56 protein-coding genes and 4 pseudogenes are annotated in these 54,620 nt (G+C 70.8%); 27 read left to right on the plus strand and 33 right to left on the minus strand.

The genetic code is table 11. From position 1 onward, the window contains the following. Positions 1 to 320: 320 nt before the first annotated feature. From ABZ312_RS27175 to ABZ312_RS27195, 5 genes are all read left to right on the plus strand, one after another. Complete coding sequence (locus ABZ312_RS27175) at positions 321 to 905, plus strand: helix-turn-helix domain-containing protein (protein ID WP_500438948.1); 585 nt, start codon at positions 321 to 323, stop codon at positions 903 to 905. A gap of 92 nt (positions 906 to 997) precedes the next feature. After that, positions 998 to 1,894 (plus strand): class I SAM-dependent methyltransferase, encoded by an 897-nt coding sequence (locus ABZ312_RS27180; RefSeq protein WP_500359452.1) that lies wholly within the window; start codon positions 998 to 1,000, stop codon positions 1,892 to 1,894. A 247-nt stretch (positions 1,895 to 2,141) separates the two neighbouring features. Beyond that, on the plus strand, positions 2,142 to 3,215 hold the full coding sequence (locus tag ABZ312_RS27185; protein WP_500438949.1) for a PP2C family protein-serine/threonine phosphatase: 1,074 nt from the start codon (positions 2,142 to 2,144) through the stop codon (positions 3,213 to 3,215). Positions 3,216 to 3,645: 430 nt separating this feature from the next. Beyond that, a complete protein-coding gene (locus tag ABZ312_RS27190) occupies positions 3,646 to 6,177 on the plus strand; it encodes a CehA/McbA family metallohydrolase (protein ID WP_500438950.1) in 2,532 nt (843 codons plus the stop codon). A 328-nt stretch (positions 6,178 to 6,505) separates the two neighbouring features. Further along, positions 6,506 to 6,991, plus strand: a complete 486-nt coding sequence (locus tag ABZ312_RS27195) for a manganese efflux pump MntP (protein WP_500438951.1) — start codon at positions 6,506 to 6,508, stop codon at positions 6,989 to 6,991. Here the strand turns inward: ABZ312_RS27195 and pqqE are convergent. From pqqE to ABZ312_RS27245, 10 genes are all read right to left on the minus strand, one after another. Beyond that, the gene (gene pqqE, locus ABZ312_RS27200; protein WP_500332222.1) at positions 6,988 to 8,097 is read right to left on the minus strand and encodes a pyrroloquinoline quinone biosynthesis protein PqqE; all 1,110 of its coding nucleotides are present in this window, start codon (positions 8,095 to 8,097) and stop codon (positions 6,988 to 6,990) included. The genes ABZ312_RS27195 and pqqE overlap by 4 nt on opposite strands. Further along, positions 8,090 to 8,419, minus strand: coding sequence for a pyrroloquinoline quinone biosynthesis peptide chaperone PqqD (pqqD, locus tag ABZ312_RS27205; protein WP_500332223.1), 330 nt, complete (start codon positions 8,417 to 8,419; stop codon positions 8,090 to 8,092). The genes pqqE and pqqD overlap by 8 nt, the downstream gene beginning before the upstream one ends. A 5-nt stretch (positions 8,420 to 8,424) precedes the next feature. After that, positions 8,425 to 9,123, minus strand: a complete 699-nt coding sequence (gene pqqC / locus ABZ312_RS27210) for a pyrroloquinoline-quinone synthase PqqC (protein ID WP_500332224.1) — start codon at positions 9,121 to 9,123, stop codon at positions 8,425 to 8,427. Between the two features lie 4 nt (positions 9,124 to 9,127). Continuing rightward, complete coding sequence (pqqB, locus tag ABZ312_RS27215; protein ID WP_500332225.1) at positions 9,128 to 10,015, minus strand: pyrroloquinoline quinone biosynthesis protein PqqB; 888 nt, start codon at positions 10,013 to 10,015, stop codon at positions 9,128 to 9,130. A 76-nt stretch (positions 10,016 to 10,091) separates the two neighbouring features. Continuing rightward, a complete protein-coding gene (gene pqqA / locus ABZ312_RS27220) occupies positions 10,092 to 10,187 on the minus strand; it encodes a pyrroloquinoline quinone precursor peptide PqqA (RefSeq protein WP_500332226.1) in 96 nt (31 codons plus the stop codon). Between the two features lie 46 nt (positions 10,188 to 10,233). After that, positions 10,234 to 11,934 carry a PQQ-dependent dehydrogenase, methanol/ethanol family gene (locus tag ABZ312_RS27225; protein ID WP_500332227.1) on the minus strand — a complete coding sequence of 567 codons (1,701 nt, stop codon included), beginning with the start codon at positions 11,932 to 11,934 and terminating at the stop codon, positions 10,234 to 10,236. A 13-nt stretch (positions 11,935 to 11,947) separates the two neighbouring features. Next, positions 11,948 to 12,409, minus strand: a complete 462-nt coding sequence (locus ABZ312_RS27230) for an MSMEG_3727 family PQQ-associated protein (RefSeq protein ID WP_500332228.1) — start codon at positions 12,407 to 12,409, stop codon at positions 11,948 to 11,950. A 280-nt stretch (positions 12,410 to 12,689) separates the two neighbouring features. Further along, positions 12,690 to 14,834, minus strand: a complete 2,145-nt coding sequence (gene katG, locus ABZ312_RS27235) for a catalase/peroxidase HPI (RefSeq protein WP_500359454.1) — start codon at positions 14,832 to 14,834, stop codon at positions 12,690 to 12,692. A gap of 129 nt (positions 14,835 to 14,963) precedes the next feature. Further along, positions 14,964 to 16,358, minus strand: a complete 1,395-nt coding sequence (locus tag ABZ312_RS27240) for a DNA-binding protein (protein ID WP_500332229.1) — start codon at positions 16,356 to 16,358, stop codon at positions 14,964 to 14,966. 200 nt (positions 16,359 to 16,558) lie between these two features. Next, the gene (locus tag ABZ312_RS27245; RefSeq protein ID WP_500332230.1) at positions 16,559 to 17,179 is read right to left on the minus strand and encodes a TetR/AcrR family transcriptional regulator; all 621 of its coding nucleotides are present in this window, start codon (positions 17,177 to 17,179) and stop codon (positions 16,559 to 16,561) included. A gap of 174 nt (positions 17,180 to 17,353) precedes the next feature. Between ABZ312_RS27245 and ABZ312_RS27250 the strand changes: the two genes are divergently transcribed. After that, positions 17,354 to 18,394: an aldo/keto reductase gene (locus tag ABZ312_RS27250; protein WP_500332231.1), complete on the plus strand. Its 1,041-nt coding sequence runs from the start codon at positions 17,354 to 17,356 to the stop codon at positions 18,392 to 18,394. 73 nt (positions 18,395 to 18,467) lie between these two features. Here the strand turns inward: ABZ312_RS27250 and ABZ312_RS27255 are convergent, their stop codons facing one another. The 4 genes and pseudogenes from ABZ312_RS27255 to ABZ312_RS27270 all read right to left on the minus strand — a co-directional run. Continuing rightward, the gene (locus ABZ312_RS27255) at positions 18,468 to 19,139 is read right to left on the minus strand and encodes a response regulator transcription factor (protein ID WP_500332232.1); all 672 of its coding nucleotides are present in this window, start codon (positions 19,137 to 19,139) and stop codon (positions 18,468 to 18,470) included. Between the two features lie 63 nt (positions 19,140 to 19,202). Beyond that, positions 19,203 to 19,907, minus strand: a complete 705-nt coding sequence (locus ABZ312_RS27260) for a VanZ family protein (RefSeq protein WP_500438952.1) — start codon at positions 19,905 to 19,907, stop codon at positions 19,203 to 19,205. Positions 19,908 to 20,030: 123 nt separating this feature from the next. Continuing rightward, positions 20,031 to 20,681 (minus strand): hypothetical protein, encoded by a 651-nt coding sequence (locus ABZ312_RS27265; protein ID WP_500438974.1) that lies wholly within the window; start codon positions 20,679 to 20,681, stop codon positions 20,031 to 20,033. Positions 20,682 to 20,820: 139 nt separating this feature from the next. Continuing rightward, positions 20,821 to 21,147 (minus strand): annotated as a pseudogene (locus ABZ312_RS27270) (N-acetylmuramoyl-L-alanine amidase); the annotation flags it as partial. Between ABZ312_RS27270 and ABZ312_RS27275 the strand changes: the two are divergent. Further along, a complete protein-coding gene (locus tag ABZ312_RS27275; protein ID WP_500438975.1) occupies positions 21,098 to 21,424 on the plus strand; it encodes a hypothetical protein in 327 nt (108 codons plus the stop codon). The pseudogene ABZ312_RS27270 and the gene ABZ312_RS27275 sit on opposite strands and share 50 nt — an antisense overlap. A gap of 50 nt (positions 21,425 to 21,474) precedes the next feature. Here ABZ312_RS27275 and ABZ312_RS27280 read toward each other — a convergent pair. After that, positions 21,475 to 21,969: pseudogene (locus ABZ312_RS27280) on the minus strand (transglycosylase SLT domain-containing protein); the annotation flags it as partial. A 542-nt stretch (positions 21,970 to 22,511) separates the two neighbouring features. Between ABZ312_RS27280 and ABZ312_RS27285 the strand changes: the two are divergent. The 6 genes and pseudogenes from ABZ312_RS27285 to ABZ312_RS27310 form a co-directional block, all read left to right on the plus strand. Next, a pseudogene (locus ABZ312_RS27285) lies at positions 22,512 to 23,243 on the plus strand (serine/threonine-protein kinase); the annotation flags it as partial. Positions 23,244 to 23,508: 265 nt separating this feature from the next. Further along, the gene (locus ABZ312_RS27290) at positions 23,509 to 23,973 is read left to right on the plus strand and encodes a hypothetical protein (protein WP_500438976.1); all 465 of its coding nucleotides are present in this window, start codon (positions 23,509 to 23,511) and stop codon (positions 23,971 to 23,973) included. Positions 23,974 to 24,094: 121 nt separating this feature from the next. Continuing rightward, a complete protein-coding gene (locus tag ABZ312_RS27295; RefSeq protein WP_500332237.1) occupies positions 24,095 to 24,781 on the plus strand; it encodes a TetR/AcrR family transcriptional regulator in 687 nt (228 codons plus the stop codon). A gap of 154 nt (positions 24,782 to 24,935) precedes the next feature. Then, positions 24,936 to 25,964 (plus strand): NAD(P)-dependent alcohol dehydrogenase, encoded by a 1,029-nt coding sequence (locus ABZ312_RS27300; protein WP_500357537.1) that lies wholly within the window; start codon positions 24,936 to 24,938, stop codon positions 25,962 to 25,964. After that, entirely contained in the window at positions 25,961 to 26,533 is a 573-nt protein-coding gene (locus ABZ312_RS27305; protein WP_500332235.1) for an SUKH-4 family immunity protein, read from the plus strand. Before ABZ312_RS27300 ends, ABZ312_RS27305 begins: the two co-directional genes overlap by 4 nt. Positions 26,534 to 26,699: 166 nt before the next feature. Continuing rightward, positions 26,700 to 26,999 (plus strand): transposase, encoded by a 300-nt coding sequence (locus ABZ312_RS27310; RefSeq protein WP_500332238.1) that lies wholly within the window; start codon positions 26,700 to 26,702, stop codon positions 26,997 to 26,999. Positions 27,000 to 27,036: 37 nt separating this feature from the next. Here ABZ312_RS27310 and ABZ312_RS27315 read toward each other — a convergent pair whose 3' ends face one another. After that, positions 27,037 to 27,441, minus strand: coding sequence for a VOC family protein (locus tag ABZ312_RS27315; protein WP_500357535.1), 405 nt, complete (start codon positions 27,439 to 27,441; stop codon positions 27,037 to 27,039). A gap of 205 nt (positions 27,442 to 27,646) precedes the next feature. Beyond that, positions 27,647 to 28,258 (minus strand): GNAT family N-acetyltransferase, encoded by a 612-nt coding sequence (locus ABZ312_RS27320; protein WP_500438953.1) that lies wholly within the window; start codon positions 28,256 to 28,258, stop codon positions 27,647 to 27,649. Positions 28,259 to 28,538: 280 nt separating this feature from the next. Here ABZ312_RS27320 and ABZ312_RS27325 point away from each other — a divergent pair. Continuing rightward, positions 28,539 to 28,991 (plus strand): annotated as a pseudogene (locus tag ABZ312_RS27325) (IS110 family transposase); the annotation flags it as partial. A gap of 119 nt (positions 28,992 to 29,110) precedes the next feature. On the opposite strand, the gene ABZ312_RS27330 reads toward ABZ312_RS27325, so the two are convergent. Together ABZ312_RS27330 and ABZ312_RS27335 are read right to left on the minus strand one after the other, a co-directional pair. Continuing rightward, complete coding sequence (locus tag ABZ312_RS27330; protein ID WP_500329225.1) at positions 29,111 to 29,539, minus strand: VOC family protein; 429 nt, start codon at positions 29,537 to 29,539, stop codon at positions 29,111 to 29,113. Between the two features lie 224 nt (positions 29,540 to 29,763). After that, complete coding sequence (locus ABZ312_RS27335; protein ID WP_500329226.1) at positions 29,764 to 30,507, minus strand: alpha/beta fold hydrolase; 744 nt, start codon at positions 30,505 to 30,507, stop codon at positions 29,764 to 29,766. A gap of 125 nt (positions 30,508 to 30,632) precedes the next feature. Between ABZ312_RS27335 and ABZ312_RS27340 the strand changes: the two genes are divergently transcribed. Beyond that, the gene (locus ABZ312_RS27340; protein WP_500438954.1) at positions 30,633 to 30,869 is read left to right on the plus strand and encodes a hypothetical protein; all 237 of its coding nucleotides are present in this window, start codon (positions 30,633 to 30,635) and stop codon (positions 30,867 to 30,869) included. A gap of 509 nt (positions 30,870 to 31,378) precedes the next feature. Here the strand turns inward: ABZ312_RS27340 and ABZ312_RS27345 are convergent. Then, on the minus strand, positions 31,379 to 31,858 hold the full coding sequence (locus ABZ312_RS27345; protein WP_500438955.1) for a DUF4232 domain-containing protein: 480 nt from the start codon (positions 31,856 to 31,858) through the stop codon (positions 31,379 to 31,381). Positions 31,859 to 32,535: 677 nt separating this feature from the next. On the opposite strand from ABZ312_RS27345, the gene ABZ312_RS27350 reads away from it, so the two are divergent. Then, positions 32,536 to 32,868 carry a histone-like nucleoid-structuring protein Lsr2 gene (locus ABZ312_RS27350; protein ID WP_500329229.1) on the plus strand — a complete coding sequence of 111 codons (333 nt, stop codon included), beginning with the start codon at positions 32,536 to 32,538 and terminating at the stop codon, positions 32,866 to 32,868. On the opposite strand, the gene ABZ312_RS27355 is transcribed toward ABZ312_RS27350, so the two are convergent. Together ABZ312_RS27355 and ABZ312_RS27360 are read right to left on the minus strand one after the other, a co-directional pair. Continuing rightward, positions 32,841 to 33,143 carry a hypothetical protein gene (locus ABZ312_RS27355; RefSeq protein ID WP_500329230.1) on the minus strand — a complete coding sequence of 101 codons (303 nt, stop codon included), beginning with the start codon at positions 33,141 to 33,143 and terminating at the stop codon, positions 32,841 to 32,843. The genes ABZ312_RS27350 and ABZ312_RS27355 overlap by 28 nt on opposite strands. Before the next feature lie 301 nt (positions 33,144 to 33,444). Then, entirely contained in the window at positions 33,445 to 34,794 is a 1,350-nt protein-coding gene (locus tag ABZ312_RS27360; protein ID WP_500329231.1) for a tetratricopeptide repeat protein, read from the minus strand. Between the two features lie 110 nt (positions 34,795 to 34,904). Between ABZ312_RS27360 and ABZ312_RS27365 the strand changes: the two genes are divergently transcribed. Next, positions 34,905 to 35,171 carry a phosphodiester glycosidase family protein gene (locus ABZ312_RS27365; RefSeq protein ID WP_500438956.1) on the plus strand — a complete coding sequence of 89 codons (267 nt, stop codon included), beginning with the start codon at positions 34,905 to 34,907 and terminating at the stop codon, positions 35,169 to 35,171. Positions 35,172 to 35,322: 151 nt separating this feature from the next. Here the strand turns inward: ABZ312_RS27365 and ABZ312_RS27370 are convergent, their stop codons facing one another. Beyond that, complete coding sequence (locus ABZ312_RS27370) at positions 35,323 to 36,315, minus strand: DUF5937 family protein (RefSeq protein WP_500357531.1); 993 nt, start codon at positions 36,313 to 36,315, stop codon at positions 35,323 to 35,325. Positions 36,316 to 36,470: 155 nt separating this feature from the next. Between ABZ312_RS27370 and ABZ312_RS27375 the strand changes: the two genes are divergently transcribed. After that, complete coding sequence (locus ABZ312_RS27375; protein ID WP_500329234.1) at positions 36,471 to 36,995, plus strand: tetratricopeptide repeat protein; 525 nt, start codon at positions 36,471 to 36,473, stop codon at positions 36,993 to 36,995. Between the two features lie 102 nt (positions 36,996 to 37,097). Then, positions 37,098 to 37,535, plus strand: a complete 438-nt coding sequence (locus ABZ312_RS27380; protein WP_500329235.1) for a DUF6174 domain-containing protein — start codon at positions 37,098 to 37,100, stop codon at positions 37,533 to 37,535. A gap of 72 nt (positions 37,536 to 37,607) precedes the next feature. Here ABZ312_RS27380 and ABZ312_RS27385 read toward each other — a convergent pair whose 3' ends face one another. Both ABZ312_RS27385 and ABZ312_RS27390 read right to left on the minus strand, forming a co-directional pair. Beyond that, entirely contained in the window at positions 37,608 to 37,826 is a 219-nt protein-coding gene (locus ABZ312_RS27385) for a hypothetical protein (protein ID WP_500329236.1), read from the minus strand. Between the two features lie 222 nt (positions 37,827 to 38,048). Continuing rightward, the gene (locus tag ABZ312_RS27390; RefSeq protein ID WP_500357529.1) at positions 38,049 to 38,483 is read right to left on the minus strand and encodes a nuclear transport factor 2 family protein; all 435 of its coding nucleotides are present in this window, start codon (positions 38,481 to 38,483) and stop codon (positions 38,049 to 38,051) included. A gap of 158 nt (positions 38,484 to 38,641) precedes the next feature. On the opposite strand from ABZ312_RS27390, the gene ABZ312_RS27395 reads away from it, so the two are divergent. Then, positions 38,642 to 39,535, plus strand: coding sequence for a helix-turn-helix domain-containing protein (locus ABZ312_RS27395; protein ID WP_500357527.1), 894 nt, complete (start codon positions 38,642 to 38,644; stop codon positions 39,533 to 39,535). A 112-nt stretch (positions 39,536 to 39,647) separates the two neighbouring features. Here the strand turns inward: ABZ312_RS27395 and ABZ312_RS27400 are convergent, their stop codons facing one another. From ABZ312_RS27400 to ABZ312_RS27410, 3 genes are all read right to left on the minus strand, one after another. After that, entirely contained in the window at positions 39,648 to 40,016 is a 369-nt protein-coding gene (locus ABZ312_RS27400) for an SH3 domain-containing protein (protein WP_500438957.1), read from the minus strand. A 63-nt stretch (positions 40,017 to 40,079) separates the two neighbouring features. After that, complete coding sequence (locus ABZ312_RS27405; protein WP_500329240.1) at positions 40,080 to 40,559, minus strand: hypothetical protein; 480 nt, start codon at positions 40,557 to 40,559, stop codon at positions 40,080 to 40,082. Positions 40,560 to 40,787: 228 nt separating this feature from the next. Beyond that, positions 40,788 to 42,038: an MFS transporter gene (locus ABZ312_RS27410; RefSeq protein WP_500357526.1), complete on the minus strand. Its 1,251-nt coding sequence runs from the start codon at positions 42,036 to 42,038 to the stop codon at positions 40,788 to 40,790. A gap of 134 nt (positions 42,039 to 42,172) precedes the next feature. Here ABZ312_RS27410 and ABZ312_RS27415 point away from each other — a divergent pair, with 134 nt between their 5' ends. Then, positions 42,173 to 43,108 (plus strand): LysR family transcriptional regulator, encoded by a 936-nt coding sequence (locus ABZ312_RS27415; protein WP_500329242.1) that lies wholly within the window; start codon positions 42,173 to 42,175, stop codon positions 43,106 to 43,108. 54 nt (positions 43,109 to 43,162) lie between these two features. Here the strand turns inward: ABZ312_RS27415 and ABZ312_RS27420 are convergent, their stop codons facing one another. After that, entirely contained in the window at positions 43,163 to 43,747 is a 585-nt protein-coding gene (locus tag ABZ312_RS27420) for a PadR family transcriptional regulator (RefSeq protein WP_500357522.1), read from the minus strand. 69 nt (positions 43,748 to 43,816) lie between these two features. On the opposite strand from ABZ312_RS27420, the gene ABZ312_RS27425 reads away from it, so the two are divergent. Beyond that, the gene (locus tag ABZ312_RS27425; RefSeq protein WP_500438958.1) at positions 43,817 to 44,515 is read left to right on the plus strand and encodes an ABC transporter ATP-binding protein; all 699 of its coding nucleotides are present in this window, start codon (positions 43,817 to 43,819) and stop codon (positions 44,513 to 44,515) included. Between the two features lie 5 nt (positions 44,516 to 44,520). Then, positions 44,521 to 47,319: an ABC transporter permease gene (locus tag ABZ312_RS27430; RefSeq protein ID WP_500438972.1), complete on the plus strand. Its 2,799-nt coding sequence runs from the start codon at positions 44,521 to 44,523 to the stop codon at positions 47,317 to 47,319. 99 nt (positions 47,320 to 47,418) lie between these two features. Here ABZ312_RS27430 and ABZ312_RS27435 read toward each other — a convergent pair whose 3' ends face one another. Next, the gene (locus tag ABZ312_RS27435) at positions 47,419 to 49,017 is read right to left on the minus strand and encodes a 4-hydroxyphenylacetate 3-hydroxylase family protein (RefSeq protein WP_500329245.1); all 1,599 of its coding nucleotides are present in this window, start codon (positions 49,015 to 49,017) and stop codon (positions 47,419 to 47,421) included. Positions 49,018 to 49,099: 82 nt separating this feature from the next. Continuing rightward, positions 49,100 to 49,660, minus strand: coding sequence for a flavin reductase family protein (locus ABZ312_RS27440; RefSeq protein WP_500438959.1), 561 nt, complete (start codon positions 49,658 to 49,660; stop codon positions 49,100 to 49,102). Positions 49,661 to 49,839: 179 nt separating this feature from the next. Here ABZ312_RS27440 and ABZ312_RS27445 point away from each other — a divergent pair, with 179 nt between their 5' ends. After that, entirely contained in the window at positions 49,840 to 50,838 is a 999-nt protein-coding gene (locus ABZ312_RS27445; protein WP_500438960.1) for a LysR family transcriptional regulator, read from the plus strand. Between the two features lie 290 nt (positions 50,839 to 51,128). Further along, the gene (locus ABZ312_RS27450; protein WP_500329248.1) at positions 51,129 to 51,620 is read left to right on the plus strand and encodes an SPW repeat protein; all 492 of its coding nucleotides are present in this window, start codon (positions 51,129 to 51,131) and stop codon (positions 51,618 to 51,620) included. A gap of 226 nt (positions 51,621 to 51,846) precedes the next feature. On the opposite strand, the gene ABZ312_RS27455 is transcribed toward ABZ312_RS27450, so the two are convergent. Next, positions 51,847 to 52,203, minus strand: a complete 357-nt coding sequence (locus tag ABZ312_RS27455) for a hypothetical protein (protein WP_500329249.1) — start codon at positions 52,201 to 52,203, stop codon at positions 51,847 to 51,849. A 318-nt stretch (positions 52,204 to 52,521) separates the two neighbouring features. Here ABZ312_RS27455 and ABZ312_RS27460 point away from each other — a divergent pair, with 318 nt between their 5' ends. Together ABZ312_RS27460 and ABZ312_RS27465 are read left to right on the plus strand one after the other, a co-directional pair. After that, positions 52,522 to 52,953, plus strand: coding sequence for an NfeD family protein (locus tag ABZ312_RS27460; RefSeq protein ID WP_500329250.1), 432 nt, complete (start codon positions 52,522 to 52,524; stop codon positions 52,951 to 52,953). Between the two features lie 3 nt (positions 52,954 to 52,956). Beyond that, entirely contained in the window at positions 52,957 to 53,997 is a 1,041-nt protein-coding gene (locus tag ABZ312_RS27465) for an SPFH domain-containing protein (RefSeq protein ID WP_500438961.1), read from the plus strand. A 35-nt stretch (positions 53,998 to 54,032) separates the two neighbouring features. On the opposite strand, the gene ABZ312_RS27470 is transcribed toward ABZ312_RS27465, so the two are convergent. After that, positions 54,033 to 54,371, minus strand: a complete 339-nt coding sequence (locus ABZ312_RS27470) for a helix-turn-helix domain-containing protein (protein WP_500329252.1) — start codon at positions 54,369 to 54,371, stop codon at positions 54,033 to 54,035. Positions 54,372 to 54,620: the final 249 nt, after the last annotated feature.

A 54,620-nucleotide genomic window follows, 5' to 3' on the forward strand; every position in this document is an offset into this window, starting at 1 on the left:
AAGCAGTACGTGGTGTCCAAGGACAACATCAACGGCCTGGAGTGGACCCTCGACCCGTCCACCATCTTCCGCTTCTGGGAGATCCAGAAGGGCGTGACCCAGTAGCCGGTGCGAGGGCGGGCGTCGGCCGGCGGGGACGGTGAAGGGCTCGCGCGGCTCTCCCATCGCGACGACGATGCGCGCAGCCGCGGCGGCCGCGCCCCCTCACGGCCGCCGCGTTGCGCGGCGTGCCGCCGCCACTGCTCGCGGCCCCGGTCCTGGCGGGGTCGAACGGTGACGACGCCGGGCATGCCTTGCCGTGCACGCATAGACTCTTGCTCATGACGCAAGACGATGGTGATCTGGACAGTCTGGTGCGCAAGCGCATCCGCGCCCTGCGTGTGGCCCAGGGCTGGTCCCTGGAGGACCTGGCCGTGCGCGCCAACGTCAGTCAGTCCACGCTCTCCCGCATCGAGAACGGGCAGCGGCGCCTGGCGCTGGACCAGCTCGTCACCCTCGCCCGCGCCCTGGACACCTCCCTGGACCAGCTGGTGGAGACCGCGTCGGACGACGTGGTCTCCCACCCGACGATCGACCGGGCGCGCGGGCAGATGCGCTGGCCGATCAAAGCGGAACCCGGCATGACCGTCATCCGGCAGCGCATGACGAACCCGCCGCCCGACCACCCCTCGGGCATGCGTGCCCACCCGGGCCGTGAATGGCTCGTCATCCTGTCCGGGACCGCGGTCCTGCTCCTGGGCAACCGTCGCCTGCGGATCGAGACCAACCAGGCGGCGGAGTTCCCCACGATGCTCCCGCACGCCATCGGGGCCGAGGGCGGACCCTGCGAGATCCTGGGCATCTTCGACCGCGACGCCCGCCGCGGCCACCAGCGCGGCGAGGCCACCGGGAAGGCGTCACCGTGACGGTTTGCGCCTGCCGCAGCGCGGCCGGGCATCGGCTTGCGCATTCCGGAAGCCGCTGGGCCGCCCGCGGACGCCCGCCTAGCGTGGGCGCCATGAATCACCCCCACCCGCACGCAGCGGACCATGCCGCGCCCCACGTCCACGAGCACGAGCACGAGCACGAGCACGATCACGATCACGACACAGCCGTTCAGGCGGAGATCCTCGACCTGGACGCCGAAGTGCTCGCCGAGCACAACGCGTCCATCACGGACTGGCTGCCCGTCGGGAACAGCCCCCGCCGCATCGTGGACCTGGGCTGCGGGACGGGAGCGGGAACCCTCGCCCTCCTTCGGCGCTTCCCCGCGGCACAGGTGACGGCCGTCGACTCCTCGGCCCCGCACCTGCGCCGCCTGCAGGCGAAGGCAGCCGCGGCCGGAGTGGCCGACCGCGTGCACCTGGTCGAGGCCGACCTCGACGCGGCGGCCTGGCCCGACCTCGGCACCCCGGAACTGGTGTGGGCCTCGGCCTCCCTGCACCACATGACCGAGCCCGACCAGACCCTGCGCCAGGTCCACGACCTGCTCGCCCCGGGCGGACTGTTCGCCGTCGTCGAGCTGGCCGGCTTCCCCCGCTTCCTGCCCGGGGATGCCCCGCAGGACGCCCCGGGCCTGGAGGAGCGCTGCCATGCCGCACTCGACCACCACCACGCCGAGCACATCCCCCACCGCGGCGCCGACTGGGGGACCAAGCTGACGAAGGCCGGCTTCACCATCGAGGGCGAACGGACCCTGACCATCGACGTCGCCCCGCCCCCCACCGACGCGGTCAGCCGTTACGCACTCAGCAGCCTGCGCCGCATGCGCACCACCGTCGCCTCCGCCCTGACGGCGGACGACCTGACCGCCCTCGACCGGCTGCTCGACGCCGACGGTCCCGAGGGCATCCCGCGCCGCACCGACGTGGGCGTCCGTACCGAGCGCACGGTCTGGGCCGCCCGCCGGGCGTGAACCGCTGCCCCTGAACACCGTGACCCGTGCCGCCGGCGTCCGGCGGTGCCCAAGCGGTACAGGGGCCACGGTGCCGGGCACTGCACGGACGGGCAAAGGCCTGTGCACGACGGGGCAAGGGGCCAGGCCGGAATCCTCCCTACGGTCGAGTTGTCCCGTCACGAGTGGGACGCCAATGCGCGGTCCCGGGACCGCTCGCGGATCCGTCGGCTCCCGGCCCGCGCAAGACTGCGAGGGAGTGACGCTGATGACCGACGCCGAACAGTTCGAGGAGCGGCGGGACGAGGGGAAACCGCTGCGGTACCTGGCCGCCGCGAGCGTCGTGGCGTGGATCCTCGCGGTGTGCGCGGTGTGCGTGATCCTGCCGCTGTACTCCCACCCGAGCCTCGCGTGCGGCCTCGCGCCGCTGATCACCGCGGGGACCGCGGCGATGGTGCTCGGACGCGTGAAGGACCGCTACCGCTGCCGGGCGGAGCGGGCGCACGCCGTGTCCGACACCGTCCGGCGGGTCCTGCTCCGGCCGCTCCCCGGGCGCATCGGCGCGCTGGGGCTCGCCTCCATCTACCGTCCCTGCGGGGGCCGGGGACAGGTCGGCGGTGACCTGTACGCGGTCGCGCGCGCGGGCGAGGCGACCCGCCTGATCATCGGTGACGTGTGCGGCAAGGGCCTGCCCACGTTCGAGGACGTCGCGGCCGTGCTCGGGGCCTTCCGCGAATGGGCGCCGCGCGCCGCGACCCTGGCGGAGCTGTCGGCGCGGCTGGAGGAGAGCTTCCTGTTCCACCTGGCCGACAGCGACGACCTCTCCCGCGAGAAGGACGAACGTTTCGTGACGGCGCTTCTGCTGGAGGTGCGGGACGGCGAGCCGTTCGCCCGCATGGTCAACCACGGCCACCCGCCGCCCATACGGGCCCGCCGGGGGAGCGTCGCGCTGGTGGCGGGCTGCCCGGCTCCCCCCTTGGGCCTGTACGGTCTGCGGGACTGCGGTGCCATGGAGGAACGCTTCGAACTGTGCCCCGGGGACACGCTGTTGCTCTACACCGACGGCCTCATGGAGGCCCGCGACGCCGCCGGGCGGTGCTACCCGCTGCTGGAACGCGCCACGACGTGGCGGTGGATCCGCGAGGGCACACCGGGCCACGTGTGCCTGCCCGATGTGCTGGGGGAGATCCTCGAGGATGTCGTCGAGCATTCGGGCGCGCTTCCCGAGGACGACCTGGCGATGGTCGCCCTGACCCGTGTCGAGGAACCGGGAGCGGCCGTGCTGTCCAGGTCGGCCGGTGAGGCCTGGCGCGAGGACGCGGAGCAGTGGCGGCACGGTTGATCACCGGCCCGGTACCACCTGCGGAGGTTCCGAGGAATGCCCGGGGGAGCCGTTTGACCCGGAGGGCAGCCACACCCATAGGGGCGTTTGACCCATGCAGGGGACACGGACCGGCTGTCACAGTGGCGGGGCCGGGAGGACGGCTGGCTCTCCGCGAGGCCGGTCGTGGAAACCGGTTGATCAGCGCTGCCTGGAGGCTGCCACACCCGCGCCCGCGACCTCGCGATGCCCTTCCGCATGGCTCCGGGCCGGTCGGTCGTCCCTTAGGGCGCGTGCACGGGGGAATCGTCCGGGCGGCAAGTGATGCCACATACCCGCAATGGGTGCGAATGGTTCGCTGTTCGTTCATTTCGCGGAAGAAGGCGCGCTTTAGCGTCTCGGGGACTTCACACCGATCCACAGGGGAACGGTGCACGGAAAGGCGCAGTACATGGAGACGACAAGAGGGTCCACCGGGCCGGACCGTGAGCCCGAGGGCCTTTCCCGCCGGCGGTTCGTGGTCATGGCGGGTACCGCCGTCGCGGCGGTCGGCGTCGGTGCGGGCACCGCCGAGGCGGTCAGCGGATCCGCCCTCGAGTCGAACGGCAAGGTCAAGACGGTGGGCGGGAGCTCCGTGCTCAACCGGGCCAAGGCGCCCAAGGGCAAGTGGCTCGCGGGTGACACCCACGTCCACGACGACCATTCGTCGGACGGCAGCGGGCCCCGGCAGACCTCGCACCAGACCCTCCCCGGGAACCTTCCCGTCGGCGACCAGATCGCCCAGGGCGAGAAGGCCGGCCTCGACTTCATGCCCCTGACCGACCACCGGACGTACGACCAGGTCTGGGACCCCCAGTGGAAGTCGTCCAAGCTGCTGTTGCTCCCGGGTGAGGAGGCGAACGGCTCGCCCCACGCCATCGTGCTGGGCAACGTGGACGTGATCGTGGACGGCGCCAACCCGACCGGTTCCGCGGCCTTCCGCCATGTGCAGCAGTCCGTCTGGGACGCGCACGCGCAAGGGGCGGTGTGGTCGCAGGCGCACCCCGACGACGGTGAGTACACGCCGGCGACGGGCCCGAACGCCAACGCGAGCGTCCAAGGCGCGGACCTCGTCGAGGTGCTCAACGTGTCCACCGGTCCGGACGAGCAGGTCGAGTACGCGGAGAACCGCTGGAACGCGGGTTTCCGCTTCGGGGTGGCGGCGGCGAGCGACTGCCACTTCCGCGAGCTGTGGGACATCGACGCCCCCGGGACGCCCACCACCCACGTCTTCGCGGCGAAGCGTTCGGTCCTGGGCATCCTCGACGGGTTCCGCAGCGGCCGTACGACGGTCGCGCAGAACACCGCGGGGCCGTTCCTGACCATCGAGGCCGACGTCGACGGTGACGGCGTGTTCGAGGCGATCGGCGGCGACGAGGTGGTCGTGGCCGACCGCAAGCTGCCCAAGAAGGCCACGCTGCGTGTGAACGTCAGGGGTGGCAAGGGAACCACCGTCCACGTCTACGCGGCTCCCGGTCGATCGGCGGGCCCCATCGCGAGCTACCGGCCGCAACGGGCCAACGAGAGCTACGAACTGCCGCTCGTGCTGAAGGGCACCGACCACGGCTGGTACCGGGCCGAGGCCCGTTCCCCCGGCAGCGCCTCCGGTTCCGACGCCGACCCGAACCTGCCCGACCAGCTCCGCGGTGCCACCTCGCCCGTCTTCGTCTCCGTCGGCGCTCCGGCCGACCCCCGGCCCGAGATCGCGCTCCCGGCCGCCGACACCGCCCACGACGAGGCGGCGTTCGTCACCGGCGACCCGGGCACGTTCACCGGCTTCTCCGATGTCGCGGTCGTGGGCGACGTCACGCACGTCGTGGCGGAGGTGCACGAGAACCAGGCGAGCAAGGTGGTCTACCGCCGGCTCAACGGCAAGGGCAGGATCACCAGGTCCGTCACCTTGTCCGGCCGTTCGGCGACGGCGCGGTTCCCGCGGATCGTCGCGACCTCCCATGACGTGTGGGTGGCCTGGCAGGACGAGCAGGGCAAGGAGCAGCCGCACCGTCCGGTGATCCTCCTGGCGCACAGCGCCGACGGCGGCGGCTCCTTCAAGGCCCCGGCCAAGATCAGCAAGGGCAAGGGGCGTGCCGTCCACCCGGCACTGGCACTGGTCGACGACAAGCATCCGCTGGTCGCCTGGTCCGACAACGGCGAAGGCGCGTTCGACGTGTACGCGCAGATCGTCGGCATCGACAAGGCCGCGGTGAACATCTCCGCGGCGGGCAAGGCGACCGGTCCGGGCGTGCCCGGCGATGCGCGCTCGCCGCGCTACCCCGCCTCGCTGTTCCCGGTCGTCGCCGTCCACGACGGCGAGCACGCCGTGATCAGCTGGCAGGACGACCGCTACGACCCGGACCCGTTGTGGACCGGCCACACCCCGCCCGCGGGCCAGCCGGCCGCCGGCGGTACGGACCCGGACAACTGGCAGGTCCTGGCGTCGGTACGCAAGGCGCCGGGCCGCGGCTGGAGCACTCCGGTCCAGGTCAGCAGGGTCAGTGACCGATCGGACAGGCACCCGGGCCTGACCGTGGACCGGGACGGGACGTTCGTCGCGATCTGGGAGAGCGGTGCGCTCCAGAGCTCCGGCTCCAACCTCCAGCTCCGGGCCAGCCGATCCACCGACGGCGGCACGACCTGGACGGCGTCCGAGAACGTCGCCCTCGACGCCGAAGCCATGAGCCAGTGGGCCAGGCTCGGCGTGGACCCTGACGGCACGGTCCGCGCGGTCTGGTACGACTCCCGCTCGACCGACTGGCGCTGGAAGGTCTTCACCGCCACCCTCGACCGCGAGAAGGGCTGGTCCGACGCCACCCAGGTGAGCCACCAGGGCAACAGCACCTGGCCCGCCCTGCACCGCGGCGTCGTGGTGTTCACCAGCGACCGCGGCGCGACACGTACACAGCGCGACGAGACGCAGCAGATCTTCCGGGCGAAGCTGGTCTGAACCATCGGCATCGGGTCCGTCCGCTACCCCTCCCCCGCGCCTCGGGTTTTCCGTGCGGCCGCAGGCACGCCGGGGGAGGGGGTGCTGCGGCAGGGCAGTTCCGCGGATCAATTGGCCGCGCGCGCCACGGCGAGTAGTGTTGACAGTGCTCCGGAAATCGGTTCCGCGGATTTGTTGCGCGGGACGTCCGGGATATCGTTTCCAACCTGGCGGTCATTCCGCGCGGCGGATTCGGCCCCGCCGTCATCGGTCGTCATCGGGCGGCGACATCGCCATGATCTGGGAAATACTGGTCCTGGGTTTCGTACTCAGTCTCGACAATTTCCGGGTGTCGATCGCGCTCGGCACCGTCCCCTTCGGTCTGAAGCGCGCGGTGCAGGTTGCGCTCACCTTCGGGCTGTGGGACGCGGTCATGCCCTTGGTCGGGCTGTTGATCGGTCGCCGGATAGGGGAATCCATCGGAGACGTCGCCGACTTGGTGGGTGCGGCCGCTCTGGGTGGTTACGGTCTCTACCTCGTCGTCTCGGCCCTTCGGCACCCCGAGCCGGAGGAGTTGGACCATCCGTGGGCGCTGTTCGGCATCCCGCTGACGCTCAGCCTGGACAACCTGCTCGCCGGGGCGAGCCTGGGGATCCTCGGGCTCTCGCCGTGGTTCTCGGCCGCCGTCTTCGGAATCATGACGGCGGTGATGTCGCTGGTCGGGCTGCAGCTGGGTCGGGTCGCGGCGCGCCTCATCCGGATCCGCTCGGACCTGCTGAGCGGGGTCACCTTGATCATCGCCGCTGCCGCGCTGCCGTTGTGGTTCGGCGGCTAGCCGCCCGGGATGCGGTCCGGCCGGCGAACCCGGTGCGGTCGGGGGACCAGCGGTGGGTCGTCGGAACGTGATCCGGCGTTGGCGGCCGCCACCGCCCGGGCGACCAGGTGATGGTCGGGCGACAGGTGGCAGACCGGGTCGGTGCGGGCCGCATCGCCGGTGAGCAGGAACGCCTGGCAACGGCAGCCGCCGAAGTCCAGCTCCCGCCGGAAGCAGCTCCGGCAGGGCTCGGGCATCCAGTCGGTTCCCCGGAACGCGGTCATCACCGGGGACTCGTTCCAGATCCACGCCAGCGAGTCCTCACGCACGCTGGCCCTCGGCAACGGCAGGGACTGGGCGGCCGGGCAGGGCAGGACGTCGCCGTTCGGCGTGACGGTCAGCTGCCGGGACGCCCAGCCGCCCATGCAGGGCTTGGGGTAGCGGCTGTAGTAGTCGGAGATGACGTAGATGACGTCCATGCGGTCCCGCAACCGCTCACGGGCTGCCCGCACGACGACTTCGGCCGCTTCGAGCTGGGCCCGGCTGGGCAGCAGCGCGGCACGGTTGCGCCAGGCCCAGCCGTAGTACTGGGTGTTGGCCAGCTCCAGCCGGTCGGCGCCCACCTCCTCGGCCAGGTCGAGCACGTCGGCGACCCGGTCGATGTTGTGCCGGTGCAGGACCACGTTCATGGTCAGGGGCCAGCCCAGCTCCTTGACCACGTGCATCGCCTCGATCTTGCGCTCGAAGGACGGGACGCCGGCGATCCGGTCGGACGCGGCCGCTTCGTGGGCCTGGATGCTGATCTGCACGTGGTCCAGGCCGGCGGCCCGCAACTGTTCGGCCTTCGAGCGGGAGAGCCCGAGGGCGCTGGTCACGAGGTTGGTGTAGAGGCCCAGGTGGTGGGCGGCCGCCGTGATCTCCACCAGGTCGCGCCGCAGCAGCGGTTCCCCGCCCGACAGGTGGCACTGCAGGACGCCCAGGTCGCCGGCTTCGGCCAGCACCCGCCGCCACTCGTCCGTGGCCAGCTCGTCCTGGTAACCGGCCATGTTCAGCGGGTTGGAGCAGTACGGGCAGGCCAGCGGGCACCGGTAGGTGAGTTCGGCGAGCAACCCGAACGGGCTATCCATCGGTGAGCTCCATCCAGCGCCGGGTGACGAGCCGGGTCAGGAACCGCCGCACCTCGTCCTCCGGGACGGTCTGGTAGCGGGCGCCCAGCTCGGTCACGATCTCGGCCACGGTGTGCTGCCCGTCGCACAGCTGGAGGATCGCCGCGCCGCTGCCGTTCAGGACCACCACCGTCTCGGGGTGCAGCAGTACCTGACGCTGCCTGGTCCGGCAGAAGGTGAGCCGGACATGACGCGCCAGCCGGGGCCGGTCCGGGCCGCACACCTCGACACCGGGTCCGGTCCTGGTCCTGCTCCGGGTCGCTCCTGGGGGTGTCGGGTCCATGGCGGTCACTCCGGGTAGGCCTGGTCGATGGCGTCCATGAGACTCCACAGGACGTCGCACTTGAACGAGAGCGCGTCGACGGCGCGCGCCTGCGACTCGGCGGACAGGCAGTGCGACGTGACCACCTGGAGGGCGTGCTCGCAGTCGCGCGGGGCCTGCTCCAGGCGGGTGCGGAAGTAGGCGAGGCCGTCGGGGTCGATCCACGGGTACCAGCGCTCGAAGGCGGCCAGGCGAGCGGCCATCAGGTCGGGCGCGAACAGTTCCGTGAGCGAGGACGCCACCGCCTCCACCCACGGGCGGGTCCGGGCGAAGTTCACGTAGGCGTCGACGGAGAACCGCACGCCCGGTACCAGGTGCCGGTGGTCCCGGACCTCGTCGCGGGTCAGCCCGGTGGCCTCGCCCAGGCGCAGCCACGCCTCGATGCCGCCCTCGCCGGCGGCGCTGCCGTCGTGGTCGGTGATCCGTCGGATCCAGCGGCGGCGGACGTCGAGGTCGGGGCAGTTGGAAAGGATCGCGGCGTCCTTGCGGGGGATGTTCTCCTGGTAGTAGAAGCGGTTGGCCACCCAGCCGCGGATCTGCCGATGGCTCAGCCGGCCTGTGTTCATCCGGACGTGGAAGGGGTGTTGGTCGTGGTACCGCCGCGAGTGGGCCCGCAACGCCTCGACGAAGTCGTCGGCGCCGGTTCTCGTGGTTGTCGTCGTCACGGCTCTACACCTGGATCTCGAGGCCGTCGGTGGCCACCTCTATGCCGCTTTCCCGCAGGATGTGCCGCTCGGGTGCGTCCTCCAGGAGGATCGGGTTGGTGTTGTTGACGTGCACGAGGACCGTCCGTCCCGCGGCCAGCGACGGGAGCCGGGCCAGGCTGCCGTCCGGGCCGTCGATGGGCAGGTGGCCCATCTCCCGGGCCGTCTTGCCGGCCAGCCCGAGCCGTACGAGCTCGTCGTCGCGCCAGCAGGTCCCGTCGAACAGCAGGCATCCGCAGCCCTCGAGCTCCGCGCACAGCGCCGGCGTCAGCGACTGCACGGCGGGCAGGTAGACCAGCGTCCCCCCGCTGCGTTCGTCGGTCAGCCGGTAGCCCACGACGCGGCCGTGGTCCGCCTCGGCCCCGAACCGGGCGCGTTTGACGGTCGGTACGTCGAACGCGCGGCAGGACAGCCCGTCCGCCAGGGCCAGGTCGGTGCCGGGGATCACTGCCCGCCACTCGACGGTGCAGTAGTGCTGGAGCGTGCTCAGGATTCCCGAGCCGTCACACAGGGTCTTGTGTGCCGCCGGAGTGGCGTACACCCGCAGGACACGGGCCTCGCGCAACAGCAGCAGACCCAGCGTGTGGTCCAGCTCGGCGTCGGTGAGCAGCACCGCTTCCAGCGGCGTCGTCCGGTCGCCCTGCGGGTGCAGGCCCGGGAAGGCCTCGAACTGGGCGCGGAGGTCGGGTGAGGCGTTGACGAGGAACCACCGGCAGCGGTCGGCGCTGACGGCGATCGAGGACTGGGTGCGCGGGGGGCCGGCCCCTGAGCGGACCGCGCCGCACACGGGGCAGCCGCAGTTCCACTGCGGGGACCCGCCCCCCGCCGCCGAGCCCAGCACTCGCAGCAACACGCCGGCACTCCGTTCGTCGAATGTCCGGGTCCGTCGTCGGCCCGGCCGCCTCTCGGCGTCCCGAGCCGTCGGTCCGCTAGTCCTCCAGCCGGGCGACGTACATGGTCACCTCGGCCGCGACCGCGATCTCCTCGAACTCGGGCGTCTCCCACACAACGAGCTGGGGTTCCATGGATTCACCTCCTCTCTGGCCGGTCACGGCAAGATCCGGTCGCGCGCTACGACCATTCCGGGAGGGCGAAGGTGATCAGGGCGCTCCCGTGTCCCGCGCCGAGCATGCCGGGGAGGAATCCCTCGGCCCACCCGCCCCAGCCGACCGGTACGGCGATGTACTGCCTGTCGTCGACCATGTAGGTGGTCGGGCTGCTGTGGTGGCCGCTCCCGCACTGGAACTGCCACAGCCCCTGCCCGGTGCGGGCGTCGAGCGCGTTGAACTCGCCGGACGGCTCACCGGCGAACACCAGGTCACCACCGGTGGCCAGCACCGAGGCGCACATCGGCAGTTCGTTGCGCCAGCGCCACTTCTCCTCGCCGTCGGCGTCGAACGCGCTGACGGACCCCGCCATGTCCTCGATGTCCACCTGAACGCCCGCGCCCCAGTACGGGATGCTCTCCTTGAACTCCCGGCGCCGCCGGGTGGCCGTGGCACCCGTGTCCTGGACGGGCACGTAGAACAACTCGGACTTCGGGCTGTAGGCCGCGTGGGTCCATTCCTTCGCGCCTGCCGGACCCGGGTAGAAGTGGACGGGTACTCCCTCCTCGTCGGGGTACAGCTTGGCCGTCACCCGGCCGTCCCTCGTGATGGCCCCCCACGTGATGCGGTCCACGAAGGGGGTGATCCCGACCCTCGCCCCGTTGATGCGGTCGAGGACGAAGAAGTAGCCGTTCTTGTCGAAGTGCCCGAGCAGTTTGCGCCCGTCCCGCTCGAACAGGATGCACTCGGCGATGCTGTCGTAGTCCCACACGTCGTGCGGGGTGCACTGGTAGTGCCAGCGGATCTGACCGCTGTCGACGTCGACGGCGATGACGCAGTCGGTGAAGAGGTTGTCACCCTCGCGGACAGCTCCGTCGAAGTCGGGCGCCGGGTTGCCGGTGCCGACGTACAGCAGGTTCGTCTCCGGGTCGAACGTGCCGGTGACCCAGCAGTTCGCCCCACCACGCGCCCAGGCCTCGCCGTGGGCGGGCCAGGTCTCCGAGCCCGGCTCCCCGGGCTTGGGCACCGTGTAGCAGCGCCACTGGTGCTCGCCGGTGGCGAGGTCGAACGCGTCGAGGTGGCCGCGTACGCCGAACTCGCCGCCGGAACTGCCGACGATGACCATGTTCTTCACGATCAGCGGGGCGAGTGTGGCGCTCTCCCCAGCGCGGACATCACCGTAGGTCGTGTCCCAGACCCGCTTTCCGGTGGTGGCGTCGAGGGCGAGCAGACGGGCGTTCGGCGTGACGGAGAAGACTTTCCCCTGGGCCACGGCGACCCCCCGGTTCACGTTCCCGCAGCACAAGGACACGTCGAAGGGGACCGCGTGCTTGTACCGCCAGATTTCCACGCCGGTCTTCGCGTCGAGGGCCCAGACCCAGCCGTCCCAGCCGGACACGAACATGACCCCGTCGACGACGATCGGGGCGGCCTCGAACGAGTAGGTCGACGCGCCCGCGATCAGTCCGGTCGTGCCCGCCTGGAAGACCCATGCGGGGACGACGCGCTTGACGCTCTCGGTGTTGATCTGGTCCAGCGGGCTGTACCGCTGCCCGTTGTAGGCGCCGTAGTAGGTGAGCCAGTTGTGCGGCTCCTGGCGGGCGTTGAGCATGCGCTCGTAGTCGAGGCCGGCCACCACCGGCGGCGCGACCTCCCCGCCCGCGACCTTGCCGCTCAGCAACCCCTGGTCGACTGCCTCACCCGCGTCCACGTAGTCGAGGGACATCTCCTCCTCCTTCCTACGGCCGCGGTTGCTCGGGGCGGTCGAGGCGAGCCTCCGGCGGAGCCTCTCCCAGGACGACGATGGCCCCGGTCAACCCCCGGCCCTCGTCGTTGCCCGTGGGCGAGCAGTACCAGTAGTAGCCCGGTCCGTCGAGGTTGAGGGTCGCCCGTCCGCGCGAATGGTTCACCAGCCAGATGAACTTCCGGTCGCCATTGCTCGGCAGGAGCGCGCAGTGCGTGTTCAGGTCGTCATTGATGAGCTCGAGCTCGATATCGCCTCCATGGGGCATGACCAGAATTGATGGATCCCAGATCAGCTCATCCGGGTGGATTCGAATGGTGGCCTGCATGGTGCCGTCCGGTTTCTCGGCGGCATATCCGATGCTCCCGGTTCCCAGCACTTGACCCAGCGCTGCTTTGTTCTGTTCGACCAACCCGATCTTGTCCAGCAGGTCGGATCGCTCCTGCGTGGTCGTCATCGGGGCTTCACTCTCCTCATGCCGAATCGCTGTGTCCACTTCCGCCGGCGGCGGTGCTTCGCGGCCGGTCGCACACCTTCCTTCGAAAATGTTCTCCGAATTGACGTGGAATTCGGCGCGGGTGGATTTAATTGCTCCGAAAAGCGGACAATCTGCTACCCGATAAGCACGCTACGCCGTATGGATCACACCGACAAGGGTGAGCGCGCGTGCGGGCCGGCTCATGCCGTTCGCCCGCGACCGGCTACCGTTCGTCCCCCATGTGCCACCGTTGGGAGGATCAAGCGAGGTCGTACCGGTCGAGGCACATGACCTTGTCCCACGCGGAGACGAAGTCCTTCACGAACTTCTCCCGTGCGTCGTCGCTCGCGTAGACCTCCGCGACCGCACGCAGCTCGGCGTTCGAGCCGAAGACGAGGTCGACGCGGCTGCCGGTCCACTTGACCTCGCCGGTCGCCCGGTCGCGGCCCACGAAGGTTTCGGCGGTCGTGGACGCCGGCTCCCACTCCGTGCGCGTGTCGAGCAGGTTCACGAAGAAGTCGTTGCTCAGCGACCCGGGCTTCGCGGTGAAGACGCCCAGCGGCGATTGACGGTGGTTGGCGCCCAGCACCCGCAGGCCACCGACCAGGACGGTCATCTCGGGCGTGCTCAGGTCCAACAGGTTCGCGCGGTCGACCAGCAGGTGCTCCGACGGCAGCCGGTCGGCCTTGCCGCGGTAGTTGCGGAACCCGTCCGCGGTCGGCTCGAGGGCGGCGAATGACTCCACATCGGTCCACTCCTGTGTGGCGTCCGTGCGTCCCGGAAGGAAGGGGACGTGCACGTCGTGGCCGGCCGTCCCGGCGGCCCGCTCGACGGCGGCGGCCCCGCCGAGCACGATGAGGTCGGCCAGCGAGATCCTCGCGTCCCCGGCTTGGGAGCCGTTGAAGGCCTCCTGGATCCCCTCCAGGGTGCGCAGCACCTGTGCCAGCGTGTCGGGCTCGTTGACCTCCCACCCCCGTTGCGGCTCGAGGCGGATGCGCGCGCCGTTCGCCCCGCCGCGCCTGTCGCTGACGCGGAACGTCGACGCCGACGCCCACGCGGTCGAGACGAGCTGGGAGACCGATAGCCCGCAGGCGAGGAGCCGGCTCTTGAGCACGGCGATGTCCGCGGCCCCGACGAGCTCGTGGTCCACGGCGGGGACCGGGTCCTGCCACGGCAGCGTCTCCCGGGGGACCAGCGGTCCGAGGTAGCGCTGGACCGGGCCCATGTCGAGGTGCGTCAGCTTGAACCAGGCCCGCGCGAACGCGTCCGCCAACTGGTCCGGGTTGTCCAGGAAGCGCCGTGAGATCGGCTCGTAGCCCGGGTCCGACCGCAGCGCCAGGTCCGTCGTCAGCATGGTCGGGGCGTGCGTCGTCGACGGGTCGTGGGCGTCCGGGACCGTACCGGCCCCGCCGCCGTCCCGCGGGACCCACTGCCACAGACCGGCGGGGCTCAGTTCCAGGTCCCACTCGTAGCCGAACAGGGTCTCGAAGAAGCTGTTGTCCCACGTCGTGGGGGTGGGCGTCCACGTACCGTCGAGCCCGCTGGAGATGGTGTCCGTGCCCTTCCCGGTGCCGTAGCTGCTCTTCCATCCCAGGCCCTGTTCCTCGAGCGGGGCGCCCTCGGGCCCGGGGCCGAGGTGGGCGTCCGGGGCGGCCGCGCCGTGGGTCTTGCCGAACGTGTGGCCGCCTGCGATCAACGCGACGGTCTCCTCGTCGTTCATCCCCATGCGCCGGAAGGTCTCGCGGATGTCCCGTGCCGAGGCGAGCGGGTCCGGGACGGTGTTCGGCCCCTCCGGGTTGACGTAGATGAGGCCCATCTGGTCGGCGGCAAGGGGGCGCTGCAGTTCCCGGACGCCGCCGTGGCGTTCGTCGCCGAGCCAGGCGTGCTCGGGACCCCAGTAGACGTCCTCGTCGGGCTCCCACACCTCCGCCCGGCCGCCGGCGAAGCCGAAGGTCGTGAAACCCATCGTCTCCAGGGCGCGGTTGCCCGCGAAGACCATCAGGTCGGCCCAGGAGATCTTGCGGCCGTACTTCTTCTTCACCGGCCAGAGCAGCCGGCGCGCCTTGTCGAGGTTGCGGTTGTCCGGCCAGCTGTTCAGCGGCGCGAACCGCTGCATGCCGGCGCCCGCGCCACCGCGGCCGTCGTGGATGCGGTAGGTCCCGGCGCAGTGCCAGACCATCCGGACCACGAGCGGCCCGTAGTGGCCGAAGTCGGCCGGCCACCACTCCTGCGACGTGGTCAGCGCGTCGTCGACGTCGCGCGCCAGGGCGTCGAGGTCCAGCGTGTGGAACGCCGCCGCGTAGTCGAAGTCCTCACCCATGGGATCGGCCTCGGCGGGGTGTTTCCGCAGGACCCTCAGGTCGAGCCGGTTCGGCCACCAGTCGCGGTTGCTCGCGCGTCCGATCGGCCGGCCGCGGTGCCCGGTGACGGAGAGGCCGAGGCCGCCCGCGTTGCCGGCGTCCGTCTCGCCGGCAACGGCGTCCGGGATGTCGGACACGGGGATCTCCTTCCGGATCAGAGGGTGCGTCGTGGTTCAGATGTTCAGCGCGCGACGCACGGCGGGCGCGTTCCGCCGGGAAACCGGCACCATCTCGTTCGTCCGGTCGTCCATGACCAGGGACAGCTCGCCCTTGAGCCCGCGCTCGACCTCCCGGATGCGGCTCAGATTGACCACGTAACGGCGGTGCACCCGCAGGAAGCCGACATCCGCCAGATCGCTGTCGAGCTTGTCCAGGCTCAGGGAGGCGGCTCGCAATCGACCTTGATCGGTGGAGAGCCACACGTCGTTTCCGTGCGATTCGGCGAAGGAGACTTCCGGCAGTCGCAGCAGCACCATCCGGTTGTCGCGCATCGCGACCAGTCGGCGCGGCGGCACCCGAGGGTGGGAGGAACCCTCCCTTTGGGGCAGCCGCGCCCCGTCGGAAACCCCGAACAGGACCAGGTTCCCGATCAGGTGCCCGGAGGAGAAGACGGGCCGGATGGTGATCGTCGTCGGCTCGTCGGCCAGGTGGGCGAAGATCTGCGTCGAGCCGACCCAGTCGGGATCGTGGGCCCCTTGCCTGCTGGCATACCGGGCGGCCGCGATGAATTCCGGCAGCCCGGGGTTCCAACGCAGGGTGGGGTCGATCGCCGGGGTGTACGCGGGGACGCCCAGGAGCACGCTCGCCATGTCGTCGGCGATCACCACCTTGCCGGCGGTGTCCACGGCGGCGAGCGCCGCACCGGACGTCGCCCTGGCCTGGGTGTAGGCCGCGACCAACTCCGCGCCGCTGTCCCGGGCGCGTCTCTTCAGCGGGTACCGGGTCATGGTGACGGCGCCGGCCAGCCAGCTTTCGGCGGCCGCGGGAAGCCCGTTGCGCCAGAAGGAGACGTTGAGGACCGCGATCGGTTCCCTGGTCACCACGTCACGCACCGCGATGCCCGCGCACACCCAGTTGTGGAACGCCTGGCACCAGTGCTCCGCTCCCCTGATCGGCACCGGGCCGTGCGCCTCGAGCGCCGTGCCCATGCCGTTCGTACCGACCGCGCACTCGGACCAGCAGAACCAGGGCGCCAGATTGCAGTCGTCGGCTCGGGCGAGCGTGGCGTGATCACCCCACGCGGCCAGGATCCGGCCGGTGGCGTCGGTGACGGTGACGAGCCCACCGAGGTTGCCCGCTTCATGTGCCACGGCGGCGGCACGGAAGCCCAGCTCGGCGAAGACCACGTCGTGCTCGGGCGTGTGGTCGGGCTCCGTGACGGCCGGCGGAGCCTTCGTGAGGTGGGGATCGACTCGGTACTGCTCTCGGCAGCGCTGCCAGGAGATCGCCACCAGGGGCCGCACACCGGGGACGTGGTCCTCGCCCTGCACGAACCGTTCCCACGCCGCGAGAACGGGGCCGCCGCCGAGGTTCGCCGCGTTGGGCTCAAGCCGATGTGTGCTTCTCATGGTTCAGAACCGCCCTTGGTCCATCCCCAATGCCGGCGGCGTGCCCGCGGTCCGGGCCGGTCACCGCTCGTGGCGGCCGGGCCTGCGCGGACTGCGTACCGCGTCGCGGGTCTCCCTGCTCCGTCACCCGTTCCGGGCTGTGTCACAGACTCCACTGCCCACCCTAGTACCGTCGGCGGGCTGCGGACGCCCCGTGGGCACTAGCCGATGGGGCGGCGGTAGACGCCGTGCCACCAGGTGCGTGCCAGTTCGCGGGCGAACGCGGGGTCGCCGGCGGGATCTCCGGTGGTGACCTGGTCGGTCAGGGCGCGCTCGCCGCCGGTGACGATGATCCGGGTGGCGCTGACGGGGTCGAGGTCGGCGGGGGTGCGGCCGGCCTCCTGTTCGTCGCGGAGGATCTTGATGGTCCAGTCGGTGAACTGGTGGAGTTCGGCGGTGAAGTAGTCGCGCACGGCCGTGTCGTAGGTGGCGACCTCGGCGAGTGCCCGCCGGACGGCGGCGTGCCGGCGGTAGACCTCGATGACGTGCAGGAAGGCCTCCTCGAGGCCTTCGACGCCGGCCGAGGGCTGCCAGGCCGAGGTGAGGTCGAAGGACGAGGCCATGAGCCGGCCGGCCAGGCGCAGCAGTAGGTCGACCTTGTCGCGGAAGTGGCTGTAGAAGGTCGAGCGGGCGACGCCGGCCTCGGTGCAGATCTGCTGCACGCCCAGTTCGGTGAAGTTCGCGCCGCCTGCCAGCAGGCGCTGGGTGGCGTCCAGGACGTCCGCCTCGGCCGAGGTGGGGCGGCCGACCTTGGCGGTGCGGCGTCGGGTGATCGAAGGCATGTCCGGATCCTGGGGTCGTCGCGGGCGGGGGCCCGGCAGCGAACGTCACATTACACCGCGTCCGGACATCGTGTAGCGTAATTTCCGGACGCGCTGTCCGGATGCGGTGACCGGAAAGGCTGGGGTCTCCCGGTCACCCGCGCGAGCAAGTACGTGTGCGATGAGGAGTGACTGGTGAAATATCGTCTGCTGGGACGCACCGGGGTCTGGGTCTCCGAGATCTCCCTGGGTGCGATGACGTTCGGCGGCAAGGACCACCCGGTGTACGGCCCCCATGGGGCACTGGGGCAGCAGGACGTGGACCGGGTGGTCGGCGCGGCACTGGACGCCGGGATCAACTTCCTGGACACCGCGGACGTCTACGCCGACGGAGAGAGCGAGGAACTGCTCGGCCGGGCGGTCGGGCGGCGCCGGCGGGACGTCGTGCTGGCGACCAAGCTCCTCGCTCCCGTCGGGCCGGGGCCCAACGACCAGGGCCTGTCGCGTCTGCACGTGATGCGGGCCCTGGAGGACAGCCTGCGCCGGCTGGGGACCGACTACGTCGACCTCTACCAGATCCACAACTACGACCACGTGACGCCGCTGGAGGAGACGCTGAGCGCCCTCGACGACGCGGTGCGCCAGGGCAAGGTCCGCTACATCGGCTGCTCCAACCTGGCCGCCTGGCAGATCAGCAAGGCGCTGGGCATCTCCGCACTGCAGCACCGGGCGGCGTTCGTCGCCAACCAGACCCACTACTCCTTGGTGGCCCGCGACGCCGAGCGTGACCTGGTGCCCCTGGCCGAGGACTCGGGGCTGGGCCTGACGGTGTGGCAGCCGCTGGCCGGCGGATTCCTGACCGGCAAGTTCGACCGCGGCGGGGTGACCACGGAACCGGACTCCCGCCGGGCCCGGAACGGCTTCGACTTCGTACCGTTCGACGAGGAGCGGGGCTTCGCGGTGCTCGACGTGGTCCGGGGCGTCGCCGCGCGGCACGAGGTCGGCCCGGCCCGGGTCGCCCTGGCCTGGCTGCTGGCGCAGCGCGCCGTCACCAGCGTGATCGTCGGCGTCCGCACGGTGGAGCAGCTCGCGGACGACGTCGCCGCCGTCGGCCTGACGCTGACCGAGCAGGACCTCGCCGAGCTCGACGAGGTCAGCCGGCCGCCGCTCGCCTACCCGAACTGGATCCAGCAGTGGTTCGCCCCGACCCGGATCCCGGCGGGCAACCTGGCCTGACCGGCCGCCGCCTCGGCGCCGGCAGCGCCTCCGGGGCCCGGTTCGCCGCGGGCGGGCACCGGGCCCCGGGCGTCTACGTACGCGCGCCGGTGTCGATCCGGTATCCGACGCCGGGCACCGTGGCGATGATCCATGGTTCGCCGAGTCGTTTGCGCAGCGCGGAGACGGTGATGCGCACGGCGTTGGTGAGGGGGTCGGCGTTCTCGTCCCAGGCCCGTTCCAGTAGCTCTTCGGCGCTGACGACCCCGCCTTCGGCGGCGACGAGGACTTCCAGCACGGCGAATTGCTTGCGGGTGAGCGCGACGTAGCGTGCGTCGCGGAAGACCTCCCGGCGGAAGGGGTCGAGCCGCAGGCCCGCGATCTCGCGGACGGGGGGCCGGGCGTACGCGCGTCGGCGGTCGAGCGCCCTCAGCCGCAGGACGAGCTCCCGCAGCTCGAACGGTTTGGTGAGGTAGTCGTCGGCGCCGAGCCCGAACCCGGAAGCCTTGTCGTCGATCCGGTCGGCGGCGGTGAGCATGAGGATCGGGATGCCGCTGCCGGAGGCGACGATGTGCCGCGCGACCTCGTCGCCGGAGGGGCCGGGGATGTCGCGGTCGAGGACCGCGAGGTCGTACGAGTGGACGCCGAGCAGTTCCAGCGCGGAGTCGCCGTCGCCGGCGATGTCGGCGGCGATCGCCTCCAGCCGCAGACCGTCGCGGACGGCTTCCGCCAGGTAGGGCTCGTCCTCCACGATCAGTACGCGCATGTCCGAAGCCTAGGCGCCACGACGTATCGCCGACGTATGCGACGACGTGTGCCCACCGGACGCTCAGCCTGCCCGTGCCGGCGCAGGGCGAGGCCGGTCCGAGGGCGCTTGCGCCGTGGTGCGCCACCAGCGGCGCGACGCCAGCGCGGCCAGCACGGCGCCTGCGGCGTTGACCAGGACGTCGTCCACGGAGGACACCCGGTCCAACTGCAGGACGTACTGCGCGGTTTCGACCAGGACCGAGCAGCCCGCCCCGAGCGCCAGGATCCGTGGCACGGACGCCAGCGCCGCGAACCGCATCGGGGCGAAGAACCCCAGCGCCGCGAAGACCAGCAGGTTGCCGACGATCCCGAGCGGCCCCATCGTGACCAGGTCCCGCAGCGGTACCAGGCTCACCCGGGCGGGGACGACGCCGGTCCCGCCGCCCGGCATCATGGTCAGCCACAGGAACGGCACCGTCCCGTGGACCATGCCCACCTCGGCCAGCGACATCCGCCAGGCCGACGTGCCGCCGACGGCACGCCGACCGCGCGCCAGAACCCACACCACCAGCAAGGCCAACGGCAGCGCGATCAACGTCATGAGCGCCACACCGTTGAACGTGTCGAAGCAGCCGTGCCACCGCCCTGCCATGCACATCGGAGCGGACATCATGAGCGGGCGCCGCACGAGGGACGCGGCGCCCGCCACGCCGAGGATCACCAGGCCGAGGAGCACGATCCTGCGCATGCGGGGGAGCGGTGCTGACGGGGATGCGTTGTCGTTCACGCCCCCATTGGAGACGCGGGGCCGTTGCGGTGGCGTATGCGCTTTTCGATACGCCCGCGATACACGGGGGTCCGGCACACCAGTGCGTGCCGGACCCCCCGGTGGACCCGTCCGAGGAGCGGGTCAGGAGCCGTGGTGGGACGGACGTCCCTTGGCGGTCATGTCATCCGCGTAGATCAGGGCGGTCTTGTGACCGTACTGGACGGTGTACATCTTCTTGGCGCCGAAGACGACCTTCCCGCTGGAGGGGAAGAAGTCGTCCGTCAGGGCCGGGGCCGCCGTGGAGACGTAGGCCTGGCCCGCCGGGATGCCGTACATGCTCAGCGGAGCCTGCGTGGACGGCGAGAGACCGGCGGGGTACTCGGCGGCGTCCGGGTAGCTGGTGCCGTAGACCTTCACCGGGTCGGTCGCGGCGGGCCTGACGATCGTCACGTCGCGCGCGGGGATCGTGTTGACACCGCGCGGGTTGTGGAACCACACCTTGCTGCCGCTGAACCAGATCGCGGTCCAGTCGCCCTTCTTCCCGGCGACGACGAACTGCTGTCCCGCCTGGGCGGTGCTGCCCCAGTCGCTGATCCGGTTGGTGCCGGGGGCACCGGGGTGGATCGACTGCTCGCCGAAGAGCGGGGCGTCCGCACGCGGTTCGGTGCGCACGTAGACGAAGTTCGACGCCTGGCGCACCGTGGTGCACTCCTCCGTGGCGTCGCTGCCGTCGTCCTCGGGGCACAGCTCCATGGTCTGCTTGTTGCGGGCGAAGCCCGGGGCGATGGTCACGGCAGCCCACCGTGCCGACGCCGTGCCGGCCGGAGACCGGAGCGCCCAGCAGTTCCATGAAGTGCTCCCAGTCCCAGGACGGGCCCGGGTCCCAGTGCTGGTCGTTGACGAACCGGTCAGCGGGGGCGACAACGTTGTCATGGCCGATGATGTGCTGCCGGTCGAGCGGAATGCCGTACCGCTCGGCCAGGTACCTCACCAGGTCGGCCGTCGCCTGGTACTGCGCCTCGGTGTACCACTGGGCGCCGTGCGCGGCGTAGCCCTCGTGCTCGATGCCGATCGAGTGGAGGTTGGTGGAGTAGTTGCCCGCCTGGAAGCCCAGGTCCTTGGCGGGCACCATCTGGGTCACCGCGCCGTCGGAGGACCGCATGACGTAGTGCGCCGCGACGCTGCTCAGCGGGTTCTGGAAGGTGGCGATGGCCGATTCGTACGGCGATTCGGTGTCGTGGATGACGATCTGGTCGATCCGGACGCCGTTCGCGGGCCGGTCGGAGACCTGGCCGTTCTTCGGGCTGGCCGGGACGAAGGTGCAGTTCACCGTCGGCGGGCACTCGGTGTCCGCCACCACGGCCGAGGACAGCTTGAGCTTGTCCACCTGCGAGGTGGCGGGGTTGACCGCGGCGTCGGCGTCGAGCCTGACGCTCTGGCCGTCGTCCGTGGTGCGGGCGACGCCCTTCTTGATGGTGGCGAAGACGCGGTCGGCGAACGCGGTCGCACCCTGCCGCACCGTGGACTGGCTGTAGCGGGCGACCGCTCCGTACCAGTCGTCCGGGTCGTCGGATGGCTCCGCGCCGAGCTCCCGCTGGTACGACGCCAGCAGTGCGGCTCCGCCGCGGATGTTCGCGGCCGGGTCGTCGCGCAGCTCGTCGGCCGGCAGACCCGTCAGCTCCGCCGCGGTCCGGAGGGTGTGCTGTGCCGCGCCCGAGGCGAGTTCCGCGGCCTCCGCCCGTCCGGCCATGCCCGCGGCGCCGCCGGCGAGCATGTCGGGCGTGACGTCGGTCAGGTGCATGGGCCCGAAGCCGCCCGAAGCGCTGTGCTGCCCCTCGTGGGTGTCCCAGGACGACTGCTGGTAGGCCACCGCGAGAAGCACCTGCTCGGGCACCTCGTACTCGGCCGCGGCGGCGGCGAAGTTGCTCTGGAGTGCGGTGTCCGCTCGAGGGGTGTCCTCCGAAGCCTGGGCCACGACGGGCACGGCGATGGCTCCCGCCACCGCGACGATGGCCGCGCCGAGCGCGATGGGACGGCGCCGGGAAGCGTGCTTCCGGCGCGATACTGAGTCTTTGGTCATTGAATCCCGATTCCGGGGTGACGAGGTAGGTCACGCCACCTGTCCACGCTGAGGAGCGGCACGAAACGGACCGTCGGTGAAGGGCGGCCCGGCCGACAGGCCTGCAGCGGAGCCTGTCCTGAGTGACCGTCATGGTCCAGGTCGCATCGCCCCTGAACTCGATGCCCGATGAACGTATCACACTGTCTGGGCGCCAAGATGAACGGTGTGTTTGTGAGGGGAAGGGGGAGGTGTGATGCCGAGTATGGGACGATATCCGCGCATTTCCAGGGCTATTCGAGGCGGGAAGCCGGACGTGGCCAAGGCGCCTCAATGACACTGTTGTGAAGGTCGCGGTCTCCGGCATCGCATCGTGTGATCGCGGAGCATGCGGTCCCGCCGGGCGCCGCCCTTCGCGCCGTTGCGCCCCCACCGAAGCCTGTGGAAAACGGCTCACACGTGACAAGTACGTCTATAGGCTGACACCAAGTCACCTGGGTGGGGTGTGTGGGGAACGGGGCGGGAGGTACGCCGTGCGTGTGCTGTCGGGGCGGTACGAGTTGGTGGAGACCGTGGGCCGGGGCGGCATGGGCGAGGTCTGGCGCGGGATCGACCGTGAGCTCGGCCGTGCCGTGGCGGTCAAGGTGCTGCCCCCGGAGCTGACCCGGCACGAGGAGTTCCGGACCCGATTCCGCCGGGAGGCCCGTACGGTCGCCTCGCTCACCCACCGGGGGATCGCGGTGCTCCACGACGTCGGTGAGGACACCGGCGGCGAGGAGGTCGTCCCCTACCTCGTCATGGAGTTCATCGAGGGGCGCACGCTCGCCGAGGTGCTGGGCGACGGTCCCCTCACGATGGAGCGCTCGGCGGCGATCATGCGGGACGTCGCCGACGCCCTGGCCCACAGCCATGCGCAGGGGCTGGTCCACCGCGACGTCAAACCGTCCAACGTGATGATCACGGCTGACGGCCAGGTCAAGATCCTCGACTTCGGCATCGCCAAGGTCGTCGCCGACACGGCGACCCGGCTGACCGCGACCGGGATGACCGTGGGGACGCCCGCCTACCTCTCGCCGGAGCAGATCCACGGCACGGCGGTGGACGCGCGCACCGACCAGTACTCGCTGGGGTGCCTGTTCTACGAGCTGCTCACCGGCCGGCCGCCCTTCACCGGTGACTCGCCGTTCGCGGTGATGAACCAGCACCTCGCCAAGGACCCGGTGCCGCCCTCGGCACTGCGCCCGCAACTGCCCGGCGCCGTCGACTCCGTGGTGCTCCGCGCGCTGGCCAAGCAGCCCGAGCAGCGGTTCCTGGGCATGGGCGCCCTGCGCGACGCCCTGGGGAACCTGCACAGCGGCGGCAGCCTGGCGGGCACGGCTGGCGGCACCCGCCTCGCGGGGCCGCAGGAGCAGGTGGCGGTGCCGGCCGGGCCGCCCCCGGCAGCGCGTGTCGCGCAGCCGGCACCGCCGGCGCCCCCTCAGCCCGCGTCGGCGCCGACGATCCCTCCGGTGGCGGGCACGGGCGCGGCGGCGCCCCCCCGCCGCACCCGCACCGGGCGGGGTGAAGATCGGCTCCCTGTGGCGGGGCGAACGGCTGGCCCCCTTCGTGGCGACGTTGCTGGCGCTGCCCGTGGTGATCTCCACGTGGGATTCCTACGCCTACTCGAGCTCGGCCATGACGGCTCTGGTCGCCGCCTGGCTCACCGCGCTGATGCTGACCTGCCTGCGTCCCGGCCTTGCGGGGGCCTTCGCGGCGGTCGCACCGGCCACTTTGCTGTGGGTGCGCGACGACATGCCGGGCATCATGATTCTCCTGCTGCTGGCCGTGGCGTGCGCGGTGGGGGTGTTCTACCGGTCGGGGACGGCCGCCCAGGTCCTGTCCTACGGCGCGATCCTGTGCGTCGGGCCGGTCATCGCGAGCACGTCCGGCTCCTACGGAGAGGGGGCGACGTTCCTGCTCCTGGCGGCCGCGGCCTGCACCGGCCTCGCCGCCGTCCGGCACCCGCGCCGGCGCAGCGACAGCTGACCCCACACGCATCGGCGGCCGGTGTGGGGGAGGATGGGGCCCGGCCTGTCGGCGCGTGCCGGTGGGGACGTGTCGGGGCAGGCCCGGTGGAGCAGTTGAGAGGGGGACGGTGGAGATCGCCATGCAGTCCGGAGCCACGATGCGGCCCCGCAAGCCGTTGAGCCGGGAGCGGATCCTGGGTGCCGCGGTGGCCCTGGCCGATGACGGCGGGGTCGCGGCGCTGAGCATGCGGAAGATCGCGGGGGCGCTCGGTGTGGTGCCGATGGCGCTGTACAAGCATGTGGCGAACAAGGACGAGTTGCTCGACGGCATGATCGATGCCGTGGTCGGCGAGATCGACCCGCCGGTCGCCGGGGCGGACTGGCAGGGTGCGGTGCGGGGGCGTGTGCTGTCCGCGCGCCGGATGCTGCTGCGTCATCCGTGGGCGTCCGGGGTGATCGAGGCGCGGATGAAGGCGCGGACGACCCCGACGCCGGCGGTGCTGGCGTACCTGGACTCGATGATCGGGATCTTCAGGGCCGGGGGTTTCCCGCTGGACCTGGTCCATCATGCGATGCACGTCATGGGCAGCCGTGTCCTGGGCTTCTCCCAGGAGTTGTTCGAGGACAGCCCGGGAGGCGAGCCGGATCCGGACGCACCGCCACCCGAGGAGATGGCCGCACGCTACCCCCACGTCACCGAGCTGGCCATGGCGGTCGCCCATGACGCGCAGTCCGTCGTCGGTGCCGGCTGCGACGACCAGCTGGAGTTCGAGTTCGCCCTCGACCTGATGCTGGACGGCCTGGAGCGGCTCCGGAACCGGGCCTGACGCGGCGGCAGGATCGCCGCCCGGGCGGCCTTCCCCTCCCACACCTCTTGACGGGTGTACGCCGTACACCTACCGTGCGTGACAAGGGAGTTGAGTGGCGCACCGCCCGGGCGTACCGCTCCGGGCGGTCGGCGACGAGGGGCTGGGGAGCTCGATGAAAGCGATCGTCCAGAAGAGGTTCGGTCCGCCGGAAGTCCTGCGCCTGGAGGACGTCGAGCGGCCCGAGGCGGGAGCCGGCGAGGTACTGGTGCGGGTGCGTGCGGCGGCCGTCAACCCGTACGACTGGCACATGATGCGCGGCGACCCGTATGTGGCACGGCTGATGGGCGGCATGGGGGCAACCCGGCCGAGGGTGCCGGTGGCGGGCATCGACGCGGCCGGGCACGTGGAGGCGGTCGGCGCGGGCGTGCACGGCGTCACACCCGGGGACGAGGTGCTGGGCTTCTGCCCGGGCTCCTTCGCCGAGTACGCCCGTACCACCCCCGACCTGGTGGTCCCCAAACCCGCGGGGCTGACCTTCGAACAGGCGGCGGCGGTGCCGATGGGGGCGGTGACCGCGCTGCGCGGCATCCGCACCGTGGGCCGGGCGCAGGCCGGGCAGCGGGTGCTGGTCAACGGCGCCGCCGGAGGCGTGGGCCACTTCGCGGTGCAGATCGCCGCGGCCCTGGACGCCGAGGTCACCGCGGTGTGCAGCCCCGGCAACGCCGACCTGGCACGCTCCTTGGGCGCCGCGCACGTCGTCGACTACACCCGGCAGGACTTCACCGGGTCGGGCGCACGCTACGACCTGATCCTGGACAACGTCGGCAACCACCCGCCGGCCCGGCTGCGCCGGGCACTCACCCCGGAAGGCATCCTGGTGGCCAACGGCGGCGGTTCGCCCGGCCGCGTGTTCGGTGCGGTCGCCTCCACGCTGCGCGTGGTCGCCGCCAACGCGTTCGTCCGGCAGCGGCTGCGCGTCATCTTCCCGGCGGCCCCGGCCGGGCCCACCCACGAGGACCTGCTCGCCGTCGCCGCGCTGATGGAGGCGGGCCGGCTGGCCCCCGTGGTCGACCGTACCTACCCGCTGGCGGAGGCTGCCGAGGGCATGCGCCACGTGGAGCGGGGCCATGCCCGCGGCAAGACCGTCATCACCGTCGGCCGTCAGGCACCCCCGAGTGAAGGGCCGGGAGCTGCGAAATGAGACCCCTGGTCGACCGCGTCGCGATGGAGTCGGTTTTCGGCCCCGACGAGCTGGTGACCGTGGATGACGCTGCCCTCGCCGGCGTCATCCACGAGCCGACCCGGGTCTTTCTGAGGGACGTGGGCCTTCCGGACCGGATCGGCTGGTTCATGGCGGACCAGCGGCTCGTCGACGGCGACCTGCGCATCGGCGGCGAGGCTTGGAAGGCCGTCTCGGAGAAGTACCCGAACTGCCCCTTCGACATGTCGTCGTGGCTGTCCCTCGGCGGGATCGGCATGGACGACGTCGTCGCCGACACCAGGACCGGGGCCGTGTACTGCATTCCGGAGGACGGGGGACCGCACCTGCTCAACAGCACGGTGGACGCGCTGGCGTTCTTCCTCCACGCGCTGGAGGAGGAACGGCCGGACTACGACCCCGAGGCCGCCACCGACGAGGGCGTCGACCCGGAGGGTGCGCGCGACAGGCTGCTGGCACGCATGCGTCGTGCCGACGGCGCGGTCATGGAGGACGAGGACTCCGCCTGGTACAGCGTGCTGCGCTACGTGCGGAACCTCATGCAGGACTAGGGCGTGTATCGGAAGTGGATCTTGGGTGTGGGGTGATCTCGATCTGTGGCACGCGGAGATCTGACGGATACACAGTGGGAGGTACTGAAGCCGCTGCTGCCCAAGGGCAAAAAGCCGGCTGCCGACATGGACCCTGCGGCAACTGATCGACGGCATACGGTTTCGGATCCGCACCGGTATCCCATGGCGGGACGTGCCCACCGACTACGGACCCTGGGGCCGGGTGTACGACCTGTTCCGCCGCTGGCAGCGGGGCGGAACCTGGAAACGAATCTTCACCCAGCTCCAAGCTCAGGCCGACGCGAAGAACCTGATCACCTGGGACATCAACGTCGACTCCACCGTCGTGCGCGCCCACCAGCACGCCGCCGGGGCAAGAAATAGGGGGACCTGCAGAAGGAACGGCCCGGCGGTATCGCCACCGAGCCGGACGACCACGGCCTCGGACGCTCGCGCGGCGGCCTGACCACCAAGCTGCACCTGGCCGTCGAACGGGGAAACGTCTAAGTGTCGAGCTCGGTGAAGAGGGTCAGCTGAAGAGCGCCCGGTGCCTCAAGCCGGGAGTTCAGTGAGTTCCAGGGGGTGCGCGTCGGCCCGGCGACCACCTGAGCTCCGGCGGCGGCCAGCTTCGAAGTGGTGGCGGCGGAGTCGTCGACCTGGAAGGCAACCCGAATGTGGCCAGCTACTCGCCGCCCTACCTCGACTTCGTCGATGAAGGCAGCGTGGTTTGGATCAGTCAGCTCCAAGGTGGCTCGGCCGGCATCGAGGATGGTGACGCGTCCGTCGGGAGAGGTGAAGGCGCCGCGCTCGGTCAGGCCGAGGACGTCGCGGTAGAAGTGCAGCGCCGCATCATAGTCGGCTGCCGTGACCACTAAGCGGAGCTCGCGGACAGCGGGTTCGTCGGACACGTCGGCTCCTTGAAAGATCTCGAGTACTGACTCGTCAACCCAGTGATCCGCCGGACGATTCCCCGGCCGGACGGATTCGATGATCTCGCCACCGTTGCACGATCGTGCTGGCCGCAGCCATCAACGAGTCGCTGTGACCTGCGCTTTCGATACACGCCCGAGTGCTGTGACCGCATGGGTTCGCCGGGTTGCTCGTTGATCTCACTCAAGGGCAAGTTCCCGTGCCTATTTCAGGGGTGCGTGGCGTGTACCGGGGGACGGGTGAAGCCCGCCACTCCCGCCGGAGTAGGGAGTACACCAGGTCGTCGCGCCATGCCCCCTTGAAGAACTCCGTTCCGATGAAATGGGCCTCCCGGCGCATGCCCAGCCGTTCGAGGAGCCCGGCGGAGGCGGCGTTGTCCGCGTGGCAGCGGCCGATCACCCGGTGCAGCTCCAGTGCGTCAAATGCCAGGTGCAGGACGGCGAAGGCGGCCTCGGTGGCGAAGCCCTTGCCCTGGTGGGCGGGGTGGAAGACATAGCCGAGCTCGCCCTGGCGGTGTTCCGCGCTGATCAGGACCAGTTCGACCTGCCCGACGACCGTCCCCGTGCCCGGCTCGACGACCGCCAGGCTGAGACAGTCCCCGTCCGAGTCCAGTGTGGTCTCCCGGGCCATTTGCTCCACCGCCACCCAGACGTCCTCCGGTCCGCGCGGCTCCCATCGCATGAAGCGGGCGACGTCGGGCCGGCGCTGGTACTCGCAAACGTCCTCCGCGTCGTCGGGCCGGAACGGGCGGAGTATCAGCCGGGCAGTGGCGATCGGAAGGTCGATACACAACATCGGGCGACTGTACCCAGGCCACTGCGCCGACCAGTCGCCGTGTCACCGGATCGGTGGTGCGCGCGGCACGGCCGCTTCCGCCGCGTTCGGAACATGGACGCCCCTGGCGCTGTGACCGCGTGGGTCGGCTCCCGACCACCAACCCGGCGAACCTAATTCCTTGTTAACGGTGCCTCGAGCAGCTGTGAGCCTTGGGGTGCTGTTCGAATGCTGGACTGTGACGTCTAAACGTTGCCTGGCGACTGACGCCTCGCATCAGAGCGGCGGGCAGTCCGGCGTACTCGCGATGGCGGTCGAAGAGGTTTTCCCTCAACACCCTGACGCTGACGTGATCCTCAGCTTCCCTGGTCTCGGCGTCCAGCTCGGAGCCCGGGTGCTTGCCGAGATCGGAGACGACCGTCAGCGGTTCGCCGACGCCCGAGGTCTGAAGGCATACGCAGGCTCCTCACCCATCACCCGCGCTTCGGGAAAGAAGTCGTCCATCACCCGCCGGTGGGTGAAGAACGACCGCCTTAACCACGCCGGCTACCTGTGGGCTTTCTCAGCGATCACCGCTTCACCCGGCGCCAAAGCCCATTATCGCAAGCGGCGCAATGATCACGGAGACTGGCACGCCGCCGCCCAACGCAATCTGTTCAACCGCATGATCGGCCAGCTCTACCACTGCCTCCAGAAGCACACACTGTTCGATGAGAGCACGGCCTTCCCCACCGAACTCGCGGTCGCCGCTTGACCTGCTAACCGCCTGAGGTGTCTATGCGGTCACCGCACTGGTGAACCGGCCCCCACCCTCATCCGGCCCCGGGCTTCACCGCCCGGGGCCAGGAGGAACGGCGGGTCGACTGCCGCCGACTACGGACGGGTGTAGGTCCGGGTCATGACCTCCATGTTGTGACCGTCCGGGTCGGCGAAGTACGCGCCACGACCACCGAACAGGCGGTTGACCCGGCCGGGCTCGGCATGGCCGGGGTCGGCGTAGTAGGTGACCCCCACCGCTTCCAGGCGGGCGATCACCTCGTCGAACTGCTCCTCGGACACGAGGAACGCGTAATGCTGCGACTGGACCGGCTCGTCGAGCTTCTCGTAGTAGTCGAGTGTGACGCCGTTGCCGAGATCGACGGGGAGGAACGGACCGATGGGCGCGCCGACCCTCAGGCCCAGCATGACGGCCAGGAACTCGGCCGACAACTGCCGGTCCCGGGCGTAGACAGCGGTGTGGTCCAGTCGGGCGGGAGCCGCGGGCGGCTGGTTCGCGTACGGGTTCTGCTGGTCGTTCGGCATGGGTGACATCGGTCTCCGGGTCTCGAATTCGCGGGGAACAGGCACCGCGTGGGGCGCCGCGGGGAGACTCGGAAGGAAGGCGGGGCTCTTGCCCGCCTCGTGCTCACGCCGAGGCCGGCGACCCAACTCGTGCATGGCTCAAGGCCGACCCGGCAGTCACCCGATCGAACCTAGTGACTGCCACGGGCCTGGGCAACCCCTCAGAACACCTGCCGGAAGCCTGGTCAGCCGGTGGCGCTCTCGGCGGCCTGCCGGATGATGCGGGCGACGGCCTCGGGCTGGGAGACCGACACCGCGTGGGAGGCGTCGAGTTCCACCGTGCGGGCCTTGGCGCGCTCGGACATGAAGCGCTGCGCCGCTGGCGGGATGTTGCGGTCCGCGGTGGCGACCAGGCTCCACGAGGGGATCGACCGCCAGGCGGCCGCGGTGGCCGTCTCCTCCAGGGCCGCCGCGGCGACCGGGCGCTGGGTGGTGGCCATCAGGTCGGTCACGGACTGCGGCACGTCGGCGGCGAACTGGTCGTGGAAGCTGTCGGTCTTGATGTACAGGTCGGTCCCGGTGCCGCCGTCGGCCAGCGGGAAGGGCACCGCGTCGAGGTTCGGGCCGAGGGTGCTGCCCGGGTAGGCGTTGGACAGCTGCAGGGCGCTCTCGCCCTTCTCGGGGATGAAGGCGGCGACGTACACCAGGGCCTTGACCTTCGGATCCCCCTCGGCGGCCTGGCTGATCACGGCGCCGCCGTAGGAGTGCCCGGCGAGCACGACGGGTCCGTCGACGCTCTTCAGCACGCTGGCGAGGTACGCGGCGTCACTGGCCAGGCCCCGCAGCGGGTTGGCCGGCGCGAGGACCGGATGCCCCGCCTGACGCAGGTGCTCGATGACGCCGTTCCAGCTGGAGGAGTCCGCGAACGCGCCGTGCACCAGGACGACCGTGGGCCTGTGCGGGGCGGGGCGGGCGGTGGTGTCGTTCATGGTGGTTGTTCTCCTTGGGCAGTGCGGGTCGTGTCCTTCGCCGGTGCGCCGCTGGGGTGCCGCCGACACCGAGAAACCTAGCGCCATATTTCCTCGTACACAAGTCGATTGCTGGCAAGGCAAATTTGGCCTTCCCGGCGGCCTTCGCCCTGGCCCGCGTGCGCCACGGGGCGCTCTGCGCGGCGGTACTGGTCGTGGCCCCGCTCTTCGTCCTGCTGTACCCGTACGAGGTGGCGGCTGCCGTCCCCTACGCCTCCGGGACGCTGTGGGCGAGGACCGCGATCCTGACGGGCGTGGCCGCCCTCGCCATCCGCCTCGGTCTGCGTTCGCGTGCGGCCCGGGAGCGCCGCGGGACGACCTGAACCGGCGCCGTTCAAGCGCCGGGGGCGCGGTCTGACGGAGGGTGGGCACCGCGGTGCCCACCCTCCCGACGCCGAGGCGAGAGGGCTGCGAGGACGATGAGGACTACGAGCAGTTGATCGAGTTCGGCCGGGAGTTCCGCACCACCCCTGCGGGGGGTCCACGTCGCCCGAAGGTGAGGCCGGAGCTACCGGCGGCAGTGCGTGCCGCGCCCCGCCTGATGTGGACGGCCGCCCCCACACGGGAAGCGGCCGAACCCCATTGGTACAACCCTGTCTGCGCATCTTCAGGGTCGGTCCTGCCTGCGTACCGACCATACGAGCCGTGTCCGATGCGTGCACGGCGTGTCAGCTTGCATTCGGCTCGACGGGTGACGGCACGCCAGGTCTGACTGCTGTAGACGGCGCGAAGGTCAGGAGGGTGACAGGCCCCGTGGACGGACGACGCGGACCCACACGCGTCTTCGGCAGGCACCCAGGGGAAAGGGTGGGCAATAGGCCTCCACCGACGGCTAGGCGTTGATGCCCACGTTGCCCGGCACGAAAGCCGACACCGCCAGGAGACCGTGCGAGCAAGGTGAAACGTCGATGGGGAGGTATGCCGTGCGGGCGGCAATCGGAGCGCCCACGATGTATGCGGAGCCGGCACGGCAGACGTCGCTCACCCCTTCCGGCACGCGTTGCCACGCGACGTTGAACGAGGCTTCGCCCGAAGGCTGCACGACAAGGCGGCGAGCGGGTTCAGTGTAGAAGGCTTGGCCGCCATCGTGCGTGATCCTGGTCGCGACGCGACTGCCATTCCTGTCTGCGACGGCAACGGAAGGATAGCCCCACAGCGCGCATGGCCGGGTCGAGGTGTTGATGAGGACGATGAGATCCCGCTGATGTCCCGCGTCGACCTGGCTGTTGCCCAGATGGGCCTCCAGTTCGGTGCACGGCCCTGGTCCCGCGGAAAGGCGATTGTTCGCCCGGGCGGGAAAGTCGGACGTCATGGTGTCGACGGTGACGGTGACGGCGGACGCCGAGCGAGAGGGGGCCGCAGCCCCCGGGCTGCGCGTGGCGGACGAGCAGCCCGGGAGGGCTGTCGCAGCACAGACGGCACCCGTCGCCAGCAGCACGCCGGCGCGGCGGCCGGCAGACCTGGTGAGGACCACGGGAAGCTCCCTTCCGGCAGGACGCCGGTCACTTGGGTTCGGGCGGCACCGACGGTGGCGGACCGACAGGTGATGTCCTGGGTCTTCCGGGCTAACGAACCGTGGCCGAAGAGATGACGGCGCCGGCCGCCCGTGATGCGCCGCCGGGGTGACCTTTCACCGTCCGCCCCAGGGATTTCCCGGGTACGGTGCAGCGACGGCGTCGGCCGACCGCATGCGCACCGAATATTTCGCCCCTTACCTTGCGGGCGGTGAACACGGCGGGCACACGTGCTGTCCCGAACGACCGGCCTTCGCGCGGCCCGTCGCCGAGGGATGTCCGATCCCGCGGGCCTTCCGGATTCACAGGAACGTGTCCCCCGGCACTTACGGCTGCCGAGCGGATCGGAAACGACCCTGACCAGCCGAGGAGTGAGCGTTCCAAACGCATCAACAACCGTCACGCAACTCGCCAAGGTCGCCTATCCCCATTGCGTGTAGGGTCACGTTGGTTGTCCGGGAAAGGAACAAGAAAAATGGCGCAGCGCGTGCAGACTCTGCTGGTCGATGACATCGACGGCGGTACCGCTCACGAGACGGTGAACTTCGGCCTCGACGGGCGTGAGTACGAGATCGACCTCAGCGACGACAATGCGGCTGCGTTGCGCGATGCGCTCGCTCCGTTCCAGAAGGCTGCCCGCAAGCAGTCGCGCAGCCGTGGCAGGGGAGTGCCGCAGCAGCGGACGCAGGTCGGTGCCGACAATGCCGCGGTGCGTGCCTGGGCGAAGTCGAACGGCGTGGAGATCAGCGACCGCGGCCGTATCTCGGAGAGCGTCCGCCGTCAGTTCGAGGCCGCGGTCAACGGCTGAGACCCCCACTGGCACGACGGTCCGGCCGGCAGGGACACATCTGCCGGCCGGACCGCGTTGCCCGCCTCACCGCAGTGGACGCCCTGGGTCCTCCTGCCGCTGCGGCGCCGACGCCAAGCGCGGTGGTACTGGACGGGGGTGGTGACCTTCCCGACCAGTGCCGTGGCCGCGGGGCGCGCCCAGTACGGGTCGCGCAGCAGCACGCGGCCGAGGAGGACGGCGTCGGCCCTGCCGGAGGCGACGACGGCCTGCGCCTGGCCGGGTCCGGTGATCATGCCGACGGCATCCCCGGCGCGCGGCTGGAGGTGATGGCCGACACCGATCATTACCTGCCACTCCGGGCTCCAGGGCGACTTCTCGAACTCCTCCTCGACTTCGACGTCTTCGTTGATTGTCGTGGGGTCGCTCGGGCGGGTGATGTGGCGTCATAGGGCAGCGCGGGTCCGGACCCGACCGTCCCCGCCTCATTGCTCGCCATCTTGGAGTTGGTGGCGGGGAACTTCACGGCGCCTGCGTTCCGCACCTTCGCCGCGCTGGTCACGGGGCTGATCGCGCAGACAGGTGTTTGCGTGTTTCTCAGCGGGCCCAGGCGCGCCGTTGTTCCTCTCGTTGGGTGGTGACGTCGGGAATGGCGGCGATGGCTTCCGCGCAGCGGCCCTGCTGGACCAACAAGCGGGCCAGCTCGGTCGCTGACCAGCGGCCGGGGTGCTCGCGGAGGTGGGCGATGGCCTCCTCCGCGCAGCCGTCCTTCGCGAGCAGCAGTGCGATGGTCACGTCCCGGTCGTCGACCTCGTCCGGCGGCAGTGCCTCTATCTCCGCGATGGCCTCACGGCAGCGCCCCACTTCGCCCATCAGCCACCAACGGTTGGAGGGGAGCCAGTACCCGCTCTCCTCGAGGAACTCGGCGCTGCGCCCCTCCGTGAGCTCCACGGCTCTGCCGGGGTGCCCGTGTTCGGCCAGCAGGAGCATCGTGGGCTGGAGGAGGTTCTCGTAGGGGTCGTCGAACGTGGACGCCACCGCCTCGATGGCCTCCTCGAACCGACCCTGCCGGACCAGCAGCTCGAGCAGTTCGTTCCGGTACCTGGTCGCATGCTCGGCGGTGGCGATGAGGCGGCGGAGGTACGCCTCTGCGTCCCCGGCCCGTCCCAGGTCCTCCAGGGCCGTCACGTAGGGGCGGGCGGCGACGGACATCTGGGTGCCGGTGGCGAGCTCGTGCAGCTCCTCGATCCGCCCGTGCCGTACCAGCAACTCGGTATAGAACTCAACGGTGTTCTGCGGCCCGTACCGGCGCGCGGCCACATCCGCGCCAAGCAAACCGATCGCCTCATCCGCCCTGCCGGACCGCTCCAGGACGAGAGCCTGCGCAGGCAGGACCTCCCACAGGCCATGGCCGCCGCACCTGCACTGCTCCTGCCCGCGCCGGAACTCCTCGGCCATCGGGGCGAGCAGCTCCAGCACCTGGTCGTCGCGCCCCTGGCCCTCGGTCATCCGCACCAGGGACCGGAGCACCCATCCGTCGCACAGGTGCGGCACGAGCACGTCGATCGCCTCGTCCACCTGCCCGGCCTTGACCAGTACCTCGGCGTAGTCCGGCCACGTGTCGGGCGTCTCCTCGTCCCATTGCTCGGGGTCCGCCAGCTCCAATGCCTGTTCGATGCGGCCCCACCCCATCAGGACGTCGGCGCCGACTCGGACCGCGGGCTGCCAGCCGGTGGCCGCGAACGGCTCGATCACATCCCAGGCCCGCTCGAACTCACCCCCGGCGCACAGTCCGCGGACCGCGCCCTCGGCGCAGAACCAGTCCCCGCGTTCCTGCGCCGCCTCCACCAGCGTCTCCAGGCCGCCGTGTTCGAGGATCTCGTCCACGATCCGCGGCGGAACGCCGCCGAGATGGACCCGCTGCCACTCGAGATCATCAACATCCACGGGAGCACCCTAGGACCCCCCACTGACACCGCCCCGCCGTACCGGAAGCCTCGTGCACTCGCCCATGCCAATGCCCGCAAGGGCGACTCCGCTCCGTCAGCGCCCCGCTCGTGACGGTCGACGGGGGCGCGGGCAAAGGTGCGACCCGCCTGGAGCCGGCCCACCTGCTCCACGACCTCGGCGCGGTGGACGCCCTGAACATGGACGGTGGCGGCTCGGCCACCCTGGTGTGGCAGAACGCGTTCGCGAACACGCCGTCGGACGAGAGGAACGTCCCGTCGCCGACGCGGTCTTCGCTGGTCCGGGCGGATACCCCCTTCAGTGAGCCGGCGCGCCCGGCGGCGTCCGCTCCGCCGGACGAGGGCGCCGTCGCCTGAGATGCGCCGCCACCGGTCGGAATGGAAACCGGTGGCGGCGCAGGGCGGCTCATCGGAAACTCCGGCCGGGGTCGGACCGCCGACCCCGGTGACCGGGTCGGAGGAACGGAGGGTAGGGGTTGAGCGGATGACGAGGGGCGGTGCTGACCGCCTATTCGTTGCCGTGGACGAGCGCTGACCCCAACGGTGTACGCCGGTAACGGATCTCGTGACGGTGTCGCGCCCCGACGACGAGGCCGCTGTCGCGCAGCACCTTCAGGTGTTCGGAGACCGTGGCGGGTGCCAGCCGGTGTCGTCGCGCCAGGCCTGTCGTCGACGCCGGCTCGTCGAGTGCGGTCAGCAGGGCGGCGCGGGTGCCCCCGACGAGTCGTGCCAGGGCGGCGCTCGGGAGTTCATGCGTCGGCTGCCAGAGGTTGCCCAGGCCCCGGGCCCGGTAGGCGACCGCCGGCTGCCAGGGCGGCTGCGTGATCACGATCGCCTCGTCCCACTTGAACACGCTGGGCATGAGCAGCACGCCACGCCCGGCGAGCGCGACGTGCCCGTTGCCGCCGGGGTCGCGTACGAGGGTGTCGCCGGTCCAGTGCAACGTCCGGTCGAGATCGGCGAACAAGCCGTCCAGACCGCCTTCGGCAAGGCGCCGCGAGCGGTAGGCGATGTCGGCCTCCAGCGCTGCGCGCACCTGCGGCCACACCGGTTCGACGAGCGCTTGCCACGCCGCGCGCACCAACTGTGTGAGGAGCCCGAGCACGTCGGCCGGGTCGCCGAGCAGCAGCCGCCCGAGTTCGCCGGCCTGGGCACCCGGGGTGTCGAGCAGTGACATCTCGATCTCGCGGCGCACGACGGAAGCGGGCGTGGCTGCCATCCGGGTGAGCTCGCCGTCGAAGTCCGGGGAGGAGGTGAGCGGGGGCAGGGAGAGGAAGTCCGGGGTGTAGCCGCGACGTGGCTGCAGCAGAGTGAGCGGCCGCAGGTCGACCGCCTGCAGACGGGGCAGCGCCTCCTGCAGCCACCGACGGTGATGCGGCCCGGGTCCAGGGCCCCGCGCTCCGGTCGCGATGCGTACTGCGGCGAGGGTCTCGAAGACCGGGGAGTAGGCGAACCGGCAGCGGGCCAGGTCGGACGGCCCGAAGCCGAGGCTGATGGCCACGCCCACCCCCGTGGGTTCCGTGTCCCGAGCGTCGTGCGCCGGCGACGGTGATTCGGCCCGTACCGAATCACTGGTGGTGATCCTAACCGCCTGGCCAGGATTGATCACCTCGGCCGGGACCGGTCGAACTCACCGGGGAATCGAAGGAGTACGGCATGCACGACGTCACCGACCATGCGGAGCCGGGCGGCCGGCACGCCGAGGTCAACCGCCGCGCCGCCGCGCTGTTCGCCGTCATCGACGACCACGAGGAGGCCGCGTTCCTCGCGCAGATCGACGCGCTCGCGGCCGAACTGCCCGAAGGAGATGCCGACGGCCTGTTCCACAGGGCCTGCGCCCGCGACTCCTGGGGCCATTCCGGCGCGGCCGTCCCGCTCTACCGCGAGGCGCTCGAACGCGGCGGCCTGACCGGCGAGAACCGCCGCCGCGCCGTGATCCAGATGTCCAGTTCCCTGCGCAACACCGGCGACGCGGCCACGGGCCTGGCGATGCTGGAGGCCGAGCGCGCCCACGGCCCGGACCACCTCGATGACGCTCTCGACGCCGTCACCGCGCTGTGCCTCGCCTCACTCGGCCGTGAGCGCGAAGGGCTGTCCCTCGTCCTGATCGCCCTGGCCGAGCATCTGCCGCGGTACAACCGGTCCATGGCCAACTACGGAAAGGCTCTGATCGAGGACTGAGCCGGCACAGCCTCGCCGGCACCCCGTACCGCGCACCCCGCCGCGGAACCGGATCGCCGCCCGTCGCGTCGGAGCGACAGCCCACCACGGAAAGGCACGCCGATGCCGAGACCTCACGCACTCCTGCTCACCGCGGTATCAGCGCTCGCGCTCACCGCGACCGCCTGCGGCTCCGATACCGAAACGGCCCCGGAGCCCCGATGGGCCGAGCCAGCGCGGTACTCCTTCACGCTGCTCTCCGAAGGCGGCGAACGCGGTGGCCTGGGCAAGTACCGGATCACCGTGGCGGACGGGAGGGTGGCCGAGGCGGTCGGTCTCGACGAGCCGGCCCGGCAGACCATCGCCCGCGAGCCGCAGAACGTGCGGACCCTGCGCGACCTCCTCACCCAGCTCCGGCAGGCCCGGGCGGACAAGGCGGATGTCGCGGACGCGGTGTTCGCGCCCGACGGACACCCCACCGAGATCCACCTCGACTGGGAGACGAACTCCGTGGACGACGAGGCCGACTACCTGATCACCGAGTACCGCGTGCACCCCTGAGGATCGTTCCCGCTTCCGCACCCCACACCACCCGGGTCGCAGAGCACGACCGTACCCCTGCCCTCTGCTCCTCTACAGCGCCGTCGACGGGAGAGGGACGCCGCGGTCCGCGGCCACGGCGCGGGCCGCTTCGGCGCAAGCCGAGAACCGCTTTCCGGCGCGGTCGACCACCCCGGTCACGGGGTCGTCCGTACACGGGTGGGCACGGTCGCCGTGCCAGGTGCACCGGGCGGCGGACACGCTGCCCGGGTCGAGTTCGGACAGATCGATCCACACCGTACTTTTCTCCATGCCGCACAGACTGGCACGCCCGGCATCCTCCGCGGGCGGGAAAGCGGCCTGCGCCGGCCTGCTCAGCCCTGACCAGGAGGCTTCCGGTCGGACACGACCGCCTCGTTCCTCACCCGGACCCCGTCGATGGACCACGCGCACAGTCCCACCAGGAGGGCCCGCTCCGGCCGCGTAGACCGGCAGCGACCGGACGGACGTCTCGCCGACCGCCCGGGGCGGTCGTCAGCGGATGCCGGCCTCGGCCCGCGCGTAGAACGCGGCGAGTTCCTGGGCGTTCTTGGTGTAGACGTCGATCTTGCGCACCGCGCCGTCCTCGACCTGGTGGATCTCCACCATGGTCAGCGGGAACTCCTCACCGGTGGTGTGGGCCGTGAGCGTTCCGGTGAGCGTGCCGACGACGCCGGCCGGCCCCTCGTACACCTCGGCCGCGGTGATGGCGACGGCGGCGTAGCCCATCATCGCGCCGAGGACCGACTGCACGAACACCTCGCGGCCCTGGTGCACACCGCCGTACGGGAGCTGGTTCGGCTCGTCGACGATCACCTCGGGGGCGAGCCTTTCCAGGACACCCGGTACGTCGTCCCTGCTCAGCGCTGCGTACAGCCCCCGCACGACATCCGCGGGGCTCTGAGTCACCGTCTCGGTCGTCTTGTTCATCGTCTGCGTCCTTCCGGTCCTGTCCACCCATGAAGGTGGGGCCCCGGGCGATCGGGGCACACACCATGCAACGCCGGACGGCCGGGGCGGGGGAGTCCCTGCCGTGAGGGGTACTGCCAGGTCCCCCACGCTTCGCGCGGCCTGCCTACCCTGTCCGTATGGACAACCGGGACGCCGTCAGCGCCTTCCTCCGCTCCAGACGCGACAAGATCACCCCCGAGCAGGCCGGGCTGCCGACGTACGGTCAGCGGAGGGTGCCCGGACTGCGCAGGGGTGAGGTGGCCACGCTCGCCGGGGTCAGCGTCGAGTACTACACGCGCCTGGAGCGCGGCAACCTCAAAGGTGTCTCCGACAGCGTGCTGGACGCCCTCGCCCAGGCGCTGCGGCTCGACGCCACCGAGCGCATGTACCTGTACGACCTCGCCCGTGCCGCGGGACCGGCGCCCGCGGCGCGGGTACGGGTGCCGCAGCAGAGCCGGCCCGCGGTGCGGCCGAGCGTGGCGCGGATCGTCGAGGGGATGCCGCGGATGCCGGCGTTCGTGATGAACAACCGCCTCGACACGCTGGCCGCCAACCCCCTGGGCCGGGCCCTGTACGCGGAGATGTACGCCGACCCGACCTGCGGAGCGAACGTCGCCCGGTTCGCGTTCCTCCATCCCGCGGCCGGGCGGTTCTACGCCGACTGGGAACGCATGGCCCGTTTCGCCGTCGGCGCCCTGCGTGTCGAAGCGGGAAGGCACCCCTACGACCGGGAACTGACGAACCTGGTCGGTGAACTGTCCACCCGCAGCGACGCCTTCCGCATGCTGTGGGGAGCCCACGACGTGCATGTCTTCCGCGACAGCACCAAGCGCCTCAACCATTTTCTCGTGGGCGACCTGGAACTCGATCAGGAAACGATGAGCCTGCCCGACGAAAGCGGCCTGAGCGTGGTCGTCTACAGCGCGCCCCCCGGGTCCGCCGCCGAGGACGCGTTGACGATCCTCGCCAACTGGTCCGCGACCGGAGCGGAGCAGGAGGCGGACCACATCGACGAGCGGCGCAAGGGCTAGCGATCGGCGATGCGGCGCCGGCCCCCACCAATGCGCGGTGCGCGGTGCGGGCCGGCGCCGCCGGAGTGCCGGGGTGCCGGGGTGCCGGGGTGCCGGGGTGCCGGACAGGCTGTCAGAAGCCGCAGTACTGGTTGGACCCGTTGTAGGGCAGCAGTGAGTCCTTCACCCATCCGGTGCGGTCGTCGTGCTGGTTGTAGAGGTACGTCCAGGTGCCGTTCTGGCCGGACGTCCAGCAGTAGTAGATCAGGACGTCCTGGTTGTCGGCCCAGCCGACGACCCCGCACGCCGTGCTGGAGCCGCTGCGCATGTTCGCGCTGACGCCCGGCGTCATGCGCACGTCCGTGCCGTCCGTGCCCCAGGCGCCCTGACCGCAGGACGCGTTGGCCGTCGCCGGCCCCGCGGTGCTCACGACCAGGGCCGCCGGTACGGCGAGCACTCCGGCGGCCAGTGCCGCCCATTTCGCCTTGCGTGTCGATCGCATGCTTGATCCCCTCCCGTTGGCGCCGGCGTGGTTCCGGTGGGGCGAACCCGCCGGCGGCGGCTGTCAGAAACCGGACGGCGGTGCGACGTTCGTGCTGATCTTGCCGTAGGTCGAGTTGGAGCCGTAGGCGATCCTGATGAAGATGTTGGTGGCCCGGCCGCTGAAGGTCGCCGACTTCGCGGTGTAGAGGCCGTTGCACTCGCTCGCCTGCGAGCTGGCCCCGGTGGGCGACAGGATCACGTTCGACTTGGCGCAGACGCCGTCGGTGAGGGCGTCGTACAGCTCGAACTTCACCGTCTGCCAGTAGGAGCCGTCGAAGATGTTCTTGCCCCAAGTGACGGAGCAGTTCCGGAGCCTGGCGTGGGTCGTGCCACCGGAGTCGTTGACCCACAGGGACGCGCAGGCCACGGTCGACGTGCGGTCGCCCGTGTCGGCGGCGGCGGTGGTCGGCGCGACGGCGGCGCCCGCGAGCGTCGATCCCAGGGCTAAGGCGAAGGCGCCTGCGGCGCTGGTCAGCGACCTGCGCGACGGACGTACGGACATGGTTCCCCCTCGTTGGTGTGCTGCGTACGGCGGACCGCCACCGGGGCGGCGGTCCGGGCGGTCGGACGCGACCGCGGTGATCACGTCACCGCGATTCGATTCTTTGTGCGAATCGACGCCAGTGTGCTCTATGGATCATGTCCACAACAAGCACCCGTGTACGACACACTGACGTACCGTCAGAAACGATCACCGTGTGCGGGATGCCGGTCGGGACGGCGCACCCCGTCAGGGGCGGCTCGACGCCGGCTCCGGCTCCGGCTCTCGCGGGTGCGCTGCCGCGCGGCGGGGGAGCAGCAGCGGGGTCGCCAGCAGGAGCACGCCGGCCAGGCCGATGGCCGTACGTGCCCCGAGCAGACCTCCCAGCACGCCCCAGACGGCCGTCAGGAGCGCGGTCGAGGCCTTGGTCGTCACCGCCCACGCGGACAGCGTGCGGGCGACCCGGTCGGCCGGGGTGCGCTCGAGGCGGTAGGTGGCGTGGACGGGGTTGAAGATCCCGCAGCAGAAGATGAGCCCCAGCTCGACCCCCATCACCAGCAGCAGACCTCCGGTGCCCGGCCCCAGGAAGGCCAGGCCGACGGGCCAGAGCGCGCGCAGCGCCCCCGTGACGACCAGGACCTGGCGCTGTCCGAACCGGGTGACGAACGGCCGGGCCAGCCGCGAACCGAGCAGCCCGCCGATCGACGGCGCCGCGAAGGCGAGGCCGTACTCCCATGCTGTGAACCCGAGCCTGCCGAGCATCAGGACGGCGAGCAACGGCTGGACGGCCATCACCAGGCCGTTGAACAGGGCGGTGTTGAAGAACAGCGGACGAAGCGCCCGGTCGGCGAGGACGTACCGCCAGCCGTCGAGCAGGTCCCGGGTCCGCATGCGCGTGGCCTGCCGGCGCTCGAGCCGCGGCTCGTGCCCGCCCGTCGCGCGGATGCCCAGGGCCGAGAGCAGGTAGCTGGCCGCGTCGGCCACCACCGTCGCCACCGGGCCGAGGAGCCCGATCGCCGCGCCCCCCAGCGGTGGTCCGATGATCGTGGTCGTCCATGCCGTGGACTCGAAGCGGGCGTTGGCGACGAGCAGGTCCTCGGCCGGCAGCAGGGTCTTCACGTAGGCGCCGGAGGCGGCGCGGAAGGTGATGTCGGCCGCCGCGACGGCGACCGAGACCAGCAGGAGCTGGAGGAAGGTGAGGACGTCGAGCGCGAACGCGGCGGGGATCGTCAGCAGCGCCGCGAACCGCACCAGGTCCATCGCGATCAGCACGTGCCGCTTGCGGCGGAACTCCACCCACGGGCCGAGGGGCACCGCCACGGCCGCGCCCACCGCGGACCCCACGGAGGCGAGCGCGGCGACCTCGGCCGGTCCGGCGTGCAGCACCTGGATGGCGATCAGCGGGAACGCGCCGAAGGCCAGCCACGTGCCGAGCGCGCTGGTCCCGTACGCTGCCCACAGCCACCCGAACCGCCGTCCCAGCCGGTGCCCGCTCCCCATGCCCGACGCCCCTCGCCACTCACCCTGCACAACCGATCCGCGATCGGAATCATCAAAGCGAGACCCGCGGCCTGGGATCAAACAACCGCAGAGCCGTCGGCCACAACCAACGGTTGTGGCCGTAGGGTGCCGACATGGACATCGACACCGTCCGGACCTTCGTCGCCGCCGCCGACGCGGGGCGGTTCCAGGAGGCCGCCGGCGAGCTGGCGGTCACCCAGCAGGCCGTCTCCAAGCGCATCGCCGCGCTGGAGCGCAGCCTCGGCGTGCGGCTGTTCACCCGCACGGCGCGCGGCGCCGAGCTCACCATCGACGGGCAGGCGTTCCTGCCCCACGCGCGCGAGCTGCTGCGCGTCGCCGAGCGCGCGGTCGCGTCGGTGCGCACCGGCCGCCGTCCGCTGCGCGTCGACATCATCGCCTCGCGTGGCGCGGCGTCGGGCCTGATGCGCGGCTTCCACCGCGCGCACCCCGAGATCGAGCTCGACGTGGTGATGCTGTTCGACATCGGCACGGCCGTCGCCGCCATCCGGTCCGGTGAGATCGACGCGTCCTTCCGCGCCGTCGCCGCGCCCGGCCGGCCCCTTCCCGAGGACATCGAGTCCGTCCGGGTGCTCGACGAACCGCTCGAGCTCCTCACCGGCCCCGCCCACGCGCTGGCGAGCGCCCGGGCGGTGACGGTCGCCCAGCTCGCCGGGCACCGGATCTGGATGCCAGGCATCGTGCCGGGTACCGAGTGGGCCGCCTACTACGACGACCTCGTCGCCGAGTTCGGCCTCACCATCGAGGCGACCGGCCCGAACTTCGGTTCCGACGCGCTCCTCGACACCGTCGCCGACACCCCGGCCCTGGCCACCTTCATGGGCGGGAACACCAGCCTCGTCTGGCCGGCGGGCCACGGCCTGCGCCGCATCCCGGTGACCGACCCGACACCCGTCTACCCGCACTCGCTCCTGTGGCACCGCGACAACCCCCACCCGGCGCTGGCCACCCTCCGCGCCCACCTCGCCGCCGCCGCGGCCGGCCACGACGCCGCCGGGACCTGGACGCCGGACTGGGTGACCGCGCGCTGAACGCCGCCGCGTCCGCGATGATCCCGGCAGGACTGCGACGGCGCGGGGCTCGCCCTACGTCGCCCTGCGCTCGCGGGCTTCCGGTTCCTCCGCCGCCCCTCGAGACGGGACACGGGGCCGCGTGAGCGGCGCGAGCCGCTGGACGGCGCTCTCCACGAGTTCCAGGTCCGCCTTGGTGTGGGCGATGGCGGCGTCGATGAGGAGTGCCACCAGAGGGTCGTCGGTGTGGCCGCGCCGCAGGCGGGTGAGACCGGCGAGTTCGGAGAGGTAGGTCTGGCGCTGGGTCTCCACCAGGGCGTGCACGGCGTCGGAGCCCAGTGAGGCGGCTCCGAACAGCTTGAGGAACAACTCGTCGCGGAATCCGCCCGTGCGGACCCATGCCGTGGTCGCCCAGGAGTGCAACTCGTCCTGGCCCTGCGCGGTGAGGGTGTAGCGCGTCTTGTCGGGGCGGTCGCTCTGTGCCACTTGGGACCGGGTGACGTGGCCGTCACGCACCAGGCGGTCCAGGATCTGGTACAGGTGCCCGATGTTGAGGCCGCCCCACTGCGGGCCGATGGCGTCCTCGAAACGGCTCTTGAGCTCGTAGCCGTGGCTCGGTCCCTCGGACAGCAGCGCGAGCACTGCGTGGTGCAGCGGCATTTTGCGTCCCCTCTGTATTGTGACAATGTACCCCTGCATTGCCGCAATGCATGAGGGGTGGTCGGAAGCATGAGCGTGACCCTGCGGGACGTGTCCCGCCGGCACCCGGGAGTCGTGGCGCTGGACGGCGTCGAACTGGAGATCGGGGACGGCGAATCCGTCGCCCTCACCGGCCCGTCCGGCGCCGGCAAGTCGACCGTGCTGCACCTGGTCGGTGGCATGGACCTGCCCGATTCCGGCACGGTGGAGGTCGACGGCACCGCGCTGACACCGGGCGGACTCGACGCCCATCGCCGTCGGATCGGCTTCGTCTTCCAGCGCTTCCACCTCCTGCCCGCGCTGACGGTGCTGGACAACGTCCTGGCGCCGGTGCTGCCCCGCCGGGTGGACTTCGACCGGCGGGCCCGCGCCATGGAACTCCTGGAGGCCGTGGGCCTGGCGCAGCGGGCGGGGGCCTTGCCCTCGGAGCTGTCGGGCGGTCAGCAGCAGCGCGTGGCGGTCGCCCGGGCGCTGATCAACCGGCCCGGCCTGCTGCTCGCGGACGAACCGACCGGCAACCTGGACAGCGCGACCGGCCGGGAGATCGTCGACCTGCTGCTCTCGCTGACCGAGCAGTACGGGATGACGCTGCTCGTCGCGACGCACGACGTGGAGGTGGCCGCGAGCTGCGACCGGATCGTGCGCCTGCGCGACGGACGGATCGTGGCCGACGAACGCGTGACGCCGGCCGCCGACGTCCTCGACCGGCTCGGAGGGCTCCGCCCGTGATCGCCATGATCTGGTCCCAGTTGCGGCGTCATCGGGCCCGCGCGCTGGCACTGGCCGCCGGCATCCTCGTGGCCGCGACCAGCTTCACCCTGCTCACCTCGACGGTGACCACCAGTCAGGCGCGGACGACCGAGACCGTCCGGGAGAACGCCCGCTCCGCGTACGACGTCCTGGTGCGCCCCCACGCGAGCCGGACCGCGGTCGAGCGCGGCGACGGACTGGTCGAGGCGAACTTCCTGTCCGGGATCTTCGGCGGCATCGGCCTCGGCCAGTACGACCGGATCAAGAAGATCCCCGGGGTCGAGGTCGCCGCGCCGGTCGCCAACGTCGGCTACCTGATGGTGCCGGGAACGCTGAAGGTCGACGTGTCGTCCTTCCTGGACGGCACGGCGCCCGCCCAGCTACTGCGGATCAAGCCGACCCTGACCGCGGGACTGGGCCGCTACCGGACCGCCGACCAGTACGTGTATCTGAGCCGCAATCCGATCGAGCCGTCCAAGACCTTCTCCGACTCCACGTTCCCAGGGCTGCTGGAGGAGCACGCGGACCATCGGACCTATCCGGTGTGCTGGTACTACAACTACAACAAGACCGACGTCCACATCGAGCACACCGACGACGGCGGATTCGGGCCCCTCCAGCCCAATCTCATCCGTGAGGACCGCCGCGAGGCGTCGCCGTTCGACCCCGACATGAACACCTGGCTCACCTGCCGGTCGGGGCGGGACAAGGCGGTCGCCGAGATCCCGGTCTCCTATCCGGTGCTCCTGTCGGCGGTGGACCCCGCCGCCGAGGACCGGTTGGTCGGCCTCGGACGCGCCATCACCTCCGGCCGCATGCTCACCGACCGGGACAAGCCCGTCTGGGGCAGCAAGGAGGGCTGGTCGAACGAGCCCTACTGGACGATCCCTGCCGTGCTCAGCGACCAGACCCTCACCTCCGGGAGGGTGAACGCCACGGTGGAACGGCTGGACGCGGGCGACCCCGCGGCCCTGCGCGCGAAGCTCGGCAGCCCCGCCGCCCACGACTTCGTCGACGACCTTCGCGGCACGCCGGTGGGACGCGTCAGCGCCGACCTGGAGCGGGGCTTTCCCGGGAAGTCCCTCTTCGCCCCGCAGGTCGACAGCTACTGGACGGTCGGCCCCGTCGACTACCGCCGCGCCGGGGCGGGCCTGGCCCCGCGCGCCCGCGCCGACCAGTCCCCGGAGGTGTGGCGCACCAACGCCGACCGCCAGTTCGTCGAGTTCGTGCCCGAGGAGAACACCGGCACCCAGTTCCGCGAGGTCGTCAGCCACCCCGGAACCTCTTGCTGGGGCACCCGCACGTGCGCGCACGAGGACTACGGCAGGACCCCGATCCCGTACCTGACCCCGGTCGGCCGCTACGACGCCACCGAGCTGCCCGGCTTCTCCTCGCTGTCCGAGGTACCGCTGGAGACCTACCGCTCGCCCCAGGTCACCGGCGCCGACGAGGCCGGGCGGACGGCGCTGCACAACCGGCCGCTGCGTCCGGACCGCAATCTCGGCGGCTACCTCGCCGCACCGCCCACCATGCTCACCTCCCTGGACGCGCTCCCCGTCCTCACCAAGAGCCGCCGGCAGCCGACCGCGCAGGACAAGGCGCCCATCAGCGCCATCCGCATCCGGGTCGCCGGCGTCACCGGAGTCGACCCCGCCTCACAGGCCCGGGTCAACGCGGTCGCGGGCCGCATCCGCACCGCGTACCCCGGTCTCCAGGTGGACATCACCATCGGCAGCTCACCGGCGCCGCAGACCATCGCGCTGCCCGGCGTCGACGTCGTCGAGAACTGGACCGCCAAGGGCGTGGCCCTGCGCATCCTCAAGGCCGTCGACGCCAAGAGCGCCGTGCTGTTCGTACTGGTCCTCGTCGTCTGTGCGCTCTTCCTCGCCCAGGCCGCCCTGGCCTCCGTGCGGTCACGCCGCACCGAGATCGGCACCCTGCGCTGCCTGGGCTGGAGCCCGCCGGAGATCCTCCGGCTCATCCTCGGCGAACTCGTGGCCATCGGCCTCGGCGCGGGCGCCGTGGGCGCCGTGCTCGCCTACGTCCTGGGCCTGCTGCTGAAGCTGCCCGACGCGGGGACCAAGGCGGCTCTCGTGCTGCCCGTTTCGCTGCTGCTCGCGGTCACCGCCGGGCTGTTCCCGGCCTGGCGCGCCACCCGGCTCAGGCCCCTGGACGCGATCACGCCCCCGGTGACCGCCACCGGCCGCGCGGCGCCGGTACGTTCGGTCCTCGGACTCGCCGTACGCAACCTGCTGCGGGTACGCGGCCGCACCGCGCTCGGCGCGGCGGGACTGGCCCTGGCGGTGGCGGCCTTCACCGTCCTGCTCGCCCTCACCCTGGGCTTCCGCGGCGAGGCGGCCGGCTCACTGCTGGGCAACGCCGTCGTCGCACAGGCCCGTACCGCGGACTACCTGAGCGTCGCCCTGTCGCTGCTCCTGGGAGCCGCCGGCGCCGTGGACGTCCTGGTGCTGTCCATGCGCGAACGGGCCGCGGACCTCGCCGTCCTGCGCGCCACCGGCTGGACGACCCGTGAACTCGCCCTGCTCAGCTACCACGAAGGTGCCCTGCTCGCCCTCCTGGGCGGCCTCACCGGTGCGGTCACCGGGCTCGGGACGGTCCTCGCGATCGGCTGGGGCACCCTGGACGGGCGGCTTCCGGCCGTCGGCGGGGCGGCGCTCCTCGCCACCCTGGCCGCCGTGGTCCTCGTCTGCGCCGCGCTGGCCCTCCCGGTCCGCGCTGCCCAGTCACGCATCGCCCCCGCCCATCTGCTGGCGGTGGGATGACGGACGCCGGGAACGGCGGGGACACCACCCGCCGTCGGGACCGTCCTGCGGCCCGGGACCCGAGGGCCCCGGGCCGCAGGACGACCAGGGGAGGTGTCGTCACGGCCGGTCGGCCGCCTCCTCCGGCCGAGGGCCGATGTAGCCCTCGTGGACGTCCTGGCCACGGGCGTACCCGGGCTGGAAGCGCACGCCGGCGTAGTGCGAGGCCTTCTCCGCCTCCTGCGCCCGCCGGCCCAGCTCGGAGGTGTCGCCGAAGCCGAGGACGTCGCGGGCGAGCTGGGTGAGCGGCCCGTCGACCTGGTACTCGGTGCGCTGCATGGTGAGCATGTTGATCAGGTAGAGCGGCGTGCCGTTGAACTTCTCGAACATCTCGTGGCGGGTGCCCCACTCGGTGAGGAAGCGCTCGCTGATCTGCCGGAAGATCTTGATCCGGTCCCGGGCGCTGATCTCGGCACCACGCAGCGCCTCCTCCAGCTTGGGGCCGATGTAGGGGTCGTCCAGCTCGCGCTTGGTCGGCTGGATGACCACGCCGCGGCCGCAGAAGTCGATCAGCTTGTTGACCATGTCGTGCTGGTTCTCGAGGTAGTGGGCCCGGCCGAAGTCGATGTAGACGTTGTTCGGCTTGTACAGCCCGCCCGGGGTCTCAAAACCGGTCTCCTCGGCCGCGAGCATGAACGCGCGGCAGGTCTCGCGGAACCGGATCAGTTCGGCGAGCTGCGACTGCACCACGGGCTGGCGGCTGGTGCCCAGGGCCTGGGTGATGAGCAGTGCGAGGCCGACCATGAGTTCGGCGTGCGTGCACTGCCGGATCTGGGTCTCCAGGTGCACCCAGTCGAACTGCCGCTGCGGGTACCACTTGGCGTGGTCGGGGTTGCCGATGTGCTGGACCTGCGGCCAGGGGATCAGCACGTCGTCGAAGTAGACCATCCCGTCGAGCTCGTCACCGATGGTCGCCAGCGGACGGTCGTAGGGGTCGGCGTCGGGCTGGGCCCGCGATTCCCGAGCCACCACGGTCACGCCCTCAGTGGCCAGCGGCACCATCGCGTAGATGGTCTGCTCGGGCGTCTGGCCGGGCCGCCACAGGTTGCCGATCAGGAGGTTGTTGACGAAGGGGAGCGAGGTGCCGATGGCCTTCCAGCCCCGGACGACGATGCCCTCGTCGTTCTCCTCCATGATGCGCAGCATGGGGGTCTCGGCCAGCGCGTCGTCGCGGCCGCGGTCGAACTGCACGTCGACGAACATCGGCGAGATCGCGAGGTCCTTGGAGGTGACCTCTTCCCACTGGCGCTGGATGTTGCCCGAAAGGTCGCGGCGGGGGCCGGTGAAGCGGGAGTTCTCGGCCCACGGCTGCTGGTCGTCGACCTGGGTGAACATGACGACGTTCATACCGGCCGGCGGGCGGGTGAAGATGCCGCCCTTGAAGTGCCGGAACAGGAACTCGGCGTACTTGCGGCGGCGGACGGCGTCCTCCTTCGACCGCGGCAGGAACCAGTGCATCGACTGGCGCTTGCCGTTCCCGTCGATGAAGGTGGTGGTCTCCTGGTGCTCGGGGTCCAGGTGCAGGTCGTAGTACTCGGCGATCGCCTGGGCGTACCCGCGGGTCTTGGGGTGGGTGGTGACGTCCTCGACGAGTTCGCCCCCGACGTAGACCTTGCGGCCGTCGCGCAGCGACTCCAGGTATTCCTTGCCGGTCCTCATGGCGTGTCTCCCGTGGTGCTGTCGTTCGTGTGACGGTGGAAGGTGGCGGCCTCGTACAGGCGGGCCGCCGGACCGGCCGGCGTCATGCCACCGCCTCCGTCATCGCCGGTACCGCCTCCATGTCCACGCCGCGCTGGTAGCGTCCCTGCCCGAACAGCAGGGGGGAGCGGAGGTCGGGCGCGACGACGGCCCGCACGTTGCCTATGACGACGAGGTGGCTGCCCACGGGCCGTGCCTCGGTCGTCTCGCAGTCGAAGGTCACCAGCGAATCCCGCAGCACCGGCGAATTCACCTCGGCCGGCAGTTCGCTGCCCGCGACGACGTGGTCGTCGACGAACTTCACGGTTCCCTGGCGTGAGCACAGCTGTGACACGGGGACTTGGTCCACGCTGAGCAGGTTGACGGCGAAACGGCTCTCGCGGTGGATGTCCGCAGCGGTGACCGTGCGCTCGTTGACGCACACCAGCACCGTCGGCGGCTCCAGACAGACCGAGGCGAACGCGCTGACGGTCATTCCCCAGGCGCGGCCGTCATGACGGGTGGTCACCACGGCCAATCCGCCGACCACCCGGCGCATTGCGGAGCGGAACACATCGGCATCCGCCGTCCTTTCCGTCGGCCGCGACGCGGCGTCGAGCCGCACGGTGTCTTTCCCGTACGGGCCGTTGCCGGTATTTCCTGATTCCATCATCCGATCTCTCCAAACCGGCGACGGCGCGGGTGCCACCGCCCAGGAGGGGAAACCTGACGCAGTTTCGGCCGTCCGGGCCGCACCGCTGGACCGGGACGCTATGATCTGCGCAACACAACCGTCAAATGCATATGTTGAATTCGCGGTATTTGCGCCGCGAATATATGGACTGGTCAGGGAAGATGAACCTGCGGAACGTCGATCTGAATCTGCTCGTGGCTCTGGACGCCCTGCTGGCCGAGCGCAACGTCAGCCGCGCGGGGCGGCGTCTGGGCCTCAGTCAGCCCGCGACCAACTCGTCGCTCGCCCGTCTCAGGAAACTGTTCGGTGACCCGCTCCTGGTGCGGCAGGGCAGGGAACTCGCCCTCACGGCAGAGGCCGAGCGGCTGGTGCGACCCGTACGGGAGATCCTCGACCTGGTCGAGCGGACCATGGCGCAGCGTTCCGAATTCGACCCGGCCACGGACGTACGGAGCTTCTCCATCAGCGCGTCCGACTACGCGACGCTGGTATTGCTGAGCCCCTTCGTTCAAGCGGTGGCCGCCGAGGCCCCCGGCGTGACGATCCACGTCCTTCCCCGATCGAGAGATCCGCGGAAATTGCTCGACTCCGATGTTGCCGAGCTGATCATCGAACCGAAAGAGTTGATGGGCGACACCGGATTCCCGTCGTATCCGTTGTTCGGCGACCAATGGCTGTGCGCCGTCGACGCCGCGAACCCGGCCGGCTCGACGCAGCGAATAACGATCGACGAATATCTCCGTCTTCCGCACCTCGTGTACAGCATCGGGCCGGACCGGCAACTCAACCTGGCCGACCAGCACCTCGCCCGGCTCGGCACGCCACGCCGGATCGAGTTCACGGTGGAGAGTTTCCTCCTCGTCCCCTTCTTGATCCGGGGTACGTCCCTGGCCAGCCTGGTCCTTGAGCGGGCGGCACGCCAACTCGCCGCCGCGACAGCCGACATCCGCTTCCTGCCCCCGCCCGTCGCCCTGCCCGACATCCACGAGAGGATGTACTGGCACCCCCGTCACACCAGCGACCCGGCGCACCTCTGGCTGCGCGAGCGCCTGCTCGCCTCCGCGAGTGTCCTCGGCGGCATGGACGGACCTCACACGCGCCAGGACTGACCCACCCGCTCGGTGGTGCGGGCGGGCCGTCCGCGGATCCCGATCGTTTCGCCCGGACCGTCAGCACTGTCATTGAAAGCATTCATCGCCCTCGGGCGTGTGCGTCGCCGAGGTCTGCCACGTCACCGCCGCCGACGCCCCCGGACGTTCCGGGCCCCCGCCGACCGCGCCCCCGCCCTGCCGGCGGCTGGATCTCCGCGTCGTACCTGGTCGGAAACGACCGGAATCGAATGTATGGGTCCGGGTAAGGGGGATATGTGGAATGACCAAAATGGCGGGAGATGGTCCGTATGTCGCGCACACAACCCGGCATCGAGCAGCACCCCGATCTGCTGGAACTTCGCGCCGATTACGAGCGTGCGACCGCGACCCATCGCGGTCAGGCCATCAGGGCCATGGGTCTGCTCACCGGCGTCTATCTGGCCACGTCACCGTGGATCGCGGGTTTCAACGCGCTGTTGGGCTTCAATGCGCTGTCGACGATCGCCGTCAACAACCTCATCGCCGGTATCGCGTACGCCCTGCTCATGGGCGGGGCGGGGCGAGGCTTCGAGCGCACCCACTCCAAGGCCTGGGCTGCGGCGGTCATCGCCCTGTGGACGATCATCTCGCCCTGGTGCATCGCGGGAGATGTCAGTACGTGGCGCACCATCACGAACAACGTGATCGTCGGAGCGATCGGCCTGGTCCTCGCGCTCGCTGCGGCAACAACGCGTCCCGGTGGCGCTCGCGCCCAGGAGCACGGCATGTCACGCACCCCTGGCGGGCTGGGGCGCGGGTGACGCCGACCGGTCGGCGCGGGCCCGGCTGAGGCCCGCGCCCCGCGTCATCGGCGCGGAGCTGCCTCACAGGGTGCGGTCGACCGGACGGAGGGGCAGGCTGGAGGAGCGGAGCACCGGGTGACGACCGTGATGCCCCGCCTTGGGACAGCGGCGGCTCCCACGTGCACGTGGACGACGAGGTCCTCGGCACTGCGTCTGCCCCTGTGCGCCACGCAATTCTCGCCCGTCACGTCGAAGCCGCGTCGTACTCGTCGAGGGCGGCGAGGACTTCCGCGGGCAGGCTGTTCCTCGTGCGTCTGAGGGCGGCGACGATTCGTGCCGCCCGGGCGTCCTCGTCGGCGTCCTCGCGGGCGATGTCGCGCATGCTGTGCAGGTCGTGGACGCCCAGGGCGCCGGTCGGATGGTCGATCCCCGCCTCGCGGAGCACCTCGTCAACGGCTTCGAGTTCGGCGCGCAGCCGCTCGATCTCGGCCCGCCGGGCGTCGGGGGTGCGCAGTGCGTCCACGATGGCGACGAACGCGGAGAGGTGCTCGTCGGCGATGCCGAGGCAGTCGGCGGCCTCTTCGGCTGTCATGTGCGGCATGCGGGAATCCTCTCGCGCCGGCGCCCGGCTTGGCGGGTGGCCGTGGGGCGCCCGGCGAGCCGCTCGGTCGGGCGCGGCCATGAGGTGCTGATCGTCGACGCCGTCCGTGACGAACAGCGGCGCGCCACTCCACACGTCCAGGGCATGGGGTGGCTGCGACGGCGTGCGCTGCTCGCCCGCCTCGGCGTTTCCCCTCATTCCGGCTGAAGCTTTGATTTCCGGCATTTCGTACGGGTAGGTCACCTAAGGGGGAACTTGGTCGCCGACCGAGGGGGCGCGTCGGCCGGCCATTCACCTACTGCACGCGGCAGGAGGGGCATGGACCCGTGGCTGATCTGGCTCATCGCCGCGGCAGGGCTGGCCGTGGCGGAGCTCTTCACGCTCACTGCCGCGCTGGGGCTGCTGGGTGGGGCTGCGCTGGTCGCGGCGGGATCCGCGGCAGTCGGGCTCCCGCTGCCCTTGCAGTTCGTGGTGTTCACCGTCGTTGCTGCGAGCACCGTCCTGTTCATCCGTCCCGTCGTGCTGCGCCACGTGCGCCGGCCCCAGGCGGAGCGGTTCGGCGTAGAGGCGCTGGTCGGCAGGAGCGCCTATGTCGTCTCGGAGGTCACGGGCATGGGCGGCAGGGTCCGCATAGGCGGCGAGGAATGGACGGCCCGGGCCTATGACGAAACGCTGGTGATCCCTCCCGGAACGACCGTCGACGTCATCGAGATCAGCGGCGCCACCGCACTCGTCTACCCCCAGGAGTGAACCATGGAATCGGGGCTCCTCGTCGCCGGAGTGGTCGTCGCGCTCTTCGTCGTCTTCACCGTCCTGCGGGCGGTGCGCATCGTCCCCCAGGCACGTGCTCGCAATGTCGAACGGCTCGGCCGTTACCACCGCACCCTGAAGCCCGGGCTCAACGTCGTCATCCCTTACATCGACCGTGTCTATCCGGTGATCGACCTGCGAGAACAGGTCGTCTCCTTCCGACCGCAACCGGTGATCACCGAGGACAACCTGGTCGTGGAGATCGACACCGTCCTGTACTTCCAGGTCACCGACCCTCGGGCGGCCGCCTATGAGATCGCCAACTACCTCCAGGCGGTCGAGCAGCTCACCGTCACCACCTTGCGCAACGTCGTCGGGTCCATGGACCTGGAGAAGGTCCTCACCTCGCGCGACACCATCAACAGCCAGCTCCGCGGTGTGCTGGACGAGGCCACCGGCAAATGGGGGCTGAGGGTCAACCGGGTGGAGATCAAGGCCATCGACCCGCCGCAGTCCATCAAGGACGCGATGGAGAAGCAGATGCGGGCCGAGCGGGACAAGCGTGCCGTGATTCTCGGGGCCGAAGGACAACGTCAGTCGCAGATACTGACTGCCGAAGGCGACAAGCAGGCCGCCGTCCTGCGCGCGGAGGGCAACCGCACGGCTGAGATCCTCAAGGCCGAGGGCCAGTCACGGGCCATCGACGAGGTGTTCCAGGCCGTGCACCGCAACGACCCCGACCCCAAGCTGCTCGCGTACCAGTACATGCAGATGCTGCCCCAGCTCGCGCAAGGCGCGGGCAGCACGTTCTGGGTGATCCCCAGCGAGGTCACCTCCGCACTGGAGGGTGTGTCCCGCGCATTCAGCGAAGTGCTGCCGCAGTCGCCGGCCACGCGGGAGAAGTCCTCGGACGACAAGGCCGCCCAGGCCGCCGCCGACGCCGCGCGGGCCGCAGAAGCGGCTGCCGAGGCCCTTGCCGACGCCGCCCAGGCCGAGGCGCCCTCGGTACGCCCCCCAGCTGACCCCCTCGCAGGTCCTGGGTGAGGAACCGGCGGACCCTCCGCGGGGTCCAGCCCGTCTCAGGCTGCGCCCGTGGGATCCGTCGATCCGGCGGCGCGGCGGTATTCGGCGTTGATCCGCTGGGCTTCTGCGAGCTGGTCCTCGAGGATGACGATGCGGCAGGCGGCATCGACGGGGGTGCCCTGGTCGACGAGTTCACGGGCTCGGGCCGCGATGCGCAGCTGGTACCGGGAGTAGCGCCGATGTCCGCCTTCGGAGCGGAGCGGGGTGATCAGGCGGGCCTCGCCGATGGCACGGAGGAAGCCCGGGGTGGTTCCGAGCATCTCGGCGGCCCGGCCCATGGTGTAGGCGGGGTAGTCGTCGTCATCGATCCGGCCGAAGGAGTCAGCTGCCGTCATTGCACCTCTTTGTGGAACATGTGGAGGGGCCTTGACGCCGTCCCGCCACCAGGGCCCCGAAGGAACTGCTAAGCCTGCTGACGGCCCTGGTCCGCGCCGACCTCTTGTTTCCTCGCAATGGTTGTGGTGTGTCTTGGTCGAAGATATACGGATCCGGCCATGCCAGGCATGGTCCCGCTCCGTGGGCCGGCAGGGGCAGCGCCCGAACGACGGCCGGCGGCACTCCCGGCGGGTGAGATAGAGGTCGGT

This window comes from Streptomyces sp. NPDC006207 (genome assembly GCF_040613835.1).
In the GTDB taxonomy this organism is placed as follows: domain Bacteria; phylum Actinomycetota; class Actinomycetes; order Streptomycetales; family Streptomycetaceae; genus Actinacidiphila.

What these genes read in the sequence shown, in the direction of transcription:
- pqqD (WP_500332223.1), bottom strand. Translation starts at nt 8,419, where the DNA reads ATGGACCCGACACCCCCAGGAGCGACCCGGAGCAGGACCAGGACCGGA.
- ABZ312_RS27445 (WP_500438960.1), top strand. Translation starts at nt 49,840, where the DNA reads ATGTTGAATTCGCGGTATTTGCGCCGCGAATATATGGACTGGTCAGGG.
- ABZ312_RS27380 (WP_500329235.1), top strand. Translation starts at nt 37,098, where the DNA reads ATGCCGAGACCTCACGCACTCCTGCTCACCGCGGTATCAGCGCTCGCG.
- ABZ312_RS27345 (WP_500438955.1), bottom strand. Translation starts at nt 31,858, where the DNA reads ATGACGTCCGACTTTCCCGCCCGGGCGAACAATCGCCTTTCCGCGGGA.
- ABZ312_RS27350 (WP_500329229.1), top strand. Translation starts at nt 32,536, where the DNA reads ATGGCGCAGCGCGTGCAGACTCTGCTGGTCGATGACATCGACGGCGGT.
- ABZ312_RS27435 (WP_500329245.1), bottom strand. Translation starts at nt 49,017, where the DNA reads ATGAGGACCGGCAAGGAATACCTGGAGTCGCTGCGCGACGGCCGCAAG.
- ABZ312_RS27430 (WP_500438972.1), top strand. Translation starts at nt 44,521, where the DNA reads ATGATCTGGTCCCAGTTGCGGCGTCATCGGGCCCGCGCGCTGGCACTG.
- ABZ312_RS27225 (WP_500332227.1), bottom strand. Translation starts at nt 11,934, where the DNA reads ATGTCCCTCGACTACGTGGACGCGGGTGAGGCAGTCGACCAGGGGTTG.
- ABZ312_RS27295 (WP_500332237.1), top strand. Translation starts at nt 24,095, where the DNA reads ATGCAGTCCGGAGCCACGATGCGGCCCCGCAAGCCGTTGAGCCGGGAG.
- ABZ312_RS27230 (WP_500332228.1), bottom strand. Translation starts at nt 12,409, where the DNA reads ATGACGACCACGCAGGAGCGATCCGACCTGCTGGACAAGATCGGGTTG.
- ABZ312_RS27375 (WP_500329234.1), top strand. Translation starts at nt 36,471, where the DNA reads ATGCACGACGTCACCGACCATGCGGAGCCGGGCGGCCGGCACGCCGAG.
- ABZ312_RS27420 (WP_500357522.1), bottom strand. Translation starts at nt 43,747, where the DNA reads ATGCCGCTGCACCACGCAGTGCTCGCGCTGCTGTCCGAGGGACCGAGC.
- ABZ312_RS27245 (WP_500332230.1), bottom strand. Translation starts at nt 17,179, where the DNA reads ATGCCTTCGATCACCCGACGCCGCACCGCCAAGGTCGGCCGCCCCACC.
- ABZ312_RS27450 (WP_500329248.1), top strand. Translation starts at nt 51,129, where the DNA reads ATGTCGCGCACACAACCCGGCATCGAGCAGCACCCCGATCTGCTGGAA.
- ABZ312_RS27180 (WP_500359452.1), top strand. Translation starts at nt 998, where the DNA reads ATGAATCACCCCCACCCGCACGCAGCGGACCATGCCGCGCCCCACGTC.
- ABZ312_RS27355 (WP_500329230.1), bottom strand. Translation starts at nt 33,143, where the DNA reads ATGATCACCGGACCCGGCCAGGCGCAGGCCGTCGTCGCCTCCGGCAGG.
- pqqA (WP_500332226.1), bottom strand. Translation starts at nt 10,187, where the DNA reads ATGGAACCCCAGCTCGTTGTGTGGGAGACGCCCGAGTTCGAGGAGATC.
- ABZ312_RS27410 (WP_500357526.1), bottom strand. Translation starts at nt 42,038, where the DNA reads ATGGGGAGCGGGCACCGGCTGGGACGGCGGTTCGGGTGGCTGTGGGCA.
- ABZ312_RS27390 (WP_500357529.1), bottom strand. Translation starts at nt 38,483, where the DNA reads ATGAACAAGACGACCGAGACGGTGACTCAGAGCCCCGCGGATGTCGTG.
- pqqE (WP_500332222.1), bottom strand. Translation starts at nt 8,097, where the DNA reads ATGGATAGCCCGTTCGGGTTGCTCGCCGAACTCACCTACCGGTGCCCG.
- ABZ312_RS27240 (WP_500332229.1), bottom strand. Translation starts at nt 16,358, where the DNA reads ATGAGAAGCACACATCGGCTTGAGCCCAACGCGGCGAACCTCGGCGGC.
- ABZ312_RS27320 (WP_500438953.1), bottom strand. Translation starts at nt 28,258, where the DNA reads ATGTTGTGTATCGACCTTCCGATCGCCACTGCCCGGCTGATACTCCGC.
- ABZ312_RS27385 (WP_500329236.1), bottom strand. Translation starts at nt 37,826, where the DNA reads ATGGAGAAAAGTACGGTGTGGATCGATCTGTCCGAACTCGACCCGGGC.
- ABZ312_RS27335 (WP_500329226.1), bottom strand. Translation starts at nt 30,507, where the DNA reads ATGAACGACACCACCGCCCGCCCCGCCCCGCACAGGCCCACGGTCGTC.
- ABZ312_RS27275 (WP_500438975.1), top strand. Translation starts at nt 21,098, where the DNA reads ATGGCCGATTCGTACGGCGATTCGGTGTCGTGGATGACGATCTGGTCG.
- ABZ312_RS27305 (WP_500332235.1), top strand. Translation starts at nt 25,961, where the DNA reads ATGAGACCCCTGGTCGACCGCGTCGCGATGGAGTCGGTTTTCGGCCCC.
- ABZ312_RS27460 (WP_500329250.1), top strand. Translation starts at nt 52,522, where the DNA reads ATGGACCCGTGGCTGATCTGGCTCATCGCCGCGGCAGGGCTGGCCGTG.
- ABZ312_RS27185 (WP_500438949.1), top strand. Translation starts at nt 2,142, where the DNA reads ATGACCGACGCCGAACAGTTCGAGGAGCGGCGGGACGAGGGGAAACCG.
- ABZ312_RS27300 (WP_500357537.1), top strand. Translation starts at nt 24,936, where the DNA reads ATGAAAGCGATCGTCCAGAAGAGGTTCGGTCCGCCGGAAGTCCTGCGC.
- ABZ312_RS27405 (WP_500329240.1), bottom strand. Translation starts at nt 40,559, where the DNA reads ATGTCCGTACGTCCGTCGCGCAGGTCGCTGACCAGCGCCGCAGGCGCC.
- ABZ312_RS27255 (WP_500332232.1), bottom strand. Translation starts at nt 19,139, where the DNA reads ATGCGCGTACTGATCGTGGAGGACGAGCCCTACCTGGCGGAAGCCGTC.
- ABZ312_RS27465 (WP_500438961.1), top strand. Translation starts at nt 52,957, where the DNA reads ATGGAATCGGGGCTCCTCGTCGCCGGAGTGGTCGTCGCGCTCTTCGTC.
- ABZ312_RS27175 (WP_500438948.1), top strand. Translation starts at nt 321, where the DNA reads ATGACGCAAGACGATGGTGATCTGGACAGTCTGGTGCGCAAGCGCATC.
- ABZ312_RS27330 (WP_500329225.1), bottom strand. Translation starts at nt 29,539, where the DNA reads ATGCCGAACGACCAGCAGAACCCGTACGCGAACCAGCCGCCCGCGGCT.
- ABZ312_RS27470 (WP_500329252.1), bottom strand. Translation starts at nt 54,371, where the DNA reads ATGACGGCAGCTGACTCCTTCGGCCGGATCGATGACGACGACTACCCC.
- ABZ312_RS27415 (WP_500329242.1), top strand. Translation starts at nt 42,173, where the DNA reads ATGGACATCGACACCGTCCGGACCTTCGTCGCCGCCGCCGACGCGGGG.
- ABZ312_RS27400 (WP_500438957.1), bottom strand. Translation starts at nt 40,016, where the DNA reads ATGCGATCGACACGCAAGGCGAAATGGGCGGCACTGGCCGCCGGAGTG.
- ABZ312_RS27455 (WP_500329249.1), bottom strand. Translation starts at nt 52,203, where the DNA reads ATGCCGCACATGACAGCCGAAGAGGCCGCCGACTGCCTCGGCATCGCC.
- ABZ312_RS27425 (WP_500438958.1), top strand. Translation starts at nt 43,817, where the DNA reads ATGAGCGTGACCCTGCGGGACGTGTCCCGCCGGCACCCGGGAGTCGTG.
- ABZ312_RS27395 (WP_500357527.1), top strand. Translation starts at nt 38,642, where the DNA reads ATGGACAACCGGGACGCCGTCAGCGCCTTCCTCCGCTCCAGACGCGAC.
- ABZ312_RS27190 (WP_500438950.1), top strand. Translation starts at nt 3,646, where the DNA reads ATGGAGACGACAAGAGGGTCCACCGGGCCGGACCGTGAGCCCGAGGGC.